This is a genomic window from bacterium (genome assembly GCA_021158245.1).
Classification (GTDB): Bacteria; Zhuqueibacterota; QNDG01; order QNDG01; family QNDG01; genus QNDG01.
The window spans coordinates 1-57,671 of sequence record JAGGVB010000044.1; the positions used below are offsets into that span (position 1 = coordinate 1).

General features: G+C 39.5%; 48 protein-coding genes and 1 pseudogene (1 of these 49 running past the window's edge). 40 read left to right on the forward strand and 9 right to left on the reverse strand.

The window, feature by feature from the left end; translation table 11 throughout:
* A partial coding sequence (locus J7K93_02175; protein ID MCD6115797.1) for a sodium:glutamate symporter occupies positions 1-397 on the reverse strand: 397 nt, incomplete at its 3' end.
* Between the two features lie 280 nt (positions 398-677).
* On the opposite strand from J7K93_02175, the gene J7K93_02180 reads away from it, so the two are divergent.
* The 20 genes from J7K93_02180 (at position 678) to J7K93_02275 (ending at position 25,550) form a co-directional block, all read left to right on the forward strand.
* Complete coding sequence (locus J7K93_02180) at positions 678-3,560, forward strand: hypothetical protein (protein ID MCD6115798.1); 2,883 nt, start codon at positions 678-680, stop codon at positions 3,558-3,560.
* Positions 3,557-4,288, forward strand: coding sequence for a phosphoribosylformylglycinamidine synthase I (gene purQ, locus J7K93_02185; GenBank protein ID MCD6115799.1), 732 nt, complete (start codon positions 3,557-3,559; stop codon positions 4,286-4,288). Before J7K93_02180 ends, purQ begins: the two co-directional genes overlap by 4 nt.
* 437 nt (positions 4,289-4,725) lie before the next feature.
* Positions 4,726-5,490: a ParA family protein gene (locus J7K93_02190; protein ID MCD6115800.1), complete on the forward strand. Its 765-nt coding sequence runs from the start codon at positions 4,726-4,728 to the stop codon at positions 5,488-5,490.
* On the forward strand, positions 5,480-6,343 hold the full coding sequence (locus tag J7K93_02195; GenBank protein ID MCD6115801.1) for a ParB/RepB/Spo0J family partition protein: 864 nt from the start codon (positions 5,480-5,482) through the stop codon (positions 6,341-6,343). The genes J7K93_02190 and J7K93_02195 overlap by 11 nt, the downstream gene beginning before the upstream one ends.
* 14 nt (positions 6,344-6,357) lie before the next feature.
* On the forward strand, positions 6,358-7,257 hold the full coding sequence (locus J7K93_02200; GenBank protein ID MCD6115802.1) for a M23 family metallopeptidase: 900 nt from the start codon (positions 6,358-6,360) through the stop codon (positions 7,255-7,257).
* A gap of 20 nt (positions 7,258-7,277) precedes the next feature.
* Positions 7,278-7,664, forward strand: a complete 387-nt coding sequence (locus tag J7K93_02205) for a polymer-forming cytoskeletal protein (protein MCD6115803.1) — start codon at positions 7,278-7,280, stop codon at positions 7,662-7,664.
* A 331-nt stretch (positions 7,665-7,995) separates the two neighbouring features.
* On the forward strand, positions 7,996-8,598 hold the full coding sequence (locus J7K93_02210; protein ID MCD6115804.1) for a DivIVA domain-containing protein: 603 nt from the start codon (positions 7,996-7,998) through the stop codon (positions 8,596-8,598).
* Positions 8,591-9,088, forward strand: a complete 498-nt coding sequence (locus J7K93_02215) for a DUF2764 family protein (GenBank protein ID MCD6115805.1) — start codon at positions 8,591-8,593, stop codon at positions 9,086-9,088. The genes J7K93_02210 and J7K93_02215 overlap by 8 nt, the downstream gene beginning before the upstream one ends.
* On the forward strand, positions 9,085-10,824 hold the full coding sequence (locus tag J7K93_02220) for a V-type ATP synthase subunit A (GenBank protein MCD6115806.1): 1,740 nt from the start codon (positions 9,085-9,087) through the stop codon (positions 10,822-10,824). The genes J7K93_02215 and J7K93_02220 overlap by 4 nt, the downstream gene beginning before the upstream one ends.
* Positions 10,808-12,160 carry a V-type ATP synthase subunit B gene (locus tag J7K93_02225; GenBank protein MCD6115807.1) on the forward strand — a complete coding sequence of 451 codons (1,353 nt, stop codon included), beginning with the start codon at positions 10,808-10,810 and terminating at the stop codon, positions 12,158-12,160. Before J7K93_02220 ends, J7K93_02225 begins: the two co-directional genes overlap by 17 nt.
* A gap of 22 nt (positions 12,161-12,182) precedes the next feature.
* Entirely contained in the window at positions 12,183-12,797 is a 615-nt protein-coding gene (locus tag J7K93_02230) for a V-type ATP synthase subunit D (GenBank protein ID MCD6115808.1), read from the forward strand.
* Positions 12,794-14,563 (forward strand): hypothetical protein, encoded by a 1,770-nt coding sequence (locus J7K93_02235; GenBank protein MCD6115809.1) that lies wholly within the window; start codon positions 12,794-12,796, stop codon positions 14,561-14,563. Before J7K93_02230 ends, J7K93_02235 begins: the two co-directional genes overlap by 4 nt.
* Positions 14,564-14,599: 36 nt before the next feature.
* Positions 14,600-15,040, forward strand: a complete 441-nt coding sequence (locus J7K93_02240; protein MCD6115810.1) for a V-type ATP synthase subunit K — start codon at positions 14,600-14,602, stop codon at positions 15,038-15,040.
* Positions 15,041-15,469: 429 nt separating this feature from the next.
* Positions 15,470-17,986 (forward strand): tetratricopeptide repeat protein, encoded by a 2,517-nt coding sequence (locus J7K93_02245; protein MCD6115811.1) that lies wholly within the window; start codon positions 15,470-15,472, stop codon positions 17,984-17,986.
* Positions 17,983-22,329: a tetratricopeptide repeat protein gene (locus J7K93_02250; GenBank protein ID MCD6115812.1), complete on the forward strand. Its 4,347-nt coding sequence runs from the start codon at positions 17,983-17,985 to the stop codon at positions 22,327-22,329. The genes J7K93_02245 and J7K93_02250 overlap by 4 nt, the downstream gene beginning before the upstream one ends.
* Positions 22,326-22,700, forward strand: coding sequence for a hypothetical protein (locus J7K93_02255; protein MCD6115813.1), 375 nt, complete (start codon positions 22,326-22,328; stop codon positions 22,698-22,700). Before J7K93_02250 ends, J7K93_02255 begins: the two co-directional genes overlap by 4 nt.
* 29 nt (positions 22,701-22,729) lie before the next feature.
* Positions 22,730-23,383, forward strand: coding sequence for a MotA/TolQ/ExbB proton channel family protein (locus tag J7K93_02260; GenBank protein ID MCD6115814.1), 654 nt, complete (start codon positions 22,730-22,732; stop codon positions 23,381-23,383).
* A gap of 1 nt (position 23,384) precedes the next feature.
* Positions 23,385-23,924: a biopolymer transporter ExbD gene (locus J7K93_02265; protein ID MCD6115815.1), complete on the forward strand. Its 540-nt coding sequence runs from the start codon at positions 23,385-23,387 to the stop codon at positions 23,922-23,924.
* 14 nt (positions 23,925-23,938) lie between these two features.
* Entirely contained in the window at positions 23,939-24,433 is a 495-nt protein-coding gene (locus tag J7K93_02270; protein ID MCD6115816.1) for a biopolymer transporter ExbD, read from the forward strand.
* A 28-nt stretch (positions 24,434-24,461) separates the two neighbouring features.
* Complete coding sequence (locus J7K93_02275; protein ID MCD6115817.1) at positions 24,462-25,550, forward strand: TonB family protein; 1,089 nt, start codon at positions 24,462-24,464, stop codon at positions 25,548-25,550.
* 95 nt (positions 25,551-25,645) lie between these two features.
* Here the strand turns inward: J7K93_02275 and J7K93_02280 are convergent, their stop codons facing one another.
* The 6 genes from J7K93_02280 to J7K93_02305 are packed head-to-tail and all read right to left on the reverse strand — an operon-like array spanning position 25,646 to position 31,346.
* Positions 25,646-26,923, reverse strand: coding sequence for an outer membrane protein transport protein (locus tag J7K93_02280; protein ID MCD6115818.1), 1,278 nt, complete (start codon positions 26,921-26,923; stop codon positions 25,646-25,648).
* A 19-nt stretch (positions 26,924-26,942) separates the two neighbouring features.
* A complete protein-coding gene (locus J7K93_02285) occupies positions 26,943-27,674 on the reverse strand; it encodes a hypothetical protein (protein MCD6115819.1) in 732 nt (243 codons plus the stop codon).
* On the reverse strand, positions 27,671-29,257 hold the full coding sequence (locus J7K93_02290) for a GWxTD domain-containing protein (GenBank protein ID MCD6115820.1): 1,587 nt from the start codon (positions 29,255-29,257) through the stop codon (positions 27,671-27,673). The genes J7K93_02285 and J7K93_02290 overlap by 4 nt, the downstream gene beginning before the upstream one ends.
* 20 nt (positions 29,258-29,277) lie before the next feature.
* A complete protein-coding gene (locus J7K93_02295) occupies positions 29,278-29,967 on the reverse strand; it encodes a hypothetical protein (protein MCD6115821.1) in 690 nt (229 codons plus the stop codon).
* Positions 29,968-29,978: 11 nt separating this feature from the next.
* Positions 29,979-30,509, reverse strand: coding sequence for a sigma-70 family RNA polymerase sigma factor (locus J7K93_02300; GenBank protein MCD6115822.1), 531 nt, complete (start codon positions 30,507-30,509; stop codon positions 29,979-29,981).
* A gap of 51 nt (positions 30,510-30,560) precedes the next feature.
* Complete coding sequence (locus J7K93_02305) at positions 30,561-31,346, reverse strand: biotin--[acetyl-CoA-carboxylase] ligase (protein MCD6115823.1); 786 nt, start codon at positions 31,344-31,346, stop codon at positions 30,561-30,563.
* Between the two features lie 181 nt (positions 31,347-31,527).
* On the opposite strand from J7K93_02305, the gene gatE reads away from it, so the two are divergent.
* The 18 genes and pseudogenes from gatE to J7K93_02395 all read left to right on the forward strand — a co-directional run bounded on the left by gatE (position 31,528) and on the right by J7K93_02395 (position 52,857).
* On the forward strand, positions 31,528-33,495 hold the full coding sequence (gatE, locus tag J7K93_02310; GenBank protein ID MCD6115824.1) for a Glu-tRNA(Gln) amidotransferase subunit GatE: 1,968 nt from the start codon (positions 31,528-31,530) through the stop codon (positions 33,493-33,495).
* A 72-nt stretch (positions 33,496-33,567) separates the two neighbouring features.
* Positions 33,568-34,874: pseudogene (gene gatD / locus J7K93_02315) on the forward strand (Glu-tRNA(Gln) amidotransferase subunit GatD).
* 222 nt (positions 34,875-35,096) lie between these two features.
* Positions 35,097-35,915: an acyltransferase gene (locus J7K93_02320; GenBank protein ID MCD6115825.1), complete on the forward strand. Its 819-nt coding sequence runs from the start codon at positions 35,097-35,099 to the stop codon at positions 35,913-35,915.
* Complete coding sequence (locus J7K93_02325; protein MCD6115826.1) at positions 35,915-37,372, forward strand: RtcB family protein; 1,458 nt, start codon at positions 35,915-35,917, stop codon at positions 37,370-37,372. Before J7K93_02320 ends, J7K93_02325 begins: the two co-directional genes overlap by 1 nt.
* Positions 37,373-37,387: 15 nt before the next feature.
* Positions 37,388-37,807 carry a biopolymer transporter ExbD gene (locus J7K93_02330; GenBank protein ID MCD6115827.1) on the forward strand — a complete coding sequence of 140 codons (420 nt, stop codon included), beginning with the start codon at positions 37,388-37,390 and terminating at the stop codon, positions 37,805-37,807.
* A 151-nt stretch (positions 37,808-37,958) separates the two neighbouring features.
* The gene (locus J7K93_02335) at positions 37,959-38,804 is read left to right on the forward strand and encodes a pantoate--beta-alanine ligase (GenBank protein ID MCD6115828.1); all 846 of its coding nucleotides are present in this window, start codon (positions 37,959-37,961) and stop codon (positions 38,802-38,804) included.
* Positions 38,805-38,907: 103 nt separating this feature from the next.
* Positions 38,908-39,867, forward strand: coding sequence for a hypothetical protein (locus tag J7K93_02340; protein ID MCD6115829.1), 960 nt, complete (start codon positions 38,908-38,910; stop codon positions 39,865-39,867).
* A gap of 146 nt (positions 39,868-40,013) precedes the next feature.
* Complete coding sequence (locus J7K93_02345) at positions 40,014-40,628, forward strand: inorganic pyrophosphatase (GenBank protein MCD6115830.1); 615 nt, start codon at positions 40,014-40,016, stop codon at positions 40,626-40,628.
* A gap of 779 nt (positions 40,629-41,407) precedes the next feature.
* The gene (locus J7K93_02350) at positions 41,408-45,853 is read left to right on the forward strand and encodes a T9SS type A sorting domain-containing protein (GenBank protein MCD6115831.1); all 4,446 of its coding nucleotides are present in this window, start codon (positions 41,408-41,410) and stop codon (positions 45,851-45,853) included.
* 262 nt (positions 45,854-46,115) lie between these two features.
* A complete protein-coding gene (locus tag J7K93_02355; protein ID MCD6115832.1) occupies positions 46,116-46,703 on the forward strand; it encodes a hypothetical protein in 588 nt (195 codons plus the stop codon).
* Positions 46,688-47,455 (forward strand): SDR family oxidoreductase, encoded by a 768-nt coding sequence (locus J7K93_02360; protein ID MCD6115833.1) that lies wholly within the window; start codon positions 46,688-46,690, stop codon positions 47,453-47,455. The genes J7K93_02355 and J7K93_02360 overlap by 16 nt, the downstream gene beginning before the upstream one ends.
* A gap of 20 nt (positions 47,456-47,475) precedes the next feature.
* The gene (locus J7K93_02365) at positions 47,476-49,455 is read left to right on the forward strand and encodes a S9 family peptidase (GenBank protein MCD6115834.1); all 1,980 of its coding nucleotides are present in this window, start codon (positions 47,476-47,478) and stop codon (positions 49,453-49,455) included.
* 22 nt (positions 49,456-49,477) lie between these two features.
* Positions 49,478-49,912, forward strand: coding sequence for a hypothetical protein (locus J7K93_02370; protein MCD6115835.1), 435 nt, complete (start codon positions 49,478-49,480; stop codon positions 49,910-49,912).
* A complete protein-coding gene (locus tag J7K93_02375) occupies positions 49,909-50,076 on the forward strand; it encodes a hypothetical protein (protein MCD6115836.1) in 168 nt (55 codons plus the stop codon). Before J7K93_02370 ends, J7K93_02375 begins: the two co-directional genes overlap by 4 nt.
* A gap of 59 nt (positions 50,077-50,135) precedes the next feature.
* Complete coding sequence (locus J7K93_02380) at positions 50,136-50,378, forward strand: hypothetical protein (protein ID MCD6115837.1); 243 nt, start codon at positions 50,136-50,138, stop codon at positions 50,376-50,378.
* Positions 50,368-50,703: a type II toxin-antitoxin system PemK/MazF family toxin gene (locus J7K93_02385; GenBank protein ID MCD6115838.1), complete on the forward strand. Its 336-nt coding sequence runs from the start codon at positions 50,368-50,370 to the stop codon at positions 50,701-50,703. The genes J7K93_02380 and J7K93_02385 overlap by 11 nt, the downstream gene beginning before the upstream one ends.
* Before the next feature lie 5 nt (positions 50,704-50,708).
* Positions 50,709-51,023 carry a Smr/MutS family protein gene (locus tag J7K93_02390; GenBank protein ID MCD6115839.1) on the forward strand — a complete coding sequence of 105 codons (315 nt, stop codon included), beginning with the start codon at positions 50,709-50,711 and terminating at the stop codon, positions 51,021-51,023.
* A 226-nt stretch (positions 51,024-51,249) separates the two neighbouring features.
* On the forward strand, positions 51,250-52,857 hold the full coding sequence (locus tag J7K93_02395; protein ID MCD6115840.1) for a C69 family dipeptidase: 1,608 nt from the start codon (positions 51,250-51,252) through the stop codon (positions 52,855-52,857).
* A 244-nt stretch (positions 52,858-53,101) separates the two neighbouring features.
* Here J7K93_02395 and J7K93_02400 read toward each other — a convergent pair whose 3' ends face one another.
* The gene (locus tag J7K93_02400) at positions 53,102-54,649 is read right to left on the reverse strand and encodes a hypothetical protein (GenBank protein ID MCD6115841.1); all 1,548 of its coding nucleotides are present in this window, start codon (positions 54,647-54,649) and stop codon (positions 53,102-53,104) included.
* Between the two features lie 44 nt (positions 54,650-54,693).
* Positions 54,694-55,227 carry a hypothetical protein gene (locus tag J7K93_02405; protein ID MCD6115842.1) on the reverse strand — a complete coding sequence of 178 codons (534 nt, stop codon included), beginning with the start codon at positions 55,225-55,227 and terminating at the stop codon, positions 54,694-54,696.
* A gap of 410 nt (positions 55,228-55,637) precedes the next feature.
* Here J7K93_02405 and J7K93_02410 point away from each other — a divergent pair, with 410 nt between their 5' ends.
* Positions 55,638-56,360, forward strand: a complete 723-nt coding sequence (locus tag J7K93_02410) for a hypothetical protein (GenBank protein MCD6115843.1) — start codon at positions 55,638-55,640, stop codon at positions 56,358-56,360.
* Positions 56,361-56,502: 142 nt separating this feature from the next.
* Positions 56,503-57,671 carry the 5' portion of a 6-phosphofructokinase gene (locus J7K93_02415; protein ID MCD6115844.1) on the forward strand. Its footprint extends 43 nt past the window's final position, so 1,169 of the gene's 1,212 nt are visible here — the first part of the coding sequence; it begins with the start codon at positions 56,503-56,505; the stop codon falls past the right edge of the window.

Sequence of the window (57,671 nt, forward strand, 5' to 3'; positions counted from 1 at the left end):
GAAGGACTCCTCCGAAAAGATCAGGGATATGAAACATAGGTTTCAAGAAAAGCAGGACAAATCCAATTCCTATCACCCACTGGCCCCATGCGACTATCTGACCGTAAGCAAGCTGCGGGCCGGCTTTCTCCCAGATTGTGGAAAGAGAAGGAATAGCAACTCCGAGAAAGAGAGCGGCAAATACAATGTTTATTAAAAATCCCGGGAGTTTAATCCATCCGGCAGTCCAGTCAGAGGGAATTGATGAACCGAAAATTTGAACAATAATAAGCCCTAAAATCCCCCCGATTATTGAAGCAGGCAGATACAATTTCTGAAACAGTTTTACTTTTACTCTTATTATTTTTCCTAAAACAAGTAATAAACATAGAAAAGAAAAGGATGTAACTATTGCCATGCTGCTGCCTCCCAGAATTTTTAAGGGGAAAATTATTTGCAATCATAATTTTAAATTTTAATAAAAAAAGATGAATAAACCAAGTTGTTTATGGGTTTATGTTGAAATGCATGTGAGGGGTAAGTTATAAAGTTTGTAAAGTTATAAAGTTTGTAAAGTTATAAAGTTCGTAAAGCTCATCAATTCTGTATAGTACTGATAAAAATCGGATAATGTTACAATCAAAATAATTTTCTTCTTGATATTGTGAACTCTATAACGTAAAATTAAACAGTTGAAAATGAAGGAGAAAATAGTGATAACCACACTCTACGTAAAACGAACCAGTGAAAATCCAAAGGCACTTTCCCTTTTGCATAAATTAAAGCACGAATCTTATCAAGGCCTGAAAAATATTCAGATAGAGACTGTTTACAGGCTGGAAGGTATATCTCAAAGCCAGGCTGAAAAACTTTTCCCCCTTTTCCATAACCCTGCAGCGGAAAGGATATCTTTTAAATCACTGCTTTCCCGCAAAGAGGGGACTGTGATAGAAATAGGCTTTCAGAGAGCTGTAACAGATCCTGAGCTGCCTTCAGTAATACACGGAGCAGAAGCCCTTGGAGTTGACAGCCTGGAATGGGTCAGAATTTTTCACAGGTATCAGTTTATAGGTGTATCGGAAGATACTGCAAGGCAGATTGCTGACAGGTTCCTGTACAATCCTCAAGTACAGGTAATCATCTCTCCTGGTGATAAATGGGAGACACTGAAACCCAGGGGAGAACCGGGCCCTGTTGAATCCATCTCTCTCAACGGGTTAAGCGACAGAGAACTTGAAAAGATGAGTGAAGAGAGACGGTTGCTTTTATCCCTTGATCAAATGAAAACTTTAAGGAGTATGGAAGACCGGATAAAGAGGCCGCTCACAGATGCAGAACTTGAAATGTTTGCACAAACCTGGTCTGACCACTGTTTTCACACAACATGGAAATCCCTCGGACTTTTAGAAAAGCTGTTTGCTGCTACAAATAAAATAAATCATCCTCTTGTGCTTTCCGTATTTGAGGATAATGCGGGAGCTTTTGAGTTTTACGACGGATGGGCACTTACAATCAAAGGTGAAACCCATAATTCGCCGACTGCTGTCAGCCCTTACGGCGGAATTATGACAAAACACGGAGGAGTAATCCGTGATACACTGGGCTGCGGGCAGGGTGCAAAGCCAATTGGCGGCACAACAGTAATGGGGCTTGGAGATCCGTTTATGAAATGGGAGGATGTCCCCAAAGGCGTACTGCATCCGAAAACAATCCTTTTGGAATCAATCAGAGGCACTGCGGATTACAATAATCCAATGGGAATTCCCATGATGTTCCCTGTTTATAAATTCCATAAAGGGTATACCGGTAAATGCCTTGCACTTGGACATTCCATAGGTATACTGCCTGCTGCAAGAGCGCTAAAAGGCCATCCGAAAGCAGGTGATATTGCCATCCTCATAGGCGGTTTAACAGGACGTGACGGACTGCACGGAGCAACTGTAAGCTCAGGCTCAATGAAGAGTGATACTGCTGTTGTTGATGCTGCACATGTTCAGATCGGCCACCCGATTGAAGAGCGTAAATTTATGGAAGCAATCCCTGTTTTAAGGGATTCTGACTGCCTGCGTGCAATTACAGATCTGGGAGCAGGAGGCCTTTCATCTGCAGTAGGAGAGATGGGAGCAGAAACAGGTGTGTGGGTTAATCTTGCGTGGGTGCCATTAAAGACAGAAGGAATGCATCCATGGGAGATCTGGATTTCCGAAAGTCAGGAACGAATGCTCTTGTGTGTGGCTCCGAACAAGGTGGATACGGCTTTTAATATACTTGACAAATATGAAGTTACATCTACAATTATCGGGAAATTTACAGATACAATGCGCTGTCAGATTATGTATGACCCCGAGCTTGACAATAATCTGGAAACTATGAAAGATGTTTCCGGCATCAACGGAGAGCTGGTCGTAGAACTTGATTTTTCAGTTCTCAGACAGGGCTGCCCTCTTCCCTCTATTTCTGCAGCACCGGAAATCCCGGAAAAGGAAAAAGCAGTTCCTGAGCCGATAAAAACATCGGATGATTTGGAAACAGCAATATTGAAGCTTATTTCACATCCGGATATCTGTGATCAGTCTGCTGCAGGTACCCAGTTTGATTCAACAGTGCAGGGTACAACTGTTATTGGTCCGTACGGAGGTGTTAACGGGCGCATGCCCAATGATGTCTGGGTTTCATCCCCTGTAAGAGGCAAACCATTCGGTGCAGTGTCAGCGCTTGGTTTCATACCCGGATACGGAGAAATTGATCCTGCAAAGGCTGCAAAACTCATGATACTTGAGCCTGTCACACGGCTTATTCTATCCGGAGTTTCTCCGCAGGAGATAGTACTGTGCGACAACTTTTATACCCCGCGTGTTAATGACTATATTGCAAGAGCCCTGTACTCAATGGTTGATATGTGCTGTGATGTATCAATAGAACTTGGTATGCCTTTTATTAGCGGGAAAGACAGCTCTTCAGGGACATTTATTGATGATCAGGGAAGAAGAATGGACATTCCTCCGACTCTTGCTGTGCTCGCTCTCGGCAGAATGAAAGATGTAGGTAAACTGGTAAAAAAGCCGTGGGCATCATCAAAAAGTAAACTCATTCTTGCAGGGGCGCTTACACATGTTCTTGGAGGTTCTCTCTATCTTGACAATTCAGGAAAGCATGGAGGGCCTCTGCCTGATCCGGATATTTCATACCTGATCGAATTCTGGAATAAACTCAAAATTTACAGAGAACGGGGGGACATACTTTCCGGCTCTGCAATTGGGCAGGGAGGGGTTATAAGAAGAGTATTCGAGATGTCTCTCGGAAGCGGTTTGGGAGCTGATATATCTCTTGAATCCATTAATGAACTTCTTAATCCTGACATCCCTGAAGCGGCTCTTTTTGCGGAAATGATCGGAGCTGTTCTTCTGGAAATTCCAGCGGAGAAGGCGGAATCAGCAGCAAGGGATCTTGGAGGGGCAGTAATAGGCGAGATTAAAGAAGAGCCTGTAATTTCTGTTGATACAGCGTCAATGTCTGTCTCAATAAGCCTTGAAACAATGATAAAAGAATGGGAGAAACCATTCCGGGAGATCATCCGATGAGAAAACCGAAAGTTAATGTTTTATATGCACCTGGGATTAATTGTCACAATGAGCTTATTGATGCATTCCGACTGGCAGGGGCATCACCTTCCCCATGCAACCTGACTTATGATCTTCTGGAGGGCCGAAGCAAACTGACAGATTGTGATATTCTTGCAATCCCGGGAGGTTTTTCTTTTGGGGATCATATTGCAGCAGGCCGGATTTTTGCCATTGATTTAAACAGCAGGCTTGAGGATCAGCTTATGGAAGTAAACGAGAAGAAGATTCCCGTAATAGGCATATGCAACGGGTTTCAGGTTCTTGTCAATACAGGCCTGGTTCCCGGATCAAAAGAGACAGGTTCTCCCGATTCTCTCCTTGACATGAATACTTCCGCTGTATTTGAAAGCAGGTGGGTTGATGTCTATGTACAGGAATCGAATTGTATCTGGACAAAAGGGCTTGAAGGAGAGAGGCTCAGGATTCCAGTGGCTCACGGAGAAGGCAGGCTGATTGTTCCTCCTGATTTTGATGATTCCATGACAGTGCTGAGATATGGTTCTTTTAACGGCACTTTGTCGTATCCGGATAATCCGAATGGTTCTCAGGGGGGACGAGCAGGAATATGTGATCCTACGGGGCGCATATTCGGGCTTATGCCTCATCCTGAGAGAGCAATATATCCGTGGCTTGGTTCTGAAGACGGGTTAAAGATTTTCAAAACAGGTATTGAAGCTGTACGCTGAATAATAATGCCTTCCCTTGAGGGTTTGGGAGGGTGTATAAAAGAAGTCCACGAATTACGCGAATTAACACGAATTAAAATCAGGGATAGTTATTGCTTTTGTGTCTTTCTTTCTCTATATCCTTTATACCTATATTCCCCCCGAAAAACACTTGCTTCCGGAGGACGCGCACAGCGTGCTCCTGCAAATGTTCGTACGTTCGCTAAAAGTCCGGGTTTCGGATAAATGGAGTTCCCCTCAAAGGAAAGTTTTACTTTATTCCTGCGATTTTATGAAATTTTTAATTATTGCTCCTTTGATTTCTCATGAAACCTTGATTTTTCTTGGAAAATATTGAATGTTTATTATAATTTCCTGCCCTATTCCGGTTTTTTGATACTTGCATTTCGTAAGCTAAAGTAGTATATTTAAATTCATTCTAAAAAAGGGGATATGGATTGGCAAAAGTCATTGCTATAGCAAATCAAAAAGGCGGGGTAGGAAAAACAACAACAGCTATCAATCTTGCTGCCTCAATTGCTGTGTCCGAAAGGAAAACACTGCTTGTTGATATAGATCCTCAGGCAAATACAACAAGTGGGATGGGAATTGACCACTCTGCTGTTGAGAAGAGCATTTATGAGATATTAATTCAGGATGAGAGCTGTGAAGAGGCTGTTGTACATACCGAGATATCCTTTCTTGACATTATACCTTCAAGTATACGTCTTGTGGGTGCTGAAATAGAACTTGTGACTGAAATAGGCAGGGAGCATGTATTAAAAAGAGCATTGAAGAATATAAGAGATAAATACGATTATGTTTTTATAGACTGCCCTCCCTCGCTAGGGCTTCTTACTATAAACAGCTTTACAGCAGCGGATGCAGTTCTTATTCCCATTCAGTGTGAGTATTTTGCTCTTGAAGGATTAAGCCAGCTTTTGAAAACAATAAGGCTTGTACAGAAAAATTTAAATCCGAAACTTGAAATTGAAGGTGTACTTCTTACAATGTATGACCCGAGGCTTAATCTTGCAAATCAGGTTGCTGAAGATGTGAGGAACTATTTTGAGGATAAGGTGTTTAAAACTGTAATACGGCGTAATGTAAGGTTAAGTGAGTCCCCGAGTTTCGGCAAACCCGTAATTTTGTATGATGCTGTTTGTGCAGGTACGGAAAGTTATATGAAACTGGCTGAGGAGATACTGAGCCATGAAAAGTAAACGACTCGGCAGGGGCCTTGGAGCTCTGATTCCACAAAATGCAGAAGGGGAAGAACAGCAATCAGCAGACAGTATTACGGATTTAGCATTATCTCTCATTACAGTTAATCCATATCAGCCGAGAACGGAATTTGATAAAAAGGCTTTGGAAGAATTAAAGAGATCCATAAAAGAGAATGGTGTTATACAGCCGATAACAGTCAGGCGTGCTGAAAAAGGATATGAGCTTATTGCCGGTGAAAGACGGTACAGAGCAGTTTTAGATCTTGGATTTAAGAGAGTTCCGGCTTATGTCATGGAAGTAAGTTCCGAAGAGAAGCTTCTGGAACTTGCTCTTATTGAAAATATACAAAGAGAAGATTTAAACCCCATTGAGGTAGCAAAAGCGTATAAGCAGCTGCAGGAGCAGTATGGCTCAACACAGGAAGAAGTCGCAGAAAAAGTCGGCAAGGACAGGGCGACAGTAGCAAATTTTATCAGGCTTTTAAAACTTCCAAAAGATATACAGGCGAGCTTAAAAGTAAAAGAAATTTCTATGGGCCATGCAAGAGCTCTAATGGGATTGAAAAAAGAACGGGATCAATTAAAATTATGGAAAAAGGTGCTTGCACAAAACTGGAGTGTCCGAAAAGTTGAGCAGGAAGTACAGAGTTTTTCCGAAAAAAAAGACGCTCACGAACCTTCTGCTCATAAAAGAAGAGATCCTTATATTGATGATATTGAAGAGAGGCTGAGGAGCTGTCTTGGAACTCAGGTTAGAATAAAAGCGGGGAACAAAGGCGGGCGAATAGAGATAGATTATTATACTAACGATGATCTTGACAGGATTATTGAGGCAATTGAAGGCGAGTAGAAAGAAGAATAATTATGAAGATAAGAAAGAGGAGAAGATATTTTTCCCTGATATTTGTTCCTGACCAGGAGAAGGACCCTAAAAGTATTTCCCTTACTTATTTTAAAGGGCGTGTTTTCCTTGCAATTTTGATACTGCTTGCAATACATGCAGTTGCAGGAGGATTAGCTTATTATAGAGTCTTCCGTCTTGGTAGAAATTTGGCAAAAGTAAAATACGAGAATAAAGAATTAATTCTTCAAAATAAAAAAATTGAACAAATTGCGCATGATTTTGAAGAAATAAGGCGTACTGATAAGAAGATAAGGAAAGCTTTCGGTACAACGCTGAATCTTTCAACTGCCGAACCTCCTGATCTCAGCGAAATAAGCAATTATGTAAAACCTGAAAATACAAAGCCTGCGCAAAGCAGTTACAAAGATGTGGTTATTGATGATCATGTGGGAACAATGCAGAACAATCTGTATTTTCTGACACACAGAGAGAGCGGATACTACAATCCCGGTTATCTTCCGACTTTATTACCTGTTGAAGGGTTTTTAACAACGCATTTTCAAAAAGGCGGCTGGTTTTCCGCAAGAAGCCATCTCGGGATTGATATTGCTGCAAAGAAAGGCTCTGTTATACGTGCTGCAGGTTCGGGGATTGTTCTGATAGCAGACTGGACGCCTGATTTCGGGAATGTTGTTATAATTTCTCATGGAAACGGGCTTTTTTCCTATTATGCGCATGCTATGCGTTTAATAGTAGGACAGGGGACAAGAGTGAAAAAAGGGGATATGATTGCACTGCTCGGCAGTTCCGGAATCAGTTCCGCACCGCATCTTCATTTTGAAATTTGGAAAGACGGAAAACCACTGGATCCGGAAAAATATATTTATGCTCTGCAGAGGCGGAATGTCGGGATGAATTAAATTATTAAGGAAAATAACAAATGGCAAAAACAAATTCTGAGTTTGGCAAAGGGGGAGAACTTAATACTATAGTCGGGAAAGGCACATCAATACACGGTGATATGCATGTTCAGAACAGTATTAGAGTTGACGGAAAAGTTCAGGGAAATATAACAACAACTGATACTATAATTGTAGGAAAAGAAGGAAGTGTTAAAGGTAATATTACTGCAAAAAATGTACTTCTTGCAGGCCAGGTTACAGGAAATGTAGGAGCAAAAGAAAAAGTGTTTTTACAGTCAACAGCAACAATAAATGGCGATGTCAAATCTTCCCATCTTGTTGTTGATGAGGGTGCAGTATTTGACGGTAAGTGCAGTATGTCGGATAATAAAACAGGAAGCTCTGCTGAAGAAGTAGTTCAGTAGGGAAAAATTCCTTATTATTTGTAAAAAATAACTCATTTTATATTTTATTTTATTATCGGCTTAATCCCCCCGGATTATAGCTGGAATTGTATTTCTAAGGCTGTTTTTGGCAAAAAGGTTGCGATTTATGTACCTGAGCAATATTTGGTATACTATTTGCGTTTAGCACGATTTGTAGGTTTTTATTCGGGCGATGTTCATGGATGAATAATTGACAAGAGGACAGGAAAATAAATGGTGCTTCATGGCCTTAAATTTCCGGCTGTGGATATCCCATCAAAATATATTTTAACATTTATGCAGAAATTTGTATAACGAAAGGATATTATAGATGGAAGTTAAATTAGAGAACCTTATTGAAAAATTAAGACAGGAGGGCGTTGAGGAGGCACAGCGCGCTTCTGAACAGATCCTGTCAGATTCAAAGAAAAAGGCAGATGCCATAATCAAAGAAGCTCGGAAAAAGGCCGACACTATTGTTGCAGATGCGGATAAAAAAGCAAAATCCTTCCAGGAAAACAGCGAGAGAGTTGTAGAACAAGCTGTTAGAGACAGTGTACTGCTTTTAAAGAATAATCTTTCCGATCTGTTTGATTCTGTTTTCAAAGAGGCTGTATCCGGTGTAATGGATGAGAAGTTTTTAAAGGATATGATTTTAAAGCTCGTTGAAAAGTGGAGTGAAGGCAAGGACCTTGAAATCGGCCTGAATAAAAATGACATTAAAAAACTTGAAGATGTGCTTTTTGCCGGTACAGGGGAAAAACTCAAAAATGGTATTACGCTTATTCCTGACCGGGATCTTGAAGCGGGTTTCAGAATCAGTGTTAAAGGTGATGACCTGTACTATGATTTTTCAGATGAAAGCGTGGGCGAGATATTAAAGAAATTCCTCAGCCCTAAAATTCAGGAAATACTGGAAGGGAAGAATGGATAAGTATTACTACTTTGTCTCTCAGCTGCCTGCTCTTGTTTTTGGGAAATCATCCTATATGGATATGGGGCTTTTTGTCGAAGAGGCGGAAAAGTGGCTTCCGGCAAAAGATATGACAAAACTGGTTACTGTAAATATCTCGAACTATGAGACAGAAAAAAATGATCCGCTTGTTGTAAGAAAATTTAAATATTTTGAAAAAGAGTTCAGAACCGATCTTGCACAGTGGAGAGAAGCACAGAAAAAGAGCCGGGAATATAAGCCGTCGCTGTTTAATGTTTCTGTTGTAAGGGAAGGAAATCCTCTTGAAAAAGAAGAGAATCTTTTAAAGCTGAGGTGGCAGTTCATTACGGATTTGGAGGAGGGCCATAATTTTGACCTTGATTTTTTACTCCTCTATTACATGAAGCTGCAGATACAGAACCGCCTGGCCATGTTTGAGCCGGAAAAAGGAATGGAACAATTTCAAAAATTATGTAAGGTATCAGTATGAGCAAAATACTTGGAAAGATAGTCGGAATAAACGGGAATATGCTGACTGTTGAAGTTGACGGGAGCATAACCCAGAACGAAGTTGCATATGTAATCCATGGTGATGAAAGATTAAAGTCCGAAGTAATCCGTATCCAGCAGAGTAAGGCTTTTTTGCAGGTATTTGAACAGACAAAAGGGCTGAAAGTAGGAGATTCTGTTGAATTTACCGGACAGATGCTCTCGGTTCAGCTTGGCCCCGGGCTTCTTGGCCAGATATATGACGGCCTGCAGAACCCGCTTCCTGAACTTGCCGAGGAATACGGATTTTTTCTTAAGAGGGGCGTTATACTGGATGCTTTGGGGAATGATAATAAGTGGGAATTTACTCCTTCTGTAAAAAAAGGAGATACGGTTTACGGCGGTGTTGTTATAGGAACTGTTCCTGAGACTCAGTTTACTCACAAGATTATGGTGCCTTTTTATCTTAAAAACAGATACAAAATTGTATCAATTGCTGGTAAGGGCAATTATACAATTGAAGACACTATTGCAACAATCCAGGATGAACGGGGAGAAAAGATAGATCTTAAGCTGCAGTTTACATGGCCTGTCAAGATGCCGATTACAGCGTATAAACAGAAACTCCTCCCTGAAGAGACTCTGACAACCATGACAAGAATTATAGACACTTATTTCCCTGTTGCAAAAGGCGGAACATATTGTATACCTGGCCCTTTTGGTGCAGGTAAAACTGTTCTCCAGCAGATTACAAGCAGGCATGCAGATGTTGATATTGTTATTATTGCGGCATGCGGCGAAAGAGCAGGCGAAATTGTTGAAACAATGCGGGAATTTCCAAAGATAACAGACCCGAAAACAGGCAGGTCTCTTATGGAAAGAACTATCATTATTGCGAATACATCTTCAATGCCTGTGGCAGCGCGGGAAGCATCTGTTTATACAGCAACAACAATAGGCGAATATTACAGGGAAATGGGGCTGGATGTTCTGCTTCTTGCAGATTCCACATCAAGGTGGGCACAGGCAATGCGTGAGGTTTCCGGACGTCTTGAAGAAATTCCAGGAGAAGAAGCCTTTCCTGCATATCTGGAATCACGTATAGCTGAATTTTACGAACGTTCAGGCCTTGTTGAGCTCTATTCAGGTGAAAAAGGAAGCCTTACTATCGGCGGTACGGTGAGCCCTGCAGGAGGTAATTTTGATGAGCCTGTAACTCAGTCAACTCTTAAAGTTGTAGGAGCGTTTCACGGTTTGTCAAGAGAGAGATCAAATGCAAGAAGATTCCCTGCAATTCATCCTCTTGAAAGCTGGTCAAAATATAAGAGTTTTATTTCTGACGAAATTGTGGAAAGAGGGCGAAACCTGCTTAAAAAAGGATCCGAAATACACCAGATGATGATGGTTGTAGGCGAGGAAGGTACTTCAATCGAAGATTTCGTAGTATATCTAAAATCGGAATTCCTTGATGCGGTATATCTTCAGCAGGATGCATTTGATAAAGTTGATGCTTCGGCGTCGCCAAAACGCCAGGAATATTTTGCAAAGAAGATTGATGATATATTGACTACGGATTTCCATTTTGAAAGCAAGGAAGATGCTCGAAATTTCTTTGCTGAGCTCAGACAAAAGTTTATTGACCTGAACTATATTGAAATGAGCAATGAGGATTTCCGGAAACAGGAAGAAGCCATTACAGAGTTGTTGGAAGGAATCACCAATGAGAAAAGTACATAATAAAATACTTAGCATTGCAGGAAATGTCATTACAGTCCGTGCAGAGGGGGTTGCCTACGAAGAGCTGGCAGAGGTGTCAACTCAGTGGGGAAAATCCCTTGCACAGGTGATCAAGATTGAGGGATATCTGGTCTCTCTGCAGGTGTTTGCCGGAAGCAGGGGCGTATCTACTAATGACGAAGTAAGGTTTTTAGGAAATCCTATGCAGGTCTCTTTTTCCGAGAACATGCTTGGCAGGATTTTTAACGGAAGCGGCGAGCCGAGAGACGGAGGCCCTGAACTTACAGAGCATCTTATTGAAATCGCAGGGCCGTCAGTAAATCCGGCAAAAAGAATAATTCCTCAGAGAATGATAAGGACCAACATCCCAATGATCGATGTTTTTAACTCATTGGTCGCATCTCAAAAACTTCCTATTTTTTCTGTCTCAGGGGAGCCTTACAATGAACTGCTTGCAAGAATTGCGCTTCAGGCTGAAGTTGACATGATAATTCTTGGCGGCATAGGGCTTAAATTTGACCAGTATATGTTTTTCAGAAATGCTCTTGAAGAAGGCGGGGCATTGAGTAAGTCAATATTCTTTATGAACACGGCATCCGAACCTGTTGTTGAGGGGCTTATGGTACCTGATCTTGCACTTGCTGTTGCAGAGAAATTTGCACTTGGGGGCAAAGATGTTCTTGTTCTTTTGACAGATATGACAAATTACTGTGATGCTTTAAAAGAGATTTCCATAACAATGGAAATGGTGCCTTCAAACAGAGGCTATCCCGGAGATCTTTACAGTAATCTTGCTGCACGGTACGAAAAAGCAGTTGATTTTGAAGGTGCAGGCTCAATCACAATACTCGCAGTAACAACTATGCCTGGTGATGATGTAACACATCCCGTGCCTGATAATACCGGATATATCACAGAGGGACAGTTCTATCTGAGAAACGGAAGAATTGAACCTTTCGGCTCGTTAAGCCGTCTTAAACAGCAGGTCAACAAAGATACAAGGGAAGATCACAGAGCGATTATGGATGGAATGATCCAGCTCTATGCGCAATATCTTGAAACAGAAGAGAAGCGTTCAATGGGATTCAGGATGAGTGATTGGGATCAGAAACTTCTTAAATACGGGAATATGTTTGAACAGGATATGATGGACCTTGCTGTAAATATACCTCTTGAACAGGCTCTTGACAGAGGTTGGGAAATTTTGGCAAAATGTTTTACTCCTCAGGAGAGCAGCATGAGAACAGATTTGTTAAAGAAATTCTGGCCAGGGAATAACGGAGAATCTGATACTGCTCCTGAAGAAACAGCAGAAGAATCCAGTAAGTCGCAATAGTCGGAGAGTACAGGATAAAAATATGGCAAAGATCCGGTTAACAAAAAACGAACTGAAAAAACAGAAGGATAACCTGAAGAGATTTACACGCTTTCTTCCTACGCTGGAGCTTAAAAAGAAACAGCTGCTTCAGGAAGTACTTAAATCACGGAAAGAGATTGAAACCCTTCGTGCAGAGTATGAAGAAAATGAGAAAAAAGTAAGCTCGTGGGCAGGTGTTTTTGCAGAGGATATTGATATCGAATCTCTAATAAAGGTTAAAGATATTATCACAGGTACCGGAAATATTGCAGGTATAGATATTCCTGTTTTTAAGGATATTAGTTTTGAGGATATCCCTTATGATTATTTTACAACTCCTCTATGGGTTGACGCAGGCCTGGATGCAATTAAAAAGCAGATTGCAATTCATGCAAAAATTAAAGTAATCGGAGAACAGCTTAAGATTATTCAGAATGAACTGAGAAGTACCATACAGCGCATTAAGCTGTTCGAAGAGGTTAAAATTCCTGATGCGAGGGAAAATATAAGAATAATAAGAATATTTCTTGCAGATCTGCAGACAGCGGAAGTAGTACGCGGAAAGATAGCAAAAACAAAGATTGCAAAGAAAAAGATATTAGAGAGCTTTGTATGATAGTAAAAATGAAAAAAGTCACCCTTCTTGTCAGTTCTCAAAATAGAGATAATGCTCTCTATAAACTTCGAAAACTTGGAATTCTCGATATCAAGAGAGTGAAGAGTGATACATCTGAAGATTTGAATGAGCTTGCAGTGCTTAAGTCAAATTTAATCAAATCAATCGCTATCCTTGATAATTTTGAATCGGGAAAAAGCAAAAAGCAAAAAGATATCCCGGGCCTGATAAATGAAGTAGTTCAAACCGATGCTGAAATAAGCAAAGCGAATTCCAGATTACAGGAGCTTGAACAAACTGCCGGATGGTTTGAATATTTTGGCAGGATTTCCCGCGGTACAGTTGAAACATTGAGGGAAAGAGGAGTATTTGTAACTTTTTATCAGACTGATAAGGCCGGATTAAAAAACATACCTGCTGAAAAAGAGATACACATCGCAAAAGAGCATGGAAGTATGGTTTTTTGTGCCCTTTTCAGCAGCTCTCCTGATGATAAACTTGATTTTAAAGAGATGGCTATTCCTGAAGTAGAACCGGATGTTCTGGAAAAGGAGATCCGCAGACAAAAGGAAGAACTGAAATCTCTGACAAAAAAGCTTCAATCCTTTGCGTCCTTTAAATCGGAGATTGCTGATTATGATAAAGTCCTTGAGAAAAAGATTGAATTCATTCAGGTTAAATCTTCCATGGGAGATGAGAATGAGTTTGCTTTTCTTCAGGGTTTTTGTCCTTTTGATGTAGTTGGTAATCTGAAAGAGAATGCCGATAAAGAGGGTTGGGCTTATATCATAGAAGATCCTGACGTCCCGGAAGATGTGCCGACACTTTTAAGAAATCCCCGATGGATGAGTATTGTACAGCCTCTTTTTGATTTTATGGGTACTTTACCGGGTTATAAAGAAATTGATGTAAGTTTAGTATTTCTCTGTTTTTTTAGCCTGTTTTATGCAATTCTCATAGGTGATGCGGGGTATGGTTTTGTCTTTCTTGGTGCAACAGTTCTTTTCAGGCATAAATTAAAGGATTCTCCTCCCCAGCCATTTTATTTGATGTATGTTTTAAGCACAGCTACAATTATATGGGGGCTTTTGTCAGGAACCTGGTTCGGATCGGAAAAGATATCACATCTGCCGTTTCTTAAAATATTTATTGTACCGCAGCTTTACAGCTTTTCTGATTTATCGCAAAGTTTTGTAATGAAACTTACTTTCATTATCGGAGCTGTGCATTTAAGTGTTGCAAGATTCATGGCAGCAATGAAGAGAATTAATTCTCCTACTGCAATAGCAGAGTTCGGCTGGATTGCAATTCTGTGGGGTATATTTTTTGTCGCCAATAATCTTATCCTCGGTACTCCGATAAAAGGTTTTGTTCTTCCTATGATAGGAGTTGGTTCATTTGTAGTTGCATTTTTTGCCAATTTTCAAAAAAATATTATTAAAGGGTTTCTAATTTCCCTTGGTAATCTTCCCCTTGATATAATAAGCTCTTTTTCCGATATAGTCTCTTATATCAGACTTTTTGCAGTAGGCTTTGCTACAGTTATTGTTGCAACAAGTTTTAATAACATGGCAGCAGGAGTGGGAGTAAGTTCAGTTTTCAGCAGTGCAATTACTGCTGTAATTCTGATTTTTGGCCATGGCTTAAATATAGTTCTTGGTATGATGGCTGTTCTTGTACATGGTGTGCGGCTTAATATGCTGGAGTTTTCCGGACATATAGGCATAGAGTGGTCAGGAAGGCCTTATACACCATTTAAGGAATAAGTTTTTACCTGATTGAAGAAATAAACATGAAAGGAAATGTCGATGAGCGGATTAGGTGACATGAATTTTTCGTTGATCTTTAGTGCAATAGGATCAGCATTGGGAACAGGTGTTGCAGGAATGGCGGCAATTGGAGCATGGAAAAAGGCGTTTTTGCAAAACAAGGCAGCTCCTTTCATTCTTGTTGCTTTTGTTGGCGCACCTCTTTCCCAGACAATTTACGGCATGATTTTAAGAAATGCTATTCAGAGCGCGAAATGGGCTGATGGTACGTATCACTGGCAGATATTGATCGGAGCTTTGGCAGGATTTGCAATGGGACTGTCTGCTTACATGCAGGGCAAGGCAGGTGCAAAGGCTTCGGACGCTTTGGCAGAAACAGGCAAGGGCTTTGGTAATTATATAATGGTTGTAGGAGTAATTGAAACAGTTGCTCTGTTTGTAATGGTTTTTGCAATGACATCATTGCCCAAGTAACATTGTTTTATAAAATCAATAATGAAATCCAGATCGGGGTAAATATCCCCTGATCTGGTGTTTCATTATTTGTACGTATATGTAAAAAATGTCAATGTTATTGTTAATTGCAATGTTTTATGCTATGTTGATTAAAATAGAAGTGATATAATCCTTGCAAAATAAGTTTTCATTAATTACATTCTATTTTATGCTATATTCAACAGGCAGAATATCTTGTATGCCTGGATAATTTGTTAATGAATAGTAAGTACGGTATTATTTTTGCAGTTGTTCATACTCCTTATAGAAAATTGGGTATTTTGAAGGAAATTTGTTATTATTATATAATTAGTGGTAAAAATCACGACATATTATTCATGCGGGTTGAGAAAAACAGTGAATTTTTATAAAAACAATATCTTATTATTTTTTACCAGAAAAATAATTATGCCTGGGCTTATACTGTCAACTGCAGCCGGCCTTTATTCGCAGGAGATTAGCAATTTTTCAAAAAAGAGCGGAAGCTACTATTTGCATTTGAAGTCAGGTGAATTTCAGAAAGCAATGCTGCCGAGAGAAAGATTTCTGCTTGATATTGCAAAAAATATAACAGAAGAATTGAAAACGCGACAAAGCCACGGATTGTCTGATGGGCTTGTAAATATTGATGCTACTGTTTCTCCTGGAAAGAAGGTTGTTGAAAACTACATTGACGAGCTCCAGGGTACGGTTTCTCTTCTTGATGAAATATCTTCTCTTGAGCGGAAGGCAAGACAAAAAGTTAATTTTAAAGTGCTTGATGCTTTGTCTAAATTGCGGGAAAGAGTAAAAAATATTGTGCGCGGAAGTATTAATGCTGTAAAAATACAAGAGGCATCAAAGAGTGAAACTGCACAAAAAGCCGGAAAACAAATTGGAAATGGAAATGTTGGGAAAGTGTCTCAGGCTGATGCAGTATTTGGTATTAGTAGGCCGAATCCTGCAGATATTTTTGAAGAATGGAAGTACAACAGAATACTTGAATATAAAACAAGGTTGTCGAGATGGGAGTTTTTACGTGTTAAATTAATGGAATCGGCAACTCAGACAGAGTATGACAGGATGTTCCGCAGGGCATTAAGGTCTGCTCTGGAGCATTATCAGGCAGGTGACCTGAAGACTGCGAGAATTGAATTTGGTGATATTTTAAAGACATATACTCATATTCCAATCCTTGATGATGTTCTATATTTCAGCGGGGAAGCTGCTTACGGAAGAAATTTTTTTGATGAGGCAATACAAAAATATACGTTGGTTGTCACGTTATACCCAAATTCCGAATATGCTCCCAAAGCTTTTGTAAAACTGATATTTATTTATTCCATATACGGAAATTTTAACAAGATAGACAAATACTACGACCAATTGATTCCCATAATGGATAAGCTTGATCCTGAGCGTATAAGTGTTGTGTCATACCTTTCAGGATACTCTCTGTTTAAGGTAGGCCAATATGAAAAGATATTCAAGTATCTTAGGAATGTTCCGGAGGGAACAACATACTATTATCCTTCCCTTTATCTTGAAGCAACCTGCTATGCAAACCTCGGGCAGACAGAACGTGCAATAGGTATTTTTAATAAATTGATAAATGAAGAAAATAGGGGCGGAAAGGATGTTATTCTCGGACAGATAAAAAATAATTCCCTCCTTAAAATGGGGCTTATTTATTACGACCAGGGTAATGATGAATTAGCTGTTTCTTATTTGGATAGAGTGAAAAAAAATTATTCGCATTATGATCTTACAGTACTCGGCAAGGCATGGAGTGAGTACAGGGCGGGAAAGCCGGGAGAGGCTTTGCGTGACGTTGAAACACTTCTGAAAACATCAATGGTGTCAAATTATGCATACGAAGCAAAAGTCCTTGCTGCAAGCGTAAAAGATCTGCTTGGATATTCCGAAGAAGCAATGCAGGATATGAAGGATGCATATCAGATAGGTACACTTGCCGGGAAGGTGCTTAATCCTGCAGGTTCCAAAGGAGATATTTCTGAAAAGAGTTTAAATGTATCTCCAAAAGAGCAGCAGCAGCAAAGACTGCTTAAGGAAGTATCAAAAATCAGGAGCTTCCTGCACGGCGCAGTTTCATGGCAGGATCGGGGGGCATCGGAAGATCAGAATGCAAGAAATAAAAGGCAGGGCGGAGATGTACAGAACCTGCTGTCAAAAATCGGAGAGCTTGACAGGCTTGAAGAACTTGCAAGAAATAATCATGACAGCAGACTTCTCGGAGAAGTAAGAAGCCTGAGAAGCGGGCTGATTAAAGCAGTTCAGGATCAGACAGAGCGTTTTGCAAATGAATCCGGCGGAGCAGGCAACAGATCAATAGTAAGCAGAATTGGATTAAATGAGTATTTAAGATATACTTTTCAGGCGCTTATTTCGGAAATGATGAGAGAAAAGAAAAAGACAATCAGAAATATCAAGGGGGCGGGAGAGATTTTAAACAGGGCAAAAGAGGAAGATAAATTTTCAATTTTTATCCGTGCGGAGATAAAAAAAGAGGAGTTGGAGGATTATTACAGACGGCTCAATCAATATGAAGTGTGGCTTAAGGAGAATTTCCCGAAAGAGGAGAATGTTGAGATTGATAAATGGGCAAGCTTCAGCGGATACGGTATCAGCAATATTAATTTCATGCGGATTAAGGAGTACGACAACCGTATTGCAGATATAGCTCAGGTTATAGATAATATTGACGGTATTTTTATAGCAAAGCGTAAAGATCTGGACAATCGTATTCAGGGATTGCTGAGTGATGTTCAGAAAATTGAAGAGCAGATGCAGATTGAATCGCTAAAGCGGCAAAAATCGGAAAAAGACAAATTTTTCAAGAATGAATATTTTATTAAACAAAAGAGAGAGTCCGCCGCAGGAAAATTAAAAGAGAAGCCGGATGAACCGAGAGTGAAAAAGGAATGATGACTTTTCGGATTAAAAATATTTCAGCGGCATTACTGTTTTCCCTGATAATCGGCAGCGGTTTTGCACAAACAGTCGGGACAAAGTCGGATTCCAGTTTCTGGTACCTTTCTTTGCCTGAGCTTCAGAGTTACAAAGCCTATTATGCTCAGGAACTGGAGCAGCTTCAGCAGGAGAAGATGAACCTTATAACCCGCGGAATTGAAGACGGAGAACGCCTTCTTGCATCGCGCCCTGATACTAAAGTGCTTGATGAAATACTTGCCCGCCTTGCAAATCTGTATTATTATAAAGAAAAGAACGATTATCTTGTAAAAATGGAAGGTTATGACAAGGTGCTTCAGGATTACGAAAACGGAAAGGCTCCAGGTGTACCTGAAGAACCAGCCATGACATTTACGAAATCTCTGTCAATTTATCAAAGAATCCTTGATGAATTTCCGAAAAGCAAGCTTGTTGATGATGCAGTATACAACAAAGCCTTCCTGTTTGAAGAGATGAATAATCATAAAAAAGCAAATCAAATTTATATGCATCTGATTGAAGCATATCCGGAAAGCCCTTATGTGCCAGAATCACTTATGAGGCTTGGTGAATACTATTTTAATCCTCCTTTAAACGATCTTAATACGGCAATAAAATATTACAAGAGAGTCCTCAATTATAAAAACAGCCCGAGATATGATGAAGCTGTTTATAAAATAGGATGGGCATATTACCGCCTTAGTAAATATCCGGAGGCTATAAGCTATTTTACAACACTTGTTGAAGATATGCAGGCTGTAAAAGCTAATGACCCACAGCTTTTTGCCGGCAGAATAGACCTTTCTTCCGAAGCAATAGAATATGTTGCAATAAGTTTCATTGATTTTGGAGGCCCTCAGAAAACACTGGAATACCTGCGGGGTATTGGATCACCGGTCTGGGGCCGGGATGTTCTTGAGAAACTCGGCGATGTTTACATGAAGGATAAAGAGGAGTATAATAAAGCTGTAGAAGCTTACAATAAGTTTTTGGGTTATGCTCCTTTTTCAGGGGGAGCGCCTGTTGTTCAGCAGAAGATTATTACTTGCTATCAGATTCTTGAGAATAAAAATGATCTTTTTTTTGCAAGGCAGAAGCTCTTTCTTAATTATAAATCGAATACAAACTGGTGGAAAAAGGTTAATGATGCTGCAGCAAAGCAGAAAGCGCTGGAACTTGTGGAAAAGGCCATCAGGGCCAATTTTAATACAATGGTCAGAAAGGCTGAAAAGGCATCCAGTTATGATTTGTTCAGGGAAGCTGTAACTTTAGGGAAGAAATATCTTGATGAGCTGCCGGAAAATATTAATGCTTATTATGTCAGGTGGAATATTGCTCTTATCCTTGATACAAGATTGCATCAGTATAAAGATGCACTTCAGGAATATCTGACGATAAGCCTTGTGTATAATTCTGCTAAATATGAAAAATTTGCAAGGGAAAAAGGGCTGTCAACTTTTAAAGATGCAGCAGAAAATGCAATTGTTGTTGCTGATTCACTTGTACAGCAGGAGCGGAGAAGTGCCGGCTATAAAATTACATCTGCTGATTCTGCAAAAGATAAAGCTGCAGAGCCACTTACTTCTGCTGAAAGCTGGCTTGCAATGGCTTTTGATAACTATCTTAAACTATTCCCATTTGATTCCAGTACACCAAAGGTGTTGGCAAATGCCGGTGCCCTGTACTATGTTCACAATCAATTTGCAGAAGCATTAAAATATTTCAAAACTTTGGTAAAATATTTTCCGCACAGTGATGAAGTACACAAGGTACAGTTTTCAATTATGGAAAGCTATTTCGGGAAAAAGGATTATACCAGTGCTGAGGCACTTGCAAAAAGAATGCTTAACCAAAATATGCCTGATTCTATGAAAGCCAGGGTTGAAAAAAGGCTGGGTGAGTCAATCTTCCTCAAAGCACAGGCACTTGCAAGCAGCGGGCAGAAAAAAGAAGCAGCCGATGAATTTTACCGCATGGCACTTGAAACACCCAAAATTGAATTTGCGGACAGGGCACTTTTTAATGCAGGCAAAGAGTTCGATTCAGTAGGGAATTTTGATTCTGCAATTCGTGCTTATGAGCTTTTAAAAATATCATATGCGGATTCTCCTTTTCTAAAACCTTCACTTAATAATCTTGCAATTGATTATGGGCAGGTAAAAGAGTATACAAAAGGCGCTAAATGTTATGAAGATCTTTACAGCCTGCTGACTAAGGGTGAAAAAGCAAGAGATGTTCTTTTTAACACAATTGTTTTTCTTGAGAAAGCGTCAGATTGGGTAGGTGCTCTGGAGAAGAGCAAGCTCTATTCAATAGAGTATAAAGATTCTCCTGATGCTCCGGATGTGTTCTATAAAAGGGGGACTTATCTGCTGGCAATGAATGATACAACCGGAGCGATTAATTTCTATCATCAATTCCAGACTGTTTTTTCTAATTCACCTTTGTGCGTTCCTGCAGCTTTCGAAGAAGGAAATTTAAGCCTCAGGATAGGATGGAAGCATAGAGCTGAAAATTCATTTATGAGAGCCTATAAGCTTTGGAATATATTAAAGGATAAGGATTCTGAAAAGTACAGCTATTCTGCATGCGACGGATTGTTCAGGGCAGCAGAGCTTGCAGAAGAAAGATTTGATGCAATTGGGTTTTATCTTCCGGAACAAAAGCTGAATAATTCAGTAAAACAAAAAAAAGCACTTTTAGACACTTTGACAGGAAGGTATACAAATGTAATTGCATTTGCAAATTTCAGATTACCTCAATCTATATACAAGATTGGGTATGTGTGGGAGAAATTTGCAGACACCTGGGCTGATCAGGAAATACCTGTGCTTGATCCTACAAAGTATGCAGTAAAGAAAAGTGATATAAGCAGGGAGACCACGAATTTATTAAGAAGAGCTTTAAAGTCGTATCAAACAGCAGAGAGAACACTTGAGAAATTAATGAAAGAAACGGGTTTTACTCAGGATAAAAAGTCATTGAATGATTCCACAATACAAGACAGCTTAAAAAACCTTACAAATAAGTGGCTTGAAGCTTCAAAGGAAAAAATTACAGAAGTGCTTTTTAACCTTGCAGAAGTAAACAGGGAATCAATTCAGCATTTGTTGACTGCGCCAATACCTTCCGGTATGTCTAATCTTGAAAGAGCGGAATACAGAAGCCAGGTTCTGATAAAAGCAATAAAACCCCTGATTAATCTGGTTATTTCTGCTCATTACAGGAATTTACAAGTTTCGGACAGCCTTTCCATATCAACCAAATGGACTAAAGCTTCAAGAGTTAAAGCACTGGAAGGGCTGACTCTTCTTACAGAAGAATATGAAGATCTTACATTCGATACCTTCCACTATTTTGATGTTCTGAAGGAAAAGTATACGGAAAAGGCACTAAAAAATGGGGAAGCTGTTCCTCTTGAGAGTGTAAATGCAATAATTAACATGCTTGAATTAGCCTCAAAATTTGCCAAGGCAACGATTGTTTTTGCAAAAAACAGTGTGTATAGAGGGCAGAAAATCGGTGTACCTGATACTTCTGTTATGAAGATACAAAAATCTATTGTTGATTTCACTCTTGATGTATCAGACAGTGTTGAAACATTGATTAAATCATGCCTTAGAGAACACAGTATTGCAGATTCAATATTCAGCAAAACAGGAGAAGCAATTTATGAAGATGCCCTCGCTGCGTATGAAGACGACATATATTTTCTGCAAGATCATCTAGAAGGCATTCTTCAGCAGGCACTTTCAACTGAAGAGCAATTTGCTTCACCCACTCCAGGAGCAAGATGGATGGCGATTGAGCTTGTCAAATTATCACCTGATGAATTTTCAAAAAAATACAGTGTTACTGTTGAGGCTATTAGTACAAAACCGGATACAAGCTGGAGATTTAAAATTGTAACAAGAAAAATAAAGAAAAAAGTTGATCAAAAGTGGGGAAAATACAACCCATCAATGGCAGATTCTTCTTTTTGGTTGTCTGATTCCATAACTCTGTCTTATGGAGATACGGTAATATCAGTACAGGATGTTGATACCCTAATGCTTTTGAAAAGCGTTGATGTCAGCGGCATTCCGATAACCGGGAAGATTACAGTACCTCCGGGGCAAGGGATTTCAATGATTTTTAACAAAAAAGTTCTTAAAAAAGAGTCATATGAGACGGTATTCCCTGTCAGTTCATTAATAAAAGAGGGTGAAAACAGGACGATTGCAGGCTTAATGGGAAGGAAGTTTTTAACTATTGCACCTGTTATAGATATTAGGTATATTCCTAGCTGGGCTCTTCCAGTAAAGGAGAAATCAAAATGAAGTATATTATATTGATTTTGATTGGTTTAACACTATATTCTATACCTCTGCATGCAAGTTTCAGGCCTGTTTTTCAGGACACGTTAAAATCAAAAAAGGCAAAAGTAAAAACACAGATTAAAAAGAACGGGAAAAAGCAGAACGATGAGATGGTGCTTGATGAGATTACGATCAAGGGCAGAGTTGATAAACCAGGTGTTATAATAGTCCCAAAGAGGGTAGAACCTGAAATGACTAAAATAGAGCTTGAGAGAAGTTTTAGTAAAGAGATAAAAGAAGGAGTCGGTGAAATTTCAAAACCGGAAAAAGAATTAAAGGAACTTGACAGGGTAAAAAGTATAAAAAAGACATTGAAACGAAAAAGAAAATAAATTTATTGTGACAGGTTAGGAGGTAATATATGGCTGAATTTTGGCATAGTTTCACCCCCGGATGGAGCGGGTGGATTTTTATGTGGACTCTGTTAGTGATAGCAGGTTTTATGATAGCGATAACGATCGAGAGGTTTCATTATATCTACATCAGATCAAACATTGATTCAAGACGGTTTATGTCTCAGGTAAGAAAATTAGTAGCAGCCGGAGAGTACAAAAGGGCAATTTCTCTATGCAGCAGCGTAAAAGAGAAAGCTCTGCCTAGAATAGTACTTATGGGATTACTCCGTGCAAGCAAATCAAAAGCACCGGATTTTAAATCAGTGCAGAGTGCCATTGATGAGGGAACTCTGGAAATAATTCCTAAATTACAGGCCAGAACCAGCTATCTGGCAATGATTGGTAATATCTCAACTCTTATAGGGCTTATGGGAACAATTTACGGCCTTATTCTTGCATTCCGCTCTGTTTCTGTTCCAGGAATTGATGTTGCTGAGAAATCCACACTCCTTGCTCAGGGTATTTCAGTTGCAATGAATACGACCCTGACAGGTCTGGCTATTGCCATACCTGCAATTATTTTTTATACAATCATCCATAATAAGACAAATCAAATAATTGATGAAATAGATGAACATACAGTTAAACTAATAAACCTTGTTACCGAGAAGGAGCAGTAAAATGGCACTTCGGCCTTCCCGAAAACTAAAGCACATGCATGAGGTACTTCACACGGATATAACTCCGATGATGAATCTCATGGTTGTGCTGATACCGCTTCTCCTTACATCTGCCGAGTTTGTAAGGCTGGGTGTAATAGAACTTAATCTGCCTTCTGCTTCTCAGGGCCCGATTTCTTCAAAAATTAATAAAACGCCGCAGGAAGCAGTTAAAAAACTTGACCTTGCAGTTACAATAACTGATAAAGGCTTTTATATTTCGAGCTCTATGGCAGTCTTAAGCGGTAAAGACAAGGGAGAACCGTCTATAGCTTTAAAAGACGGAAAGTATGATTTTGAAGGATTGACGAAGAAGCTGTATGAGATCAAGATGAAGTCAAAAGACAGGTTCCCTGACACAGATAAAATAATTATTATGGCTGAACCTAATATAGATTATCAGACACTTGTAAGCACAATGGACGCATCAAGAGCTATTAAACTTAATGAAGAGTATCAGGATATTTTTCCTGATGTATTGTTGAGTGCAGGAATTTTTTAAGAATCGGGAAAATTATGATAAACGGATTTTCAAAAATAAAAAGGCGTAAACGGGATACAGGCGAAGTTAAACTGCAGCTTACTTCAATGATGGATATGTTTACCATTATACTTGTGTTTCTGCTTAAGACATATTCGACTCAGGGACAGTTAATTAATCCTTCAAAGGATCTAACTTTGCCTTCGTCAATAGTACAGCATGCTCCTGAGCTGGGATTGGATGTAACAGTTTCCAGTGATTGGATTCTTGTTAACGGCCGTGCTGTAGTAAAAACAAAGCAGGTAATGGATCAGGATGGGTATATTATTGAACCGCTTAAATCCGAGCTTGATACATATGCACGGGAAGCAAAAAATATGCAAAGGCTTTACGGAGCAAATTTTTCCGGTAAGGTGACAATCCAGGGTGATAAAGCACTTCCCTATAAGTTATTAATTAAAGTTATGGCCACATGCGGACAGTCATCGTACCCGAATATGCGGCTGGTTGTTTATAAAAAAGAAGCATAGTTACAGTATATTCCGAGCAGAGAGGTTAGTGTCCAGCTTTATGAATACAAGAGATATTGCGAAAGAATTTCAAAAACCTTTTTTCAGCGAATGGGACAGAACATTTGTTTCTGCCTTTGTTGCAGCGCTTATATTTGAATTTATAATCGTTTTTTTTCTTGCACAGAGGCCTGTAGCAAAATACTCGCAAAAGGATATAACGAGAATTCAGGAGAGATTTGCAAAGTTTGTCCTGCAGGCAGAACCTGTAAAGAGCGAAGAAGTTGTTGGTACAGGCAACGGTGAAACAGGCGGGAAGACTGGTACTGCAAATGAGAAGAAGAGCGAAGAGAAAGAACCGGCTGAGAAGAAGGGCGGCAAGGCAAAGGGAGAAAAAACAGGCAGCCTTGCAGGGCCCGGAAGTCCAGGCAGGGCTTCTTCTGCTTCTGCTGTGGAAGCACGCAGAAAAACCAGAGAAGCAGTAACGAGGAGTGTCAGTAATAAAGGAATTTTGGCATTGATAACTGCATCCGGAAACGGGAGCAGTAATAATTCAGTTGAAAGTGTGTTTGGTAAATCAGGAAGCGGTGCAGGAAGCGGAAATCTTGATGATGTGTTATCTTCTGTCTCAGGTTTGAAAACAAGCGGGAAACCCGGAGGCACGACAGGAAGTGCAGGCGGAGGAACAGGAGGATCAATCAGGGGAGGAAGAGAAGGTAAATCTGCAACTATTGATGATCTTGTTTCCGACCTCGGCAGTGCAGGATCCAGCGTTATGAAGAGAAAAGGCGGCCTTGTTGTTGAGGCTCCTGATCAGGTAAAGGGCAGGGGCAGAAAATCAATATATCGAAGTGCTTCTGCAATTCAGGAAGCCATGATTGCTCACAATTCTGCTATCAGATACTGTTATGAACGGGAGTTGAAACGCAACCCCACTCTTAAAGGTAAAATTATGGTACGTATTACTGTGTCTCCTGCAGGCAGAGTTGTAAAGGCGGAGATAGTATCCTCAACACTTAATAACAGGCGTGTCGAAAGATGTATTCTTTCCCGTATTCGTTTATGGAAAAATTTTAAACCTATAAATGAAGCTGAGGGTGATGTTACTTTCAGACAGGCATGGTCTTTCGGGTATTAAAATATTTTAGTTTTAATGAGTGTGAAGAAATAAAAAAGGCTGCACGTGTTTGTTTAGTATGCAGCCTTTTAACTATCTTACTAAGCTGTGATGGCTTATTTTCCGCGATAAATTAAAGCAAAAGATAATTTTTTAGCATCTATATTCTCTTTTTCAATTATATTATTATCGGCCTGGTTTTTGTTTTTCCATGAGCTCATCTGATACAAACAGCCAATGGAGAACTGATCATTAACCTTTAATTCTGCGCCAAAGGATATGATTTTTCTGTCAAGATCACTTGAGACATGTTTTAACGGTGATTTGTTAATTCTATACCCTCCCCGCAAAATTACCGGAGTGTTGGGCAGGGCAAGTTCTCCTCCTACAGAGAGATTTGTTACGTTTTGATATTTCTGCCTGATTTCAACATTTTGTTCTTCATCTTCTATATAGCCGGTGTTTTTATATTTAATCTGGCTGTAATCAAGGAATTCAGCGCTGCCGGTTATCATAACAGGGCCCTGTTTAATTGAAAGGCCCGCACGGAAAATATATGGAGAGCTGATCTTATATTCTGTAAATCCATTATCAGTAGAATCCGTAGTCGTTGCATTATCGTCCCACAATGTCTTTTCCTGATAGGACCAATCCTCTTTTCCTGTCAAAGTCAATGGTGTTTCAGCTGTAATGCCGAATCTTATATTTTTGTTAAGATAGTAGAGAATGCCTCCGGTAAAATTTAAACCCGTATAACCGGTATTGATTGTGGTGGTTTTTTTGTAGTTGTTAAATGTCCATATGTCATATACATTGTCAGATTCCGTATATCTCCACAGGTAGTCATCATTTCCTGACCAGAAATTTACAGAGCCTCCCAAATACACCTGCGGAGCAACTTCAATTGCACCGCTGAATGAGATGGCTGAAAGAGAGCCCTGTTCAAGCTCATTATACGACATCTGAACAGAATCCCCGGGAGCGTTGTTTAACATGGATACGTACAGGGAGTTGTCAAATTCCCGGATTTTTTGATAATTGATTCCGAAAACAAGGCTTCCCTGATAAGTGGGTACAGGTATGGCAATACCGAAGGAATTCAATCCCGTATAGGATGAATTTTCGGTTGTTTCAATCCCTCCGAATGTAGAGCTGTTGGTAATGGAGAGATGGCCGATTGAGACTCCGCCCGTAATTTTTTTTATTTGGCCAAGGCCTGCAGGGTTGTAAAAACCAGCTGAATAGTCATCTGCAACAGCTGTAAAAGCTCCGCCCAATGAAGCTGCTTTAAACCCTGATACCCATGATCTTCCCATGATAAACGGGATATCCTGTGAATATAAATTCAGCCAAATCAGGGAAAGAGATAAAATGATAAAAATTCGCTTTTTCATGTAAATTCCTCCAGTCAAATTATTTTCGTTTTCTGCGGCTGCCTGATGAGTTAGAAGAACTTCTTGAATGTGATGAAGTTCCGGAACTGCTGCTAGATGATGCCCTGCGTGATATAGCTTCTGTAATACTTCCAATTGAGACACTGTTTCCAGAATTATACCTGGAAATCCTATGATAAGTTTCACGAAGTTTGTTAATAAAGTTAAATTTTTTCTTTTGCACCGGTTTTCTGATTCTTAGTAATCTGTTAACATTATTCAATGAGGTGTTTCTGTTTAATGAAAATGCAGAGATTTTATTTATACTGCTTCCATTTTCCGTTGAAGAAAATCTGCTGAAAGGCTCTCTTCGGTCAAAATGACGCCTCTTGTTTTTCAATACTGATGTGTAGTTGGAATATGGGTATAAATAGAAGCCAAATCCTGAATAAAATCCACTATACCAGTTTGAATATAAGTAAGGATAAGAATAAGAGTAGAAAACAGGCCACGGCCAAATGTTATACCAGGGAGAGTAGTACGGACTATAGAAAGGATCAAAACAGAGCCCCCAATCCCATGTTTCATAATCATCATAAATTGGGACATCATCGTTAAAGTTTTCTGAAACATCATCCAAAGGTTCTTCAACAACAATGTAATCATCTCCCTTTACTACCCTTGTATTCTGACGAAGCATGAGGTGTGTGTAACACCCTGATACAGAGATTGCAAGGAGAAAGAGGAGGGTGGAAAGCAGGATTTTTTTCATTTTAAACCTCCTATAATTGTAAATTTTTTAGTAAAAATTCCGATTCTGTTTGAATTCAGGTCATCTATTCTAAGAGCCAGCAAATATGAACCCGGAGGAATAGATAAAAAGATATCTTTTTTGATTATTTTTTCATAAAAACTTTTTTTGGATTTAAATGCAAGGTTTGTACTTTTCTCTACTTTTTTAATAATATTGTAGTCATTATCATAGATAACCCATCTGTATCGATATTCTGCTGATATTGTTTTATTATCACTGTTTTTTAGCCTAAGATTCCATGATGGAAATGAGAAGCCGAATCGGACGAAAACTCTATTACCTGCTCGTTTGGTTTTTTTGAGATAAAGATTAAATCTCTCAATTTTTTTAAATTTATCAAAAGGCTTATATATAAAGAAAAAGTGATGTTTTTTAATGTAGTAGATTCTTTTTTTATGCAGGGCTCTCCGATAAATATATTTTGATATTGTACTTAACCTGATACCCTGAGAGTCGGCATTATTTCTGTTTACGGCAACTTTGAAAATTATTCTGTATCTGTAAAATATCCACTTTTCCCAGTATTTATTAATTTTTTCAATTTTATCAGGTTTCCCGAATTTAATATAAACTTCTCCTCTGGAATCCCATGGAGGGTAAAAATCGTCATTATCATTGGGCGTGCTCAGTCCAAAATTGTCATAGGCAAAAAGGACTCTGCGCTGGAACTCTTCTTCTGCTTCGTTCTCTTTTGTAGTGGGTGTAGGGTCACGCTTTGCCCAGAATTTACGAAGCCATTCTTTTCTATCCCATTGAATATCAAGAGAAAGAAAGAATGCCAGCTCTTTATGCGGAATAATATGAAAAAAGCCGTTTAAAAATAGTTTATCATCTGTCCAATTGTTCCCTTTCACGGATAGCTTTTCTTTAATAATTGCCATATCATTTTTATGATCCGGTACTTCGCTGTATTTTTTAACATTGTGTCCAGCAGATAATTCAGGTGATTTTTTAATTTCCCCTGAAAAAATTTGTATAGCTTCAAGTGAAAGCTTTGCTGTCTCCTTATTGCCTGACAGGACAAATTGTTCCAGAACAGGAATAGCCTTTTTGTCTTTTAATTCGCCAAGGGTTAGCGCAGCCTGGAACTGAATAGTTGAATCTCTGCTGCTGAGGAAGGGGTATATAATATTTAAATATTGTCTGTTTCCTTTTTTACAGAGGCGTTTTGCAAGAATTATCTGATGGACAGAAGCATCATCTGCCCATGAGCTTTCGGGAAATTTTGCAGCCAGCTCCTGGAATATTTTTAAAGCTTCTACATCACGTCCTTTTAACTGCTCAAGGGAAAAACCCTGCCAGAACATTGCATCATCGGTGAATAAACTCTTTGGATGTTTGCTCACAAAAGTGCTGCAGCAGGATACTGCCTGACTCCACAAGCGTTCATGGATAAATTTTTTACATATATTGAAATTTTTTCCCCCATCCTCATTTCCCCCGGCAGAGGAGGAAGAAACTGCTGCAAAAAATAGCATTAACGCAGCAACAAGTACGTTCAGTACTAATTTCTTCCTGAGATATTTTACTATTTCTGCCATGGCCTCTCCAAATATCACAATTATGATGTGTAACGGCTTATTCTCAGTAAAATTCGGCTATTTGCAAGCTCTTGTTTTACCAGGTTTTCCAAATCTTTTGAATCTGTTTCTTTAGATTGAATCATCTCCTCAAGGAGGTTTTCTATTTCCGAGATAAGTGAAATGAGGTCCCTGTTATCGTCCGTAATGAGGCTTTTTATTACTTTTGTCTTCCCGAGAATTTTTTCAGCGGTTTTTATTGTCAGATCGTTCTGTTCATCCATAGAAAAGGAATTGCTGTTTAAGTTTGAATAATCAAGAAGAAGAGTCTGGGTGCTCACTAAGTATGAGTCAACAGAAGGGGCTATAGGTGTTAATGTGTACTCTCCTTTTTTACGTGAATAGATGCTTCGGCCTGTTTGTATACCTGCAAAAAATATTAATAGTATAACAGCAAAGGCCGCGGATTTTCTTATCCATGAATTCAGGATACGATATCCTGTTCCTGCATGGTGCTGTCCGGAAAACTGTTTTATAACAAGACGCTGAAATTTTTCAGGAACTTCCGGGACGGAGCGCTGCAGCATGAGTTTATTGAGGCCTCTATATCCCTGAACAATATTCCGGCATTTTTGACATTGTGAAATATGATCACTGATTTTCTTTTTTTCCTCAGCGCGCATTTCATCAGTGATAAAACGTAGAATTGTATTTTCGGAAGGGCAGGGCATATTAACCTCATCTATTTAAAATCTTTAAGTTCTTTCTTAAGTTTCTTTAATCCGCGGAAAAGATGGACTCTTGCAGTGCTGTGAGCACATCCTAATACTTCTGCGATTTCCTTTAATGAACAGTTGTGATAATAGTACAAAACAACAGCTGTTTTTTGATTCTGTGTCAAAGTGCCTAGAGCTTTCTCAATTGCATCCTGTTTGCCGGTGTAGAATTTTTTGCTGCTGTTTTCGGGAATATTAAATTTTGATTCGTCAAGCCCCGTGTTTATCCGTGATTTTTTTCTTAACAAATCAACTGATTTGTTATAAGCTATTCTGTAAAGCCATGTTGAAAATTTTGATTTTCTGTTAAAGCTGCTGATATTAATAAAAGCCCTTGTAAATGTTTCCTGAGTAATGTCTTTGGCATCTTCCAAATTGCCTGTCATGTTGTAAGTGAGTTTGAAAATCATACCTGTGTAAATTTTAACAAGTTTGGCAAAGGCTCGGTTAGAACCCTGAACAGCCTCATTTATCCATTTTTCTTCCTTTTGCTTCATGTTTTTCTATCTGTTAGACGTGATACATTTGAAAGTGTTTACAATTATTTTTCAGGATCTGACTCTGAAAACATCTCCTGCCCAAAAGTGCCTGATATTGCCGTTTGGCAAAAGAAGTTTAAGCCTGCCTGTATCATCAGTACCCAGGTAAATGCCTTCTGTTTTTTCCCCTGCAGTTTCAATGCAGATTTTTTCATTATTGAAATAATCGTATTTTTTCCAGGTGTTTTGTATAAAATCATTCTTTGTTAATGCTGCTTTCTTAAATGAAGATTCAATGTTCTTTTTTAAAAGCTGAAACACATCTATGATGTTATTTTCTTTGCCTGTCTCAATTTCAATTGAAGTTGCATTATTGTCAAGGTTATACTGTTGCAGGTCTTTTTTTGTGAGATTGACATTAAGGCCTATACCGAGAACCATGCAGTTGCATGAAGGATCACCCTGCGCAAGTATTCCGCATATTTTGCTGCCGTTGACAAGAACGTCATTCGGCCACTTCAGGCTTGGTTCTATAGAAAGCTCTTCAAGAGTTTCTGCAACACTTATTGATGCTATTTGTGTTACGAGAAAGAAAAGCGGTTCTATTCTGTCCCGTTCAATAAAAATCGAGAAACAGAGGGATTTCCCAGGTTTGGAAAACCAGGTACGGTTCATTCTCCCTTTGCCAAGAGTCTGGCTTCTGGCAAGGATTGTATCCCCGTGCTTTAATCTGTTTCTCATGGAAAATGCTTTTTTGTTAGTTGAATCAAGCTCATTAAAAATAAAGAGCCGCGCATTCCATAATCCTCTTCCGCGTTTTATTGCAGGATCATTTTCAGAGATTAAATTCTTCATAACATAACAATATATAAAATTAGAGTAAGATTACAAACAACTTTATCTTTCTTAAAGTACTTGACAATTTGCGTGATTCAAAGTACATTAACAGGCTTACTTTTACCTATGGAGGTGATGGGGTGGTGTTCCGGGGACTGGTATATTGATGTGGAATTTTCTTCATAAAAAGGAGCACAGAATGCCCGTTTTGTTTGATGGTGCTGAAAATTTTGAAAAGAGTAAAAAAATTGTCGGCTATGTTAACAGAAAAGATGCTGATACAGGCCTTTACAAGCGCTTGGGGTTCAAATGCGGGCTTGAGATTCATCAGCAGCTTGCCACTAAAAAGAAGTTATTTTGCCGATGCCCTGCAGGCTTGTACCACAGCGGAGATGATTACGATGCCGAACTTGTACGTCATATGCGTCCTACATTAAGTGAACTGGGGGAGTATGACGGCACAGCTCTGATGGAGTTCAAAACCAGAAAAAATATTATTTATCGCATTAAGTACGAATCAGCCTGTACTTATGATGTTGATGATACGCCTCCTTTTCCAATGAACAGGGAGGCTCTTTCAATTGCAATGGAGATTGCACTGCTTTTAAAATCTAATATAGTTGGTGAATTTCACATAACAAGAAAGCAGTATCTTGACGGATCAATTCCTACGGGATTTCAGCGTACCGGTATTATTGGTATAGAGGGCGAGATTCCCCTTTCTAAAAAAACCGTCAGAATTATTCAGATCAGTATTGAAGAGGATGCGTGCAGGGAAGTTTCCGATGTGGGACATATGAGAATCTATACAACAGACCGCCTCGGTACTCCTCTTATAGAGATGGTAACCTACCCTGATATGAAAACACCTGATGAAGCGAGAGATGCAGGACAGTATCTTAGATTTCTAACGAGAAGTACAGGCAAGGTGAATACAGGAATAGGAGCCGCCCGACAGGACGTTAATGTAAGTATTACAGGCGGGACCAGAATAGAGATAAAAGGTGTTCAGCGGATTTCATCCATTCCGGAACTTACCCATAATGAGGCTTTCAGGCAGAAAGCGCTTCTGCAAATAAAAGATATCCTTAATAAAAAAATTAAAACACCTGAGAAATGGACAATCCGTTCAGAGAGGCTCGCTTCAAACTTTTTATCGCCGCTGATCGTAAGAGCCATGGCAAAGGGGTTTGTCCTTACAGGAGTTAACCTTCCCTCATTTGAAGGAATCCTCTCCTTTTTTACTCAGCCGGGGCGTACTTTTGCAGACGAGATAGGCGACAGGTTAAAGGTAATTGCGTGTCTGGAACGGCCTAATATGGTAACATCGGAATCTCCGGAAGGAAGCATAAATGACCTGGATCTGCAAAATATCCGTGAGGCTTTAAAAAGCGCAAAAGGGGATGCTCAGATTGTTTTCTGGGGGCCTGAAGATGATGCTGCCACTGCAGTGGAAACAATTGAAGAACGATGCAGAATGGCATTTGAGGGCATTCCTTCTGAAACGCGCAAATCCCTTTCTGACGGAACCACAATTTTTGAAAGAGTCCTTCCCGGGCCTGACAGAATGTATCCGGACACTGATTCTGCTCCTATCCCGATTGATGATCCTTTAATTGAGGGAATTCGTAAAGAGCTTCCCAATTCTGTTGATTCCAGAATTAAACAGATGGTAGAGTGGCATGTGCCTGAAGATGCTTTCCTTTACCTGCTGCGGCGTAATTTATTTCCACTTCTTTCATGGATGATAATAGAGCATGAAATCGAACCAAAGATTGCCGGAAAAGTTTTGGGCCATATTTTGAGAAATACGGAAAGAAGAATCGGCCCGGTTTCTTCCGAGCATTTGGAAAGAGTACATTCATGTATTATATATGTAAATGAAAAGAGTATTCGTCATAATATTTTAACAGAGATGATCCCGTTATGCCTGCGCTTTCCTTCCCTGAATTTGGATGAAATTTTAGGAGAAACAGGTTTTATTACGCTTTCAGAAGACGAAATATATGAGAAAATACCGAATTTACGTAATGAATTCCGCATGAACAGGCGATCAAAAAGAGAAGGAGCTGAATCTGACTGGATTATGGGGGAGCTGAGATCTGTTGCCCTTGGCAATATGGATTTGAAGGAGCTGCGCAAAGCTGTTGAGGGAGGTTCTCTATGAAAGATGCGTTAAAAGGATACAAGGGTGAAGCAAGAAAGGTTTTGGAATCCTTTAATATTAGAGTGTGGAGCGATGCTGAGATTGAAACTACGAGAGGGGCATTTAAAGGTATTGTCCTGCCCCGTTCCGAAAATGATGATGATAAGCACATTGTGCTTAAATTAATAACAGGCTACAATGTAGGAATTAATGTTAATACAGTTAAACAGGCCAGGGAGATCGGGTATAAAGAAGCTCATTATCAAATTCCGGAAAAAGAGTTTCCATTATCTCCCGATAAACCAAATGTCAAACTTTTTGGTACTGGCGGTACAATAGCATCACGTCTTGATTACAGGACCGGAGCTGTAATACCAGCATTTTCTCCGGGAGAACTTTATGGAGCTGTACCTGAACTTGCAGATATATGCAATATATCTACTGAAAAATTGTTTGCAGTTTTCAGTGAGAATATGGGGCCGTCTCAATATATAGAACTTGCAAAAGCAATCGGCCGGGAGATTGAGAATGGCATTGACGGCATTATTGTCGGACACGGTACTGATACAATGCACCACACTGCTGCTGCTCTGTCATTTATGGTACAGGATTCTCCTGTGCCTATAGTTATGGTAGGTTCCCAGCGTTCGTCTGACAGGCCGTCATCAGATGCTGCGTTAAATTTAATTCACTCTGCAACCGCAGCAGCGCATTCGGATATTGCAGAAGTTCAGGTCTGCATGTTCGGTCCTACTTCTGACGAGTACGGACTGCTGCATAGAGGAACCAGAGTCCGGAAGATGCACTCTTCCTACCGTTCGACTTTCCGTACAATAGGAGATATTCCTCTTGCCATGGTGACAAGGGATAAAGTAACACCTCTGCGTAATGATTATAGCCGCAGAAGAGGGGATAAAAAAGTAAAAATACTGCCTTATTTTAATGAAAAGGTTTCTATGATTTACTACTACCCCAATATGCAGTCTGATATTATTGATTCCCTTGTAGATAATGGTTATAAAGGGATTGTAATTGCAGGTACTGGACTGGGGCATGTAAATAAACCGGTTTATCCTGCAATAAAGAGGGCTGTTAAAAAGGGTGTTTCAATTTATATGACTGTACAGACCCTGTGGGGATATGTTCACATGTTTGTCTATGATACAGGAAGGGATTTAATGGCAAAGGGAATTATTCCTGCTGAGAATATGCTTCCTGAGGTTGCATACATTAAGCTTGGATGGGCTTTGGGGCAGACCGATGATCCTGAAAAAGTCAAAGAACTAATGCTGACTCCGGTAAACGGAGAGATTACCGAACGCGAGCCTTATAACGGATATCTTGTATTTCAGGGCGGGATTCCCGAAGTGGAGGAGTTTTTAAAGAGAATTCATAAGTAGATTTTAAGAATATAATTTTAAAAAGAGATGCAGAGATGCATCTCTTTTTTGTAAACCATAGGTGTTTTATGGGATGCAAATATAATGGAAAGAACATGTAGTAGATAAGCCTGATTTTCCCATTCCTGTATTCCCGAGCCTGTCACTTTTTCTTCTTGTATTATTGCATAATGTGTAGTTATATTTTACCATGTAAAACAATAAAGTATACAGGGTGACAATATGCGTATAGGTATCTATCAGTTCAGTCCGGTATTCGGAGATAAAAAGACTAATCTTAATAAAATAGAAAATGCAGTTGCAGAGGTTAATGCAGACTTGCTTGTGCTTCCTGAACTCTGTATTTCCGGCTATCAGTTTACATCACAAAAAGAGGTAGCAGATTTAAGCGACATAGTGCCTGATGGGGAGAGTATAAAGAGGTTAGTCACTATTTCCAAAAAAACAGGAACTTTTATAGCCTCAGGCTTCGTTGAACAAGAGGACGGAAAATTTTATAACTCTTCTGTGTTTGCAGGCCCCAGAGGAATAGTAGGCATTTACAGGAAAAATCATCTCTTTTATGAAGAGAAGGAGTACTTTACTCCGGGGAATCTCGGGTTTCCTGTATTCTCAATTCCGGGAGTAAAAGTCGGAATGATGATATGTTTTGACTGGCTCTTTCCTGAGGCTGCCCGTTCTCTTGCTCTTAAAGGTGCAGATATAATTCTCCATCCTGCGAACCTTGTACTACCCTTTTGCCAGGATGCAATGATTACAAGATGTATTGAGAACGGAGTTTTTGCAGTAACAGCCAACAGAACAGGAACGGAAAAAAGAGGAGGGAAGCCTTCCCTCAGGTTTACAGGCCAAAGCCAGGTTGTTAATCCCAAAGGCGAGGTACTTTTTAAGCTGGGGGAGAATGTTGAATCCGTACAGGTAATTGAGATAGACCCTTCGCTTGCAGGCAACAAGATGATTACAGATGTAAATGATATATTTCTTGACAGAAGGCCGGACATCTACATTGATGATGTTCCGCCTGAGGAGACTGCAGGATAATGACTGCATTATGGGACGGCCCCCTTAAAAAAGTAAATGATTATCTGTGGAAGATCCCTGTTTCGTACGCAGAGGGAATGAATGTTCCGGGATTTATCTTTGCAGATGAAAAGATGATAGAGGATGTACGCAGAGATTCAGCTCCTCTTCAGGTTGCAAATGTGGCTCATCTGCCGGGCATCCTGAAAGGCTCTTTTGCAATGCCTGATATCCATTGGGGTTATGGTTTCCCAATCGGAGGAGTTGCTGCATTTGATATTGACAGCGGAATTATTTCTCCGGGCGGTGTGGGATATGATATAAACTGCGGCGTAAGGCTTATTAAAACCGATCTCGAAGAGTCGGATATCCGGGGAGTAATCCACACTCTGATTCAGGGGCTTTTCCAGAATATCCCAAGCGGCGTGGGCTCCACGGGGAAGTTGAAACTCTCTCAAAAGCAGGAGAGAGATGTATTAAGAGACGGAGCTGTGTGGGCAGTAAAGAACGGGTTCGGATGGGACGAAGACCTCCTTTTTACAGAAAACAGAGGTATATTTGACGGAGCGGATCCGTCCGCCTTGTCACAGCGTGCAATCCAGAGAGGCAGTCACCAGTTAGGCACACTCGGATCAGGAAACCATTTTCTCGAGATTCAGAAAGTAGAAACAATATTTGATAAGGAAAAGGCTGAAGCTTTCGGCCTGAGAGAGGGGCAAATCACAATAATGGTTCATACAGGCTCAAGAGGCCTTGGATATCAGGTATGTGACGACAGCCTTGATGATATGGTAAAGGCGATGGACAAGTACTCTATCAAAGTACCGGATAAACAGCTTGCATCTGCTCCTGTTAACTCTTCTGAAGCTGAGAAGTATCTTGCGGGTATGGCTGCTGCTGCAAATTATGCATGGGCCAACAGGCAGACAATTCTTCACTGGATAAGGGAAACATTTGAAAGAGTGTTTAATCAATCTGCAGAGAACCTGGGCATGCACATGGTTTATGATGTGGCGCATAATATTGCAAAGTTTGAAGATCATTTAATTAACGGTCAAAAGAAGAAAGTCCTTGTTCACAGAAAAGGTGCAACCAGAGCATTCGGCCCTGAAAATCCCGATATACCTGAGCCTTACAGAAATACGGGACAGCCTGTGCTGATTCCCGGAGACATGGGTACTGCTTCTTATGTTCTTGCAGGTACAAAGTGTGCAGAGAAAGAGAGTTTCGGATCTACATGTCACGGAGCAGGCAGAGTAATGAGCAGACATGCGGCAGTAAGGGCTGCAAAAGGAAGATCTATTTTTAAGGAGATGGAAGAGAGAGGCGTTGTTGTTCAGAGCAGAAGCCGAAAAACTCTCGCAGAGGAATCTCCTGAAGCATACAAGGATATTGACAGAGTCGTCAATATTGTGCACAATGCCGGATTGTCCCTGAAGGTTGCACGAATGAGACCTCTCGGTGTGGTTAAAGGATAAAAAAATGAGGATTTTATGCAGTTAAGAGAAAAATCAAAAAAACGTCTTAACATAAATATCACATCTCTTATTGATGTTCTTTTTCTTCTGCTGATATTTTTTCTGGTTTCATCTACGTTTGTGGAACAGCCAGGTATGAAAATAGACCTTCCCAAAACTTCCAAAAGGGAATCATTCCGAACAAAGGGATACACTCTTTATATCTCAAAAGAAGGCCGTATGTTTTTGAATGATGAGAAAGTCTCATTTGATGATTTGCCAAAGCGGCTTAAATCTATCAGCAAGAGCCTGGGAGATAAGGGGATTGTATTAAAAGCTGACGAAAAAAGCAGATACGGCATTGTTGTTCAGGTTATGGATATAATAAAGCAGAGCGATATAAAGAAGATTGTTGTTGCAACAGAATTAAAAGATATGATAGACAGACAAAAGTAATGATAAGAAAAATAGGTTATTCCGAGTTCTATTTGGGTGTATTCAGTTAATTGTAAAATAGGGTTATTTAAAATATAAACATTTTATTTAATGTTTAAAATTCTTCCTTTGTTTGTATGGAGAATTTAAGCTGTAATAAGGACCTTGTTAAATGAAAATATTTAAAACAGTAAAAGAGATGCAGGCAGAGGCTGATAAGCTTCGTCATCATGGTATAAAAATAGGTTTTGTTCCTACAATGGGATATCTGCATCAGGGCCATCTGAGCCTTATCAGGACAGCAAAAGAGAATTCCGATGTTGTGGTTGTTTCAATATTTGTCAACCCTGTCCAGTTCGGCCCTGAAGAAGATTTTGAAAAATACCCGCGTGATTTTGAACAGGACGAGAAATCAGCAAAAGATGCAGGAGCAGACATTATTTTTTATCCTTCGGTAGAAGAGATGTATCCGGAACCTTATTTCACTTATGTAGATGTCGAAAAGATTACAGACGGCTTGTGCGGAAGATCAAGGCCAGGCCACTTCAGGGGAGTTACAACAGTAGTTGCAAAGCTTTTCCTGTGCGTAAAACCTCATACTGCTGTTTTCGGGCAGAAAGATGCGCAGCAGGCAGCAGTTATCAGGCAGATGGTCAGAGACCTTAATTTTGATATTAAAATCATTACCGCACCCATTGTCAGAGAAGCAGACGGGCTTGCAATGAGTTCAAGAAATAAATACTTGTCTCATGAAGAGAGAAAAGAGGCTCTCGCTCTGTATGATTCATTAAAGCTTGCTGAAAACATGGTATCAAATGGCGAGATATCTGCTGAAATAATAAGAGATGCGATAGAGCGTAGGATATCAGAGGAGCCTCATGCACGGATTGATTATGTGGAACTTGTGAATGCAGAGAGTCTTGAGCCTGTGGAAATAGTTATCGGCAGAGTGCTTGCCGCAGTTGCTGTTTTTGTGGGGAATACGAGATTGATTGATAATGTAGTACTGGAAGTTTGAAAATTTCCTGATATTATCCAAAATAAATCTTGTATTGAATCCCTCTTCAGGTTAAATTAACCCTTTAAAAGACATTGTCCGGCAGAAACTATACAGGTGGTTTATGAAAAAAATTATTCCTATTATAGCAGTGATTCTATCAGGCATGTATTGTGCCCATATAAACGAAGCGGAATTGGCATTTCAGCAGAAAGATTACAAAAAAACCATTCACTTATGCAGAATATCCATTGAGAATGATTCTCTTAACACAGATGCTATGCGGCTTTTAAGTCGTTCTTATGTAGCAACTGATTCCCTTATTAATGCAAGAAAGATGGCAAAAAGAGCATTTGATATAGATACTGATTTAAGGAAAAACATCAAAGTTTTGGCTTATGTATTATCTGCTTCAGGAGATAAAGAATTTAACGGCAAAAATTATGATTATGCATTAAAATGGTATAATGACGCAGCTGAAATATGTTCCACTGATACAAGAATAATCAGGAAAAAAGCAGATACCATGTTAAAACTGCATTTTCTTGATCAGGCACAAAAAGAGTACAGCCGCCTTATTTCTGCAGGAAAGGATACCTCTGAGATTAAAAAGATTTTAAAGAAAATAGATGAAGGTAAAAAACTCGCTTTTTCCTATTATAAAAAAGGCCTGAGAAATTTAAAAAGGGGAAGCATTGTATCAGCGGCAAAGTATTTTAAAAAGGCAGTCGGCAAAAATTATGACTTGTCAGATGCTCGTTACTATTTTCTTTTAACATCAGGAAAAGTTTCTCTTAAAAGCAGAAAAAAGAAAAAGCTCTGGGAAGCTATTGAGTCTTTTGGAAAAGCCGCAAATTTGCACCCCGATTCTGCAGAGCCGCACTATTTTATGGCAAAAGCTTATGAGAGAAAAGACAGCGGAGAATTTGTTAATGCTATTGATGAATACAAAAAAGCCCTGGACCTGGAGCCGAACGGGCCCTATGCAAAAAAGTGCAGCACTAAAGTCAGAACATTAAGCAGAAGGAAAAAGAAGCTTGATGATTTTTGGAGCAGGGGCAGAAAGAAGATTAAGAGTAAATAAATGTTTAGAAAACAGAAGGGCGGATTTTAACAAATCCGCCCTTTATTTGTTGCATACTACATTTTTTACCTTATTTTACTGAGCAAAATTAAAATGAAAATAAAGTCTGAGTTTTCCCAAAAAAATTAATTTAAAGGAGCAAAACAATGTCTTTTCCCCATCCATTTTACAAATGGAGGCCGCATCCATGGCATGGGCTTGAAGTTGGAATCAATCCTCCGGAAATTGTACATGCTTATATTGAAATAACTCCCTTTGATCTTGTCAAGTATGAAGTGGACAAATCAACAGGATATATGAAAGTTGACAGGCCTCAGAGGACATCATCTCAGCCTCCTGCTCTTTACGGTTTTATTCCAAGGACGTACGGCGGAAAGAGAGTCAGTGCTCTCAGCCCTGATGCGGAGCGTGGAGACGGAGATCCCCTTGATATCTGTGTTGTGAGCGAGCGTCCGATTACAAGAGGTGAAATTTTTCTAAACGCCCGGGTAATAGGCGGGCTCCGTATGATTGACCACGGAGAAGCTGATGATAAAATTATCGGAATTCTTGAAAATGATGAGTTCTGGAGAGATGCAAAAGATATTAGTGATCTGCCCGATATTTTGGTTGAACGGCTGAAACACTATTTTTGTACTTACAAGCTTGTTGAGGACGAAAAATCTAAAATCACTATTGATGAGGTTTATAACAGAGAAAAAGCTCTTGAAGTTGTGACTGCTTCAATTGAAGATTATAATGAAGAATTTGGTGAAGTATAAGATTACTGAATTTGCAATATAATATATAGTTGATATCAGGGGAGACGATACATTTGTCTCCCCTGATTTATTGCGCCTGCAGAAAGAGTACAGAAGTATTCCGCTGATTGTATTATATCTGTGAAATTATTTATCGGGGAGTTATAAACATCTAATAATAAATATTATCACTCGGTATCCTCTGAATCATCCCTGTTTTATCGGCAAAAATGAAAGATTTACAAAATTTTAATTTAGAACCAAAATAATGATGCTACCGGCAAAAAATGCCGTTTTAATCAATGATGATATTGTTAAGTTTTTTCCGTTGCAAACAGAGTTATGGCTGTAGCCTGTTAAAACAAATTTAAAGTTTTATCAATCTATAATCGCAGGTTTCCCGAATTAAAATTAAAATAAATGTTATAAGTGAAATATGTTCTGGTATTTATTGATAATAGGCCGATAACTATACTGAGAAGAAGGCTTCAATATAAGTTTGCCACTGTTTTTAAAGGGGTTATCTGCAGATATAATTATGCAGGATAGTATAAAACGGGAGTGTGATGCATAAAAAGAGGAACATTGCAAATTGTAAATTAGATTTCATTTAGCACTCTTCAGGAATATTTTTTTATCTGATTTATTCTATGCATGCTTTTGATGATATATTTTAAGGCTAAAATATTGTAGAATTGATAGATAAGAAAGAAAGCCCTTGATAAAAATCGGTGGTATAAATTTTGCAAACAATAGCATTGACGTATAAAAAATACGTTTTAATATAAACAGGAGTTTTTGTGGTAAAGAAGTTAATCCTATTAATTTTTATTTTTAGTACTATTTCGTATTCACAGACTCAGTGGGTCAGAAACGGAATTAAGGGCGCTTCAGCTGTTTCTTCACAGATCAATCTGAACTGTGTAAGTACAGGCACAGGCGGTGTATTCTTTGCATATGAAAATGACCCTCAGGGTGACGCTGACATCTATGTGCAGTATATTGACGGAGCAGGTAATGCAAAGTGGGGACCAGACGGGAAAGTAATTTGTTCCGCGGCAGGCAACCAAAAGCGGCCTACAATTACATCTGACGGCAGCGGCGGGCTCTATGTTGCATGGGAAGATGAAGTATCGGAAGATATTTATATCCAGCATCTTGATGCACAGGGTAATGAGCTTTGGGTAAAAGACGGAATTAGAATATGCAGTGCTGCAGGGCTGCAATCACGCGTTGAAGCTGTATATGATGGGACTGGAAGTGTAACACTTGTATGGATTGACGAACGTTCGGGGAATGGCACTGACATATATGCACAGCGTGTAAACAGCAGCGGTAATGCCTTGTGGCAGACTAATGGTGTGCCGGTATGTACTGAATCGGGCAATCAGTCGTCTCATGTTATAAAAAGCGATGGTTCAGGCGGAGTGTTTGTTGTATGGCAGGATTACAGGAACGGTTATGCAAATATTGATATTTATGCACAGCACATAAACAGCTCTGGTTCGCCTCTTTTCGGTTCTCAGGGCATAAGTGTTGTTTCTGCGGCAAATAATCAGCAGAAACCTGATATTGACATTAACGGTACAGACATTTTCGTAAGTTGGCAGGACTTCCGTTCCGGTACAAATAATGATATATATGTACAAAAATTTGATATAAACGGCAGCCCTCAGTGGGGCGCAAACGGTTATCCGGTATGCACTGCAGGGGGGCATCAGACGAATAGTCAGATAATTAGTGACGGATCCGGCGGAGTAATAATTGTCTGGGATGATAACAGAACAGGATATGACATCTACGGACAGCAGATGTCTTCCAACGGCATTCCCCAGTGGGAAGCAAACGGAAAAGTTATAAATGCATCGAGCGGGTATCAATACACTTCCCGTGTAGTGTCAGACGGTGCTCACGGAGCCTTTGTTATATGGAATGATGATCACTCTTCTCCGTCTGATTTGAATATATTTGTTCAGCATATTAAAAGCGATGGGACTCTTCTTTTTCCCGAACAAGGCTATACTGTGGTAGATACAACAGGATATCAGGACGGACATTGTATAGTTGAGGACGGAGCAGGCGGATTTATTGCATTGTGGAGGGACGGCAGAGACGGAAACAGTGATGTTTATGTTCAGCATATAAATGATGCAATTACTTTTTCAACTCCTTCAGCGGGAAATCTCTGGGCAGGCGACAGGGAACAGACAATTACATGGGAGTTAAAACCCGAATCAGTAATTTTTGATCATCTTATTGTTAAAGCATCTGCCAGCCCTGGAGACGGGTTTCCGATTATAGTACAAGACAATGTTTCTCCTTCTCTCCTGTCTGTAAACTGGGCACCCCAATCAGTAAGCAGTACAAGTGTCAGAATCAAAATAGATGGTATCCTTTCTGACGGCACACTTGTAAATTCATATCAGAGCGGTCAATTTTCAATTGATTCCGAGCCGCCTGACCAGTTTCATCTTCTATCCCCTGTTAATAACACAAACACAACCCTTGATGTTACTTTCCAGTGGGAAACTGCATCTGACAACCTCTCAGGGCTTGACCACTACGAATTATGGCTGAACAATTCAGTTTTTACTGATACTTTGCATTCAAACTCCATAAGCCTGGCTATGGATGAAGGAACATTTGTCTGGACAGTTAAGGCTGTTGACAAAGCAGGAGTTGTAAGAACTGCGGAAGAAGCCTGGAATTTTTCAACGAGCAGAGATAATGATCCTCCTACAATATTTCACCTGCAGTCACCCTCAAATGACTCATGGACTGCTGAAAAGTCTCCGGAGTTTATCTGGTCAGGATCTACTGATGCAGGAAGCGGGCTGATGAAATATCAGTTTTATCTTGACGGTGAAATGATTAAGGATAATATGCCGCCTACTCAGCATTCGTTCTCTTCTGCAGAGCTAAGCCTTGGTTCACATACCTGGCATGTAATTGCAGTTGATTCTGTAGGAAATTCTATGGAATCCGAAGAGATTAATACTATTAATGTTGATTACGTAAAACCCGAGCAATTTTCATTAAGAGGCCCGGATGACGGTGTATGGGTAAATACTGCATATCCGGAGTTTTCATGGGAAGCAGTATCTGATACAGGTGCCGGACTTGAATACCTGCAGCTTTGGATGGACGGAGAACTTCTTATAGACAATATTAACCCTTCAGGTACATCACTTATCCCTGGATCAGGTTACGCTGTTTCGGAAGGAAGCCATGAATGGTACATTTCTGCAAAGGATTCAGTTGGAAATATCAGAAAATCGACAGAGATATTTGAATTAAATGTGGATATAACTCGCCCCGAACCTTTTTTACTTATGCAGCCTGCAGACAATAGTTTTGTGACAGATTTGAGGCCTGCTTTTCAGTGGGAAACGGCAAATGATGCTGTATCAGGCGTAAGTTCTTATAATATCTATATTGATGATCAACTTGTGTCAGAGGGATTGACAAATCCTTCTTACATTCCTGATTACGATATTGCAGAGGGGCATCACATCTGGAAAGTAAAAGCTGTTGATGCAGCGGGAAATTCTAAAAACAGCCACAGATTCGGGTTTACTCTTGATGTGAGCAGCCCGGAATCATTTGCACTTATTTCTCCGTCTGCAGGAGCGGTACTGCATACGAGAACCCCTGATTTTGCCTGGCATAAAACAGACGATGCAGTTTCGGGATTTGCGTCTTATACATTTGTAATTGAAGGAATTACAACTATTGAGAATATCTCTCAAAATGATACTCTGCATACTTTAAGTACATCCTTTGCCAATGGAACATATACATGGCATGTTGCTGCTTTTGACAGTGCCGGGAATGTATTTACTACGCCGGACCAGGCATTTGAAATTTCCTGTAATCCTCCTCAGCTGACATCTTCTGCAAGTGTAAGCGCAACCGAAGATGAACCATTTAACTATACAGTTGCATTTACCGATCCTGACGGAGATGATGTTAATGTTACGTTTTTAAGTATACCTTCGTGGCTTACACGCAATAATATGATATTTTCCGGAACACCGAGCGAGGCTACTCAGGATACTGTAATTGTCCTTAATTTTTCAGATGGTATTTTCACGGAAGAAAAGCGAATTACAGTAAATATAATACATGTAAATGACCCACCTGTAATAACCTCCTCAAATTCAGCCGCAGCAGTTGAGGATTCTCTGTTTACTTACACAGCAACTGCTTATGATGTGGAAAATGATGCACTTGCTTTTACTTATATTACACTTCCAAAATGGCTGACAGCAGCAAATGCTGTAGTTTCCGGAACACCGCGGGAAGGTGATCAGGATACCTGTTTTGTAGTAATAGTATCTGATGGGGCAGACACGGACACTCTGAGAGTAGATGTTACTGTCCGGGCTGTAAACGATCCTCCGGTAATTACCTCTTCTGGAGCTGTAACTGCAACAGAAGGCAAGCTGTTCCGCTATAAGGCGTCAGTTGAAGATGTTGACAGTAAAAATGTTTTTGTTAAGTATTATAATCTGCCCTCATGGCTTTCTCTGTCCGGGCCTGAACTGCGTGGTATTCCAGAGAATCAGAGCACAGACACGTGTTTTACTGTAATTGCATCAGACGGAGAGTTGAGCGATACTCTGATTGTAATGGTTACAGTTAATCATGTAAATTCATCTCCGGGATTTGTATACGAGCTCGGCACCTGGCAATTTTATGATGATGATACACTTAAGTGGTCTGTAAATCTTGATGAATATATAAGTGATCCTGATGATCCTGACAGTGCGCTTACATGGACATACGAACTTCCCGATACAAATAATGTTACAGTTTCCATTAATGAGAAGTCCCATGTGGCTACAATTGTGGCACATCACACACAGGGGGCATTCCGCGTAATTTTTACTGCTACGGATCCTCACGGGGCTTCAGCTTCGTGTACATTGTACATGCAGATAATAATGACTTATGTTGATAACACATCATTTGCAGTACCAAAATCGTTTGCCCTTTACAATAACTATCCGAATCCTTTTAATGCAAAAACAGTAATTAAGTATGATGTGCCTGTTTCAGCAAAAGTAAATATTTCCGTTTATAATACTTTGGGAAGAAAGGTTGGTGAAATTATCAACGAATTACAGCAGCCGGGTGTATATAAATTTGAATGGGACGGTGATCATTTTCCGACGGGTGTTTACTTTATTGTAATGCAATCGGGTTCATACAGAAAAGTACAAAGAATGATATTATTAAAATAGAAAGCAGATAATTGCCGTTTTCATAGACTCCTCCCTCTTCCTTCTTATAAACCCCGCTTTTTATCAAGCGGGGTTTTCTCTTGCAAAGATGTATAAAATTTTCTATTTTTTTATATTAGATGAAAACAGTATTTATTATTTAGAGAACAAGATGAAAAATAGGCTTCATTGTCCTTGCTTTCTGATGCTGTTATTGTTTTTGATATTTAATGGCTCTGTCTATGGGCAGAACAATGTTCCGGGTTATAAAGCAGACCGGCAAATGAAAGCTGGTAATATCAATATTCGGCTGCTGGAAAAAACTATTGTATATTACACAAATAAAGCAAGAATAAAAAGAGGTGTTTTGCCTTGTGCTGAAGATGTTGTTTTAATTAAGTCAGCAAGAGCACACAGCAGTGAAATGGCAGGAATGGGCTATTTTTCACACACTTCACCTGTTAAGGGCAGTGAAACGTTGGTACAGAGATTAGAGCATGCAGGCGTTATCCTGAAAAATATTTACATCGGGGAGAATCTTGGAGTAGATTTTGTTCTGAAGATTTCCGGTATAGAGTATTACAATAAGAAAAAAAATGGGAAGAAAGTCTATTATAACGGGATAAATAAATCTGTAATAATATCCCAGACATACAGGCAATTTGCAGAATCCATGGTCAGGCACTGGTTAAACTCGCCTCATCATAGAAAGAATCTTTTAAATAAGAAATTTACCAATATTGGGGTCGGCATTGCAGAGGGGGTGTACAATGATTTGGATGCCTTGTATGTTACCCAGAATTTTACAGGAAAAATAAAGCATTATCAGAGAATTGATGAAAGAGAGGTCTCAAGATGGTACAGGGAATGAAGACGGTAATTGTGACCGGAGCGTCAAGTGGAATCGGCAGAAGCAGTGCCGTGCGTTTTGCGCAGGAAGGTTTTAATGTTGTAATATGTGCCAGAAAAGAATCAGAGCTTAATAAAACGCTTGAAAAGGTTGAAGAATCCGGAAGCAGCGGGCTTGTAGTTCCTGCAGATCTGTCCATAGAAAAAGAAATTGAAAAAGTCCTGGATGAAACTGTGAAAAAATTCGGGGGCCTCAATGTTCTTGTAAATGCAGCAGGCATAATTGCAAATGGATCAATTGAGAACACATCTGTTGAACAGTGGGACATGATGATGAATATTAATCTCAGGTCGGTTTTTCTGCTGATGCAGAAATCAATAAAATATCTTGCGAAGACGAGAGGCTCAATTGTAAATGTATCAAGCGTGACAGGTACAAGGGCATTTCCCGGGATAATTGCATACTGTGTCAGCAAAGCAGGTGTTGATCAGCTTACAAGAAGTGCTGCTCTGGAACTTGCACCCAAAGGCATTAGGGTGAATGCAGTAAATCCCGGAGTTATAAGAACAAATCTGCACAGAAACGGCGGTATGGATGAAAAGGCATATAATGCTTTTCTTGAACACAGTAAAACCACACATCCTCTCGGCAGAGTTGGAGAACCCGAAGAGGTTGCAGAGCTGATACTGTTTCTGTCAACAGAACGGTCTTCCTGGATTACAGGAACTACCATATCAATTGACGGAGGACGTGCCCAAACATGTGCCCGTTAATAAAATCAGGAGAATGACAATTGAACAGATTTATTAAGATTATAACGTTCTCCGCCCTTCTTATCTTTGCTTCTCTGAGTGTTAATGCACAGAAAAGGGCAATGCAGATAAGTGACCTGTGGAAATTTAACAGAATTGGAGCGCTTTCACTATCACCTGACGGAGAGAGAATAGCTTATACTATAATCCGTTACACAGGGAGAAATCTGAAAAAAGAGTCAGATATCTTCCTTGTAAATAAGGATGGAGGCCAGCCGAAGCAGCTTACGACAAGCCCTGGTTTTGACGGAAATCCGAGGTGGAGTCCTGATGGTTCGCTGCTTGCGTTTTTATCTGACAGAAGCGGAGAGAGGCAGATATTTGCAATTCCACTTGATGGCGGAGAAGCAAGGCAGATACGAACAGTTAAAGGCGGTATAGAAGATTTTGTCTGGTCGCCTGATGGACGTTACTTTGCATTTATCCCTTTTAATAAATATGCACGTAAAGAGAATGAACTTTCCGTAACAGTGTATCAGAATTCTTATTTTAATAAAAGGCTGCCTGATAACCGCATTATGATTATGTCGTCAACAGGAGGAAAGCCCTGGAATCTTATTCCTTCTTCATCAAAAGTTGCTCCTGTACTAAGCCCTGATTTTAGAAATTTTGATTTTTCTGCTGACGGTACCAGATTTGCTTTTATCGGTTGTATTGATACCGTTAAATCGTCTTCTTACGGAACAGATGTTTTTATTGCTTTATCAACAGGAAGAAAGATGTGGAGAATAACTGTCAGCCCGGGCAAAAAAAGCCAGCCCCGGTTTTCTCCTGACGGCCGATATCTATGTTATAAAGCTATTCCGAGGTCCAAAGGATGCAGCGGGCAGCATGATTTGATGCTCTTTGACAGGCGCACCGGAAGAAACACAAATATTACAGTCGATTTTAACCTTGATGTTGAAGAGGCCGTATGGGGGTCGTCTTCGGACAAAATATTTTTTACTGCATCAGACCAGGGCAGAAAAGTTGTATTTTCTATTGATGTAAAGAAAAAGAAGGTTAAAGGGCTGATTCATGAGGGATGTAATTTTGACCTGTCAGTTTCTCATAATGATAATTATATTTTCATGCGCCGAAGTACATTCAGCATGCCGGCAGAGATATTCAGAACCAATGAAAACGGCGATAAACCTTTTGAACTTACTTTTACAAACCAGATACTACTTGATTCTATCAAGATGAATAATGCTGAAGATTTCTGGTACAGAAGTTTTGATAGTAAAACTATTCACGGGTTTTTAATTAAACCGCCGTTTTTTGATGTCCATAAGAAATATCCCGCAATATTCCTGATTCAGGAAGACCCTCATCACGGCTGGTACGATATGTTCCGATATTTCTGGAATGCAAATTTGTTCGCTGCAGAGGGTATGGTTGTTATTATGGCTAACCTGAGGGGTTCAAAAGGGTACGGAATAGAATTCAGTACATCATTAAATGGCGACTGGACAGGAGCTGCTTACAAAGATATATTATCAGGCCTTGACCATATTCTTAAAAAGTATTCTTTTATTGATGAAAGAAATATTTTTGCAGCAGGAAGCTTTTACGGAGGATTTCTTTCAGACTGGATTTCCCTTCACTCTGACAGATTTTCAGCTGTTGTGTCCCATGCTTCAATTACAAACATGCTATCTTTATACGGTACAGGCAGTGCTGAATTTTTTGTATCCGAATTCGGGCAGGCTCCATATGGAAATTTCAGGAAGTATGATAAAATTTCTCCTGTGCGCAGCAGGCCGGAGGCAAGAGTTCCCTGCCTTATAACCCACGGGGCTATGGATGATAAAATTAATTTAGGCCAGAGCATTGAGTTTTTTTCGGCGCTGCAGTATTTTAATATTCCGTCAAGGATTATTATATTTAATAAAGAAGGCCATGTACTGACTAATCCTGAAGATATAAAGCTGTGGTGGAATTATGTGTTAGAGTGGATTAAAGAATTTACAACTGAATGATAAATTAGAAGGATTGATTTTTATGAAAAGAAAGATTCTGCTGATGAGTGCAGCATCTCTGCTTTATAGTATTTTCTGCCTTTGTACTGATCCTGTGTCAAGTGACAAGTCAAAGGTGATAAAAACCCTTGTACAGGGGAAGTTGAATGCAGGCCAGTATTCGGTATTTTGGGACGGGAAGGATGAGAAAAATAATTTTGTTGAGCCCGGAACATATCTTGTGTGGCTGACAGCCCGTTCTTTTACATACGAAATCAGGATGACTGCTCTTACGGGAGGGGCTGGTTCAAATGACAGTACCACTGTGCCGATTTATGGAGACTGGGGGCTGACAGAGCTTCTTCAGAACCACCCTGATCCTTTTCGTATTAAATGCGGTACAAATATTCCGTTTATAATAGGAGATGATGCTGCAAGTCAGACAGTTGTACTTACAGTGCGCAAAGAAAATAAATGAATAAGAAATCAGGCAAAAATCATCAAATTCCTTCTGAACTTTCAGAGCCTGTAGTTATTACAGATAAACTTGATCTTCACGGATTTTTTCCGGAGCAGGCTGTGGAAGTTATGTTGATTCTTTCGTTGACTGAAGTATGTAGAAAATTTGAAGAAATGGCTTGAATTATTTGTTATGGTCAATTATATTACATGTAGTTTAAACTACATGTAGGAGGTCGTAAATGGGTGTTATGAGTATTAGAATTGATGATAATAAAAGAAGGGCATTAAAAGTAATTGCGTCTATTGAAGGTAAGAGTATGGGTGGGATCGTTTCCGAATTGATAGAAGATTATATAAAAAGGAATAGAGTTAAGATAAAAGAATTATCTGAAAAGGAAAATCTTAATGAAATTATGAAAGTATCAGAAAAATCTTTTATGGAATGGGATAACGAAGAAGATGATATCTATAATGAATTGTAAAAAATGGGAAATTGTCTTAGTTCCATTTCCTTTTACAAATTTGACTACAACTAAAAAAAGGCCTGCTTTAATTATTTCCCCGGATGAATATAATGAATACATGGATGTCATAATTGTATTTATTACGAGCAAAATGGATGTAAAGTATAGAATGGGCGATTATAGAATAAAAGAATGGGAAAAATCTAATTTACCAAAACCTTCAATGATTAGAATGAAATTTGCGACAATTGATAAATCAATTATTGTTAAAAAAATTGGAAGGTTACATGAAAAAGATGTGCGTGAATTTGCTGAAATATTAAAAAACTTTTTAATACTTTAGAATAAATGAATAAAAAGTCCAATAAAAAAACTAAAATCCCTTCTGAACTTTCGGAGCCTGTAGTTGTTACAGATGAGCTTGATCTTCATGGGTTTTTCCCGGAGCAGGCTGAGGAAGTTGTAACAGAATTTCTTCTGAATGCCCATAAATTAAAGCTTGAACAGGTCAGGATAATTCACGGCAAGGGCAAAAGCCGGATGAAGTTCGAGGTTTATAAAATCCTTCAGAATTCTCCCTATGTTGATTTTTTTAGTGACTGTACTCCTGAGGCCGGAGGATGGGGCGCTGCGAGAGTTGTACTGAAGAAATTAGTCTTATAATAATTCACCCGGCACATCTTTGGATGATCTGCTGAAAAAAATGGTACGGCATGGGAACTACTGATCTGTTTTAACGGAAAGGCATTGCTGCAGGTTGTGCTGATCTGAAAATGTTTATGAAACAAGTTATCCATAATTACGTACAAATAGCGTGTTTCCTGTTTTCCTGAGCTCCGGTTTGTTTATGGATTGCAACATATTATTTACAGTTGAAAAGGAGAGAGAAATGAAGAGAGTGTTTTTAATCGTAATTGTCCTGTTTTCCATGTCTTTTCTTTTTTTTGAAAAGGCTTCGTCCTGTACAAATATCCTTGTAAGCAAAGGCGCAACAAAGGACGGCTCTGCAATTATAACCTACTCATGCGATGGTGAATTCCTGCCGCATTTAAGGTACACACCTGCTGCAGATCATAAAAAAGACGAATTTATTGAAATACGTACTAGAGACGGTAAAGTGCATAAAATTCCGCAGGTTCCGCACACCTATGCAGTTGTGGGCCTGATGAACGAGTTCCAGCTTGCAATAGGAGAAACAACTTTTGACGGGAGAAAGGAACTGCGTAATCCTGACGGCCTTCTGCATTACTGGACTTTGATGAATCTTGCTTTGAAGAGAGCAAAAACAGCAAGGGAAGCAATTAAAGTTATTACTGATCTTGTTGAGAAGTATGGATATGCAAGTACAGGTGAAACATTTTCAATTGCAGATCCTAATGAAGTCTGGATAATGGATATGATCGGGCCTGGCCCAGGAGGCAAAGGGGCAGTGTGGGTTGCACTCAGAGTCCCTGAAGGATACATGTGCGCCCATGCAAACATGTCAAGAATCGGAGAATTCCCTCTGAACGACACAAAAAACTGTATGCATTCAAAAAATGTAATCTCAATTGCCGAGGAAAAAGGGTATTTTGACCGTAAATCCGGTAAGCCATTCAGGTTCTGCGATGTATATGATCCTGCAACTCCCGAGAAATGCCTCTACTGCGGATCAAGAGTGTGGAGCATATTCAGAAGGAGCGCTCCGTCAAAGAATTTTTTATCGGATTTTGCAAGAGGTGTCAAGGGTGCGGAACGTCTGCCGCTTTTTATAAAACCGGATTCAAAATTTTCAGTTAAAGACGTAATGTCTCTTATGAGAGATCATTATGAGGGTACTCCATTTGATATGACAAAGGGTGTTGATGCAGGCCCGTTCGGAACTCCCAACAGATGGCGCCCTATTACATGGAAGGTTGACAGTGTAAAATATGCATGGGAGAGGCCGATCTCCACACAGCAGACAGGATTTTCTTTTGTATCCCAGTCCCGCTCTTATTTGCCTGATGCTGTAGGCGGAGTACTCTGGTACGGAATGGATGATACTTACACAACGTGCTACATTCCTCTTTACTGCAGGATTGATGCATTGCCGGAAGCATTTACTGTCGGCAGTATGAGAAAATTTTCTTTTGATTCTGCATGGTGGGCGTTTAATTTTGTTGCAAATATAGCAAATCTCAAGTACTCATACATGATAAAAGACATACAAAAAGTTCAGTCGGAACTGGAGAATAATTTCTTCGAACTTCAGCCGGCTGTAGAAAAAACCGCTTTGGAACTGTCAAAGAAAAATCCTGAACTTATGAAAAAATACCTGACTGATTACTCAGTTATGCACGGCCAGGAAGTTGTGAGAAGGTGGGAACAGCTCGGCAAGGATCTGATTGTAAAATACAATGACGGTTACGTGAAGAATGAGAAGGGGGGGATCAACTCAGTCGGTTATCCTGAGCAGTGGCTGAAAAGGGTAATAAAATCCCGGGGAAACAGCTGTAAGGTTCCGGTCTGGAAATAATAGGTAAAGGGTTTTAGTTTATTAATAGTAGGGGCTGTGTCAAAAGTCCTAACCCTGTCATTGCGAGCGTCTTTTTGCGAAGCAATCTCTTCAATTCGTGCTCAATTCCTGAGATTGCCATGTCGCTTTGCTCATCGTAATGACTTCAAATCGACTTTTGATACAGCCCCTTTTTTTATTTTTATCCACAAATTTCGGAATTGTTTTAAGGCATCCTTTCCTGATTTGATTCAGGAACAATATTTTAAAATTTTACAATTGTTGGTGCAAGTTCAGATACCATGTCCGAAATTGTTTCAATCGTAGCATTTGAACACTGCACTTCCCGCGTGCCCATTATCTGAGCAGTCTGAACATTGACCAGTTTTGCTGTAATGATCAGTAAATTGCCAAGCTTGTTTATGCTGCCTGTCAGAATGTATTCTGCATTCAAATGCTGCCCGATTTCCGCTGCATTTGATGCTGTAAGCCCTGTCTGCTGATATTTCAGTTCATCCAGAACTGCTGCTATCTGGTTTCTTTCAATCAGTTCAATCAGTTCGCTGTTTCCGAGTTTGCTCTCCAGAAGATATGTCGTTGTCTGTGCAACATCATCTTTAATTCCTCTTGCATCAAAAGTCATAACTGCAACACGTTTGCGGCTGCCGTATGCAATTAAAGGTTCCGTTGGTGTCGTAATTTTTATGGACGAACCGAATCCGCGCTGAGCTTTTCCTGCAATTGGCTTGTTAGTACTGAAGCGTTCATAACCTTCCATGCCTGATAACTGCCATATATTGATATGGCTCAGAGACTTATCGGTGAGGTCTTTATAAGCAGCAGCAAACCATTTACCGTTTTTCGAGATCGCCATACCTGTAAGTTTGCCGGGCATTGGATAGTTCTGCTCTATAACGCCGTTTTGAATGTTCCAGAATGAGATGCGGCCGTTCCTGAGAGTTGAGTTGTCAGTTATTGCATATTTTCTGTCAGGAGATATAAGGAAAAAACCGATATTCATTCTGTTGCCGGTCAGTGTTTCTATTTCGCTTCCTGTTTTCCAGTCAAAGAAGGAGAGATTGTATTTAAAAATCATTCTCCTTCCTCCCTTTGCAAGTACATGCTCTTCAATACCCACACCAATGAAATTTCGGTCGAAACTGACGGAAGCTGATTTAATGTCTATTCCGGAACCCTGAATAGTTCGTGCCTCTATTGAAGTTTTGCGGATTGACGAAAGTTTGTTTACATCCCAGATAATCATCTTGCGGTCCTGGGAAATAGAAAGCAACTGATCTCCTCCGATACTGAATGCAACAGAAATAACTTTCTTTCTATGTCCTTTCATCTTCCCCTTAAGTATACCCAATGGGAATTCCCAGACAAAAACTTCTTTTCTCTTTCCTGCAGCAGCCAGTATGCGGCCATCCGGCGATAGTGATAGATCCAGAATTGATGATCCGTATTCTTTTAAAGTTTTTTCCAATCTGCCGCTGTAAAGGTCCCAGATACATATCTTCCCATCTTCTCCGCCTGTTATTAGCCGTGTAACTTTCCAGTCGAAAAGAGCCGCATTAATTGCACCCCAGTGGGCTTTAATCTTATGAATAGTTCTTTTTGCACTTATATCATGGATATAGAGATTACCTTTTAAATCGCCCCATGCAATAAAGCGGCCGTTGCCGCTGATTCTTAGAAATGTGACCTTCTGTGAATGCACTGGTATCTGCTGTTCAAGGTAGAGGTTAAACTGTGCAAATGCAGTGCTGTTTAATATCACAAATAATCCGATGAAGGGTATCCATCGTTTCATTGAATATACCTCCCGAAAGTTCAGTCTGTACAAATTTTTATGATTTAGAAGATAAAGGAGAGGCCTGTCATAATCATAATTATACCTCCCTTTGATTCTTTTTCAGGAGAAAAACCGTAAGTTATAACTGTGTTAAATGCTGCGTATTCATTGAAAAAACTTTTTACGCCTCCGCCTATTGTAATGTAGGAGTAGTCAATAAAATTTTTATCTTCCGGGATGTCAAATGTATATTGATAATATCTGCCTGTAAAGTAAGGCACGGTTTTAGAGGCAGTGGCCATGTTGAGGTTGAAAAAAATAGAGCCGCTGTACTGGACATCAACTTTTGGGTCTCCGTTGTCGTCCTTGCCGGTAGAAAAACTTACTATAGGTGCAATGCCAACCTGAAAGAATTTAGTGTAGTATTTTCCGTAGCTTATCTGCAGAGATCCGTAACCGTTTGCATCGATGTTTTCTCCAACGAATGTGGAGAAGAATCCGAGAAAACTTACTTCTTTGTCCCCGGCCTGGATTTGAGCAAAACAACTGCCGGTGATAATTAATAATAACGCCAAAATCAGTGCTGTTTTCTTCATAGTACTCCTCCTTTTTGAATGTAGTATTAAAAGTTTAATTTAAAATAGTTTTTACTTTAGTGCCACAAAGTATTTGAAGTTAAAAAGGGAGTATTATGGATAAAAGGCCTTTGCGGCGTTTAAGGCTGTAAATTTTATTAATGTTTGTTATAAGATTGCGATAGTATGCCAGAAAGTCAAGAAAAAGATTAAATTAGTGAATAGTAAAAAATGAGACAAGAAATGGTCTCCGGTCAAAATTGTAGAGATGTGCAGGCGCAAAAAATAATATTGTCTGCACAGTTAAACACGCCCTTTGATTCAGTACCTTTAAGGAACGCAAATAATCTCTTTTATGTTTGTAATTGATTTGTTAAATTACAAGCGGAATGTAGTAGTTTTTTCATATATTTTTTTATAAGGATTCTAAAATGAAGAGTGAATTAACGGAAATTGTCCGTATATGTCTTAAACTGGAAAAAAAGGCAATTGATCTATACCAGAAAATGTCAGATATTGCCATAGAAGAGGATTTGAAAAAATTGTGGCAGTCTATGTCAGCACAGGAAAAGACACATGTTGATTTTTGGGAAAAACTTTTAAGGCTCGTCTCTGATAAAAAAATATGGAACATATTTGAGAATCCGGGAAAAATCCTGGATGAACTGAAAGTGTTAGATATTGAAACAGAAAAATATTTTTTGGATACTTCAAAACTGTCAGATCCTGCAGTATCTTTTCTTGTAGCATACCGTCTTGAAATCATAATGCTTCATCCTGCATTTGCTGCAATGTTTATTATGATGAAAGACCTGGCCGGCAGTTCTCCGGCAGATGCTTATGAGGCCCACATAGGGACACTGCTTGACGGAATAAAACAGCATAAAATGATCAGCCCGGAATTTGAGCTGATTGATGATCTCGCAAGGAGGTTATGGAAGAGGAATAAAGAGATCGCTGAACATCTGGCCAAGATAAATGCTCTGCATGGAGTTGTTCCAATCTGCATGCACTGTAAAAAAATAAGAAATGATGATGGATACTGGAGTAATGTGGAAAAATATTTAAAAACAGGCATGCCTGATACTGCAATGCTTTCTCATGGTATTTGCCCTGAATGTATGAAGAAATACTACAGTGAATATATTGATTAGACAATCCATAGATAAACTTTTTGATAAATTTGATTTTTTATAAAAATATGTTTTGATTTTTTCAAAAATTCTGTTACTTTAACTTGCTTAAATTTTTATTTATCAATCTAACAGAGTGTGTTGTAAGTGTGAGGGGTGTAAAATGGTACATGTGAGAAAGAAAAAGGGTGTGATCGGTATACTTACGGGCGGCGGGGATGTACCAGGTCTTAATCCTGCTATTCGTGCAATAACAATCCGTGCGCTGCGTGAAGGGTATAAGGTTATTGGGTTACGCAGAGGCTGGGCAGGTGTAATGGAGATGAGTCGCGAGAAAGATGCGGACAACAGTGATAATTTTGAATATTTGACTGAAGAAATTGTAAACAAGAAAGGAAGATCCGGAGGTACTTATCTTCACAGTTCAAGGACAAAACCGAGTAATGTAAAAAAAGAGGATGTGCCTGTTCATCTTAAGGATAAGTATAATAAAGATATTAATGATTTAACTCCTGAGGTACTTAAAAATCTGGATTTTCTCGGCGTTGATTATCTTATACCTATTGGAGGAGATGATACTTTAAGTTATGCTGTAAGGCTATATCAGGAGGGTGTAAAGGTTATTGCAATACCCAAGACTATGGATAATGATGTTCCCGGAACAGATTATTGTATCGGGTTTTCAACCTGCGTTACACGTACAATTAATATGACAAATGCACTCAGGACATCAGCAGGGTCACATGAGAGGTTTTTAGTACTTGAAGTTTTCGGAAGGTATGCCGGATTTACGGCAATGCTGCCAACAATGGCAGGAGCTGCAAACAGATGTGTAATTCCTGAGTATAAGTTTAATGTCGAACTATTAACTCAGCTTTTAGCTGAAGACAGGTTTCGTAATCCAAGCAGATATTCTGTTGTACTTGTATCTGAAGGGGCCATGTTTAAAGGCGGAGAGATGGTTTTTGAAGACACAGAGAAGGATGCATACGGCCATGCAAAATTAGGCGGGATAGGTGATCTCCTCTCACGCGAGCTGAAGCAAATTTCTCCCAAATACAACAATGGAAGGCCGATAAATATTATTTATCAGAAGCTCGGTTATCTGGTAAGGACAGGAGATCCGGATGCACTTGATTCCATAGTTCCTATGGCATACGGTAATCTTGCCCTTGATCTTGTTCTTGATGAAATTCACGGCAGACTTGTAGTGCTGAAAAACGGCCGTTATGATAATATGCCTATTGAGGTTATTACAAGCAAGAAGAAGATTGTTAATGTGAAACGTTTTTATAATACGGAAAGATTAAGGCCATATTATAAGAGTTTTGA

Coding starts and splice junctions, on each gene's coding strand:
- J7K93_02180 (MCD6115798.1), top strand. CDS start 678: ATGAAGGAGAAAATAGTGATAACCACACTCTACGTAAAACGAACCAGT.
- purQ (MCD6115799.1), top strand. CDS start 3,557: ATGAGAAAACCGAAAGTTAATGTTTTATATGCACCTGGGATTAATTGT.
- J7K93_02195 (MCD6115801.1), top strand. CDS start 5,480: ATGAAAAGTAAACGACTCGGCAGGGGCCTTGGAGCTCTGATTCCACAA.
- J7K93_02200 (MCD6115802.1), top strand. CDS start 6,358: ATGAAGATAAGAAAGAGGAGAAGATATTTTTCCCTGATATTTGTTCCT.
- J7K93_02205 (MCD6115803.1), top strand. CDS start 7,278: ATGGCAAAAACAAATTCTGAGTTTGGCAAAGGGGGAGAACTTAATACT.
- J7K93_02210 (MCD6115804.1), top strand. CDS start 7,996: ATGGAAGTTAAATTAGAGAACCTTATTGAAAAATTAAGACAGGAGGGC.
- J7K93_02215 (MCD6115805.1), top strand. CDS start 8,591: ATGGATAAGTATTACTACTTTGTCTCTCAGCTGCCTGCTCTTGTTTTT.
- J7K93_02220 (MCD6115806.1), top strand. CDS start 9,085: ATGAGCAAAATACTTGGAAAGATAGTCGGAATAAACGGGAATATGCTG.
- J7K93_02225 (MCD6115807.1), top strand. CDS start 10,808: ATGAGAAAAGTACATAATAAAATACTTAGCATTGCAGGAAATGTCATT.
- J7K93_02230 (MCD6115808.1), top strand. CDS start 12,183: ATGGCAAAGATCCGGTTAACAAAAAACGAACTGAAAAAACAGAAGGAT.
- J7K93_02235 (MCD6115809.1), top strand. CDS start 12,794: ATGATAGTAAAAATGAAAAAAGTCACCCTTCTTGTCAGTTCTCAAAAT.
- J7K93_02240 (MCD6115810.1), top strand. CDS start 14,600: ATGTCGATGAGCGGATTAGGTGACATGAATTTTTCGTTGATCTTTAGT.
- J7K93_02245 (MCD6115811.1), top strand. CDS start 15,470: ATGCCTGGGCTTATACTGTCAACTGCAGCCGGCCTTTATTCGCAGGAG.
- J7K93_02250 (MCD6115812.1), top strand. CDS start 17,983: ATGATGACTTTTCGGATTAAAAATATTTCAGCGGCATTACTGTTTTCC.
- J7K93_02255 (MCD6115813.1), top strand. CDS start 22,326: ATGAAGTATATTATATTGATTTTGATTGGTTTAACACTATATTCTATA.
- J7K93_02260 (MCD6115814.1), top strand. CDS start 22,730: ATGGCTGAATTTTGGCATAGTTTCACCCCCGGATGGAGCGGGTGGATT.
- J7K93_02265 (MCD6115815.1), top strand. CDS start 23,385: ATGGCACTTCGGCCTTCCCGAAAACTAAAGCACATGCATGAGGTACTT.
- J7K93_02270 (MCD6115816.1), top strand. CDS start 23,939: ATGATAAACGGATTTTCAAAAATAAAAAGGCGTAAACGGGATACAGGC.
- J7K93_02280 (MCD6115818.1), bottom strand. CDS start 26,923: ATGAAAAAGCGAATTTTTATCATTTTATCTCTTTCCCTGATTTGGCTG.
- J7K93_02285 (MCD6115819.1), bottom strand. CDS start 27,674: ATGAAAAAAATCCTGCTTTCCACCCTCCTCTTTCTCCTTGCAATCTCT.
- J7K93_02290 (MCD6115820.1), bottom strand. CDS start 29,257: ATGGCAGAAATAGTAAAATATCTCAGGAAGAAATTAGTACTGAACGTA.
- J7K93_02295 (MCD6115821.1), bottom strand. CDS start 29,967: ATGCCCTGCCCTTCCGAAAATACAATTCTACGTTTTATCACTGATGAA.
- J7K93_02300 (MCD6115822.1), bottom strand. CDS start 30,509: ATGAAGCAAAAGGAAGAAAAATGGATAAATGAGGCTGTTCAGGGTTCT.
- J7K93_02305 (MCD6115823.1), bottom strand. CDS start 31,346: ATGAAGAATTTAATCTCTGAAAATGATCCTGCAATAAAACGCGGAAGA.
- gatE (MCD6115824.1), top strand. CDS start 31,528: ATGCCCGTTTTGTTTGATGGTGCTGAAAATTTTGAAAAGAGTAAAAAA.
- J7K93_02320 (MCD6115825.1), top strand. CDS start 35,097: ATGCGTATAGGTATCTATCAGTTCAGTCCGGTATTCGGAGATAAAAAG.
- J7K93_02325 (MCD6115826.1), top strand. CDS start 35,915: ATGACTGCATTATGGGACGGCCCCCTTAAAAAAGTAAATGATTATCTG.
- J7K93_02330 (MCD6115827.1), top strand. CDS start 37,388: ATGCAGTTAAGAGAAAAATCAAAAAAACGTCTTAACATAAATATCACA.
- J7K93_02335 (MCD6115828.1), top strand. CDS start 37,959: ATGAAAATATTTAAAACAGTAAAAGAGATGCAGGCAGAGGCTGATAAG.
- J7K93_02340 (MCD6115829.1), top strand. CDS start 38,908: ATGAAAAAAATTATTCCTATTATAGCAGTGATTCTATCAGGCATGTAT.
- J7K93_02345 (MCD6115830.1), top strand. CDS start 40,014: ATGTCTTTTCCCCATCCATTTTACAAATGGAGGCCGCATCCATGGCAT.
- J7K93_02355 (MCD6115832.1), top strand. CDS start 46,116: ATGAAAGCTGGTAATATCAATATTCGGCTGCTGGAAAAAACTATTGTA.
- J7K93_02360 (MCD6115833.1), top strand. CDS start 46,688: ATGGTACAGGGAATGAAGACGGTAATTGTGACCGGAGCGTCAAGTGGA.
- J7K93_02370 (MCD6115835.1), top strand. CDS start 49,478: ATGAAAAGAAAGATTCTGCTGATGAGTGCAGCATCTCTGCTTTATAGT.
- J7K93_02375 (MCD6115836.1), top strand. CDS start 49,909: ATGAATAAGAAATCAGGCAAAAATCATCAAATTCCTTCTGAACTTTCA.
- J7K93_02380 (MCD6115837.1), top strand. CDS start 50,136: ATGGGTGTTATGAGTATTAGAATTGATGATAATAAAAGAAGGGCATTA.
- J7K93_02385 (MCD6115838.1), top strand. CDS start 50,368: ATGAATTGTAAAAAATGGGAAATTGTCTTAGTTCCATTTCCTTTTACA.
- J7K93_02390 (MCD6115839.1), top strand. CDS start 50,709: ATGAATAAAAAGTCCAATAAAAAAACTAAAATCCCTTCTGAACTTTCG.
- J7K93_02395 (MCD6115840.1), top strand. CDS start 51,250: ATGAAGAGAGTGTTTTTAATCGTAATTGTCCTGTTTTCCATGTCTTTT.
- J7K93_02400 (MCD6115841.1), bottom strand. CDS start 54,649: ATGAAACGATGGATACCCTTCATCGGATTATTTGTGATATTAAACAGC.
- J7K93_02405 (MCD6115842.1), bottom strand. CDS start 55,227: ATGAAGAAAACAGCACTGATTTTGGCGTTATTATTAATTATCACCGGC.
- J7K93_02410 (MCD6115843.1), top strand. CDS start 55,638: ATGAAGAGTGAATTAACGGAAATTGTCCGTATATGTCTTAAACTGGAA.